Annotated in this window: 52 protein-coding genes and 1 pseudogene (1 of these 53 running past the window's edge); 19 read left to right on the top strand and 34 right to left on the bottom strand. The window is 71.5% G+C overall.

Translation table 11 applies throughout. The features are described from left to right. Positions 1–98: 98 nt before the first annotated feature. Positions 99–1,424, bottom strand: a complete 1,326-nt coding sequence (locus tag ABH937_RS19910) for a DUF4157 domain-containing protein (RefSeq protein WP_370218973.1) — start codon at positions 1,422–1,424, stop codon at positions 99–101. Positions 1,425–1,648: 224 nt separating this feature from the next. On the opposite strand from ABH937_RS19910, the gene ABH937_RS19915 reads away from it, so the two are divergent. Together ABH937_RS19915 and ABH937_RS19920 are read left to right on the top strand one after the other, a co-directional pair. Further along, complete coding sequence (locus ABH937_RS19915; protein WP_370218974.1) at positions 1,649–2,281, top strand: hypothetical protein; 633 nt, start codon at positions 1,649–1,651, stop codon at positions 2,279–2,281. Between the two features lie 54 nt (positions 2,282–2,335). Then, on the top strand, positions 2,336–3,295 hold the full coding sequence (locus ABH937_RS19920; RefSeq protein WP_370218975.1) for a MerR family transcriptional regulator: 960 nt from the start codon (positions 2,336–2,338) through the stop codon (positions 3,293–3,295). On the opposite strand, the gene ABH937_RS19925 is transcribed toward ABH937_RS19920, so the two are convergent. Next, positions 3,292–4,176 (bottom strand): type 1 glutamine amidotransferase domain-containing protein, encoded by an 885-nt coding sequence (locus ABH937_RS19925; protein WP_370218976.1) that lies wholly within the window; start codon positions 4,174–4,176, stop codon positions 3,292–3,294. The genes ABH937_RS19920 and ABH937_RS19925 overlap by 4 nt on opposite strands. 55 nt (positions 4,177–4,231) lie before the next feature. After that, positions 4,232–5,626: an alpha/beta hydrolase family protein gene (locus tag ABH937_RS19930; protein ID WP_370218977.1), complete on the bottom strand. Its 1,395-nt coding sequence runs from the start codon at positions 5,624–5,626 to the stop codon at positions 4,232–4,234. 366 nt (positions 5,627–5,992) lie between these two features. On the opposite strand from ABH937_RS19930, the gene ABH937_RS19935 reads away from it, so the two are divergent. Beyond that, positions 5,993–6,721: an LON peptidase substrate-binding domain-containing protein gene (locus tag ABH937_RS19935; RefSeq protein WP_280687027.1), complete on the top strand. Its 729-nt coding sequence runs from the start codon at positions 5,993–5,995 to the stop codon at positions 6,719–6,721. An 80-nt stretch (positions 6,722–6,801) separates the two neighbouring features. Continuing rightward, on the top strand, positions 6,802–7,302 hold the full coding sequence (ybaK, locus tag ABH937_RS19940) for a Cys-tRNA(Pro) deacylase (RefSeq protein ID WP_280687026.1): 501 nt from the start codon (positions 6,802–6,804) through the stop codon (positions 7,300–7,302). Here the strand turns inward: ybaK and ABH937_RS19945 are convergent. From ABH937_RS19945 to ABH937_RS19970, 6 genes are all read right to left on the bottom strand, one after another. After that, positions 7,255–8,148, bottom strand: coding sequence for an ABC transporter permease (locus ABH937_RS19945; RefSeq protein ID WP_370218978.1), 894 nt, complete (start codon positions 8,146–8,148; stop codon positions 7,255–7,257). The genes ybaK and ABH937_RS19945 overlap by 48 nt on opposite strands. A gap of 27 nt (positions 8,149–8,175) precedes the next feature. Next, a complete protein-coding gene (locus ABH937_RS19950; protein WP_370146009.1) occupies positions 8,176–8,979 on the bottom strand; it encodes an ABC transporter permease in 804 nt (267 codons plus the stop codon). Continuing rightward, positions 8,976–9,929 (bottom strand): ABC transporter ATP-binding protein, encoded by a 954-nt coding sequence (locus ABH937_RS19955; protein WP_370146010.1) that lies wholly within the window; start codon positions 9,927–9,929, stop codon positions 8,976–8,978. The genes ABH937_RS19950 and ABH937_RS19955 overlap by 4 nt, the downstream gene beginning before the upstream one ends. A 126-nt stretch (positions 9,930–10,055) precedes the next feature. Next, the gene (locus tag ABH937_RS19960) at positions 10,056–11,261 is read right to left on the bottom strand and encodes an NYN domain-containing protein (RefSeq protein ID WP_280687024.1); all 1,206 of its coding nucleotides are present in this window, start codon (positions 11,259–11,261) and stop codon (positions 10,056–10,058) included. A gap of 341 nt (positions 11,262–11,602) precedes the next feature. Further along, a complete protein-coding gene (locus tag ABH937_RS19965; RefSeq protein WP_370218979.1) occupies positions 11,603–12,628 on the bottom strand; it encodes an aspartate-semialdehyde dehydrogenase in 1,026 nt (341 codons plus the stop codon). Between the two features lie 70 nt (positions 12,629–12,698). Next, complete coding sequence (locus tag ABH937_RS19970; RefSeq protein WP_370218980.1) at positions 12,699–13,625, bottom strand: dihydrodipicolinate synthase family protein; 927 nt, start codon at positions 13,623–13,625, stop codon at positions 12,699–12,701. 71 nt (positions 13,626–13,696) lie between these two features. On the opposite strand from ABH937_RS19970, the gene ABH937_RS19975 reads away from it, so the two are divergent. Both ABH937_RS19975 and ABH937_RS19980 read left to right on the top strand, forming a co-directional pair. After that, positions 13,697–14,581, top strand: coding sequence for a LysR substrate-binding domain-containing protein (locus ABH937_RS19975; protein WP_370218981.1), 885 nt, complete (start codon positions 13,697–13,699; stop codon positions 14,579–14,581). 117 nt (positions 14,582–14,698) lie between these two features. After that, on the top strand, positions 14,699–15,355 hold the full coding sequence (locus ABH937_RS19980) for an RDD family protein (RefSeq protein ID WP_370218982.1): 657 nt from the start codon (positions 14,699–14,701) through the stop codon (positions 15,353–15,355). A 68-nt stretch (positions 15,356–15,423) separates the two neighbouring features. On the opposite strand, the pseudogene ABH937_RS19985 reads toward ABH937_RS19980, so the two are convergent. Beyond that, positions 15,424–15,699 (bottom strand): annotated as a pseudogene (locus ABH937_RS19985) (Uma2 family endonuclease); the annotation flags it as partial. 65 nt (positions 15,700–15,764) lie between these two features. Between ABH937_RS19985 and ABH937_RS19990 the strand changes: the two are divergent. Beyond that, positions 15,765–16,073, top strand: coding sequence for a hypothetical protein (locus ABH937_RS19990; RefSeq protein ID WP_370218983.1), 309 nt, complete (start codon positions 15,765–15,767; stop codon positions 16,071–16,073). Here the strand turns inward: ABH937_RS19990 and ABH937_RS19995 are convergent. Continuing rightward, the gene (locus ABH937_RS19995; protein WP_370218984.1) at positions 16,070–17,287 is read right to left on the bottom strand and encodes an RNA-guided endonuclease InsQ/TnpB family protein; all 1,218 of its coding nucleotides are present in this window, start codon (positions 17,285–17,287) and stop codon (positions 16,070–16,072) included. The genes ABH937_RS19990 and ABH937_RS19995 overlap by 4 nt on opposite strands. Before the next feature lie 143 nt (positions 17,288–17,430). On the opposite strand from ABH937_RS19995, the gene ABH937_RS20000 reads away from it, so the two are divergent. From ABH937_RS20000 to ABH937_RS20025, 6 genes are all read left to right on the top strand, one after another. Then, complete coding sequence (locus ABH937_RS20000) at positions 17,431–18,615, top strand: helix-turn-helix domain-containing protein (protein ID WP_370218986.1); 1,185 nt, start codon at positions 17,431–17,433, stop codon at positions 18,613–18,615. A gap of 105 nt (positions 18,616–18,720) precedes the next feature. Continuing rightward, positions 18,721–18,927: a hypothetical protein gene (locus tag ABH937_RS20005; RefSeq protein ID WP_370218987.1), complete on the top strand. Its 207-nt coding sequence runs from the start codon at positions 18,721–18,723 to the stop codon at positions 18,925–18,927. Continuing rightward, positions 18,924–19,700, top strand: a complete 777-nt coding sequence (locus ABH937_RS20010; RefSeq protein WP_370218988.1) for an ATP-binding protein — start codon at positions 18,924–18,926, stop codon at positions 19,698–19,700. Before ABH937_RS20005 ends, ABH937_RS20010 begins: the two co-directional genes overlap by 4 nt. Positions 19,701–19,789: 89 nt before the next feature. Beyond that, complete coding sequence (locus ABH937_RS20015) at positions 19,790–20,680, top strand: JmjC domain-containing protein (RefSeq protein ID WP_370218989.1); 891 nt, start codon at positions 19,790–19,792, stop codon at positions 20,678–20,680. 149 nt (positions 20,681–20,829) lie between these two features. Further along, positions 20,830–24,378: a DNA polymerase III subunit alpha gene (gene dnaE / locus ABH937_RS20020; RefSeq protein ID WP_370218990.1), complete on the top strand. Its 3,549-nt coding sequence runs from the start codon at positions 20,830–20,832 to the stop codon at positions 24,376–24,378. A gap of 128 nt (positions 24,379–24,506) precedes the next feature. Then, positions 24,507–25,295: a hypothetical protein gene (locus ABH937_RS20025; protein ID WP_280687018.1), complete on the top strand. Its 789-nt coding sequence runs from the start codon at positions 24,507–24,509 to the stop codon at positions 25,293–25,295. Between the two features lie 25 nt (positions 25,296–25,320). Here the strand turns inward: ABH937_RS20025 and ABH937_RS20030 are convergent, their stop codons facing one another. The 8 genes from ABH937_RS20030 to ABH937_RS20065 all read right to left on the bottom strand — a co-directional run bounded on the left by ABH937_RS20030 (position 25,321) and on the right by ABH937_RS20065 (position 33,021). Continuing rightward, a complete protein-coding gene (locus ABH937_RS20030; protein ID WP_370218991.1) occupies positions 25,321–25,914 on the bottom strand; it encodes a dienelactone hydrolase family protein in 594 nt (197 codons plus the stop codon). A 42-nt stretch (positions 25,915–25,956) separates the two neighbouring features. Next, positions 25,957–26,811, bottom strand: coding sequence for an ABC transporter permease (locus ABH937_RS20035; RefSeq protein WP_370218992.1), 855 nt, complete (start codon positions 26,809–26,811; stop codon positions 25,957–25,959). Next, a complete protein-coding gene (locus ABH937_RS20040) occupies positions 26,808–29,591 on the bottom strand; it encodes an alpha/beta fold hydrolase (RefSeq protein ID WP_370218993.1) in 2,784 nt (927 codons plus the stop codon). Before ABH937_RS20040 ends, ABH937_RS20035 begins: the two co-directional genes overlap by 4 nt. A 118-nt stretch (positions 29,592–29,709) precedes the next feature. After that, positions 29,710–30,213, bottom strand: a complete 504-nt coding sequence (locus ABH937_RS20045) for an LURP-one-related/scramblase family protein (protein WP_280687014.1) — start codon at positions 30,211–30,213, stop codon at positions 29,710–29,712. Between the two features lie 77 nt (positions 30,214–30,290). Continuing rightward, positions 30,291–30,743 carry a GNAT family N-acetyltransferase gene (locus tag ABH937_RS20050; RefSeq protein WP_280687013.1) on the bottom strand — a complete coding sequence of 151 codons (453 nt, stop codon included), beginning with the start codon at positions 30,741–30,743 and terminating at the stop codon, positions 30,291–30,293. Positions 30,744–30,767: 24 nt separating this feature from the next. Further along, positions 30,768–31,706: an RluA family pseudouridine synthase gene (locus ABH937_RS20055; RefSeq protein ID WP_280687012.1), complete on the bottom strand. Its 939-nt coding sequence runs from the start codon at positions 31,704–31,706 to the stop codon at positions 30,768–30,770. 31 nt (positions 31,707–31,737) lie between these two features. Continuing rightward, positions 31,738–32,331 (bottom strand): signal peptidase II, encoded by a 594-nt coding sequence (gene lspA, locus ABH937_RS20060; RefSeq protein WP_370218994.1) that lies wholly within the window; start codon positions 32,329–32,331, stop codon positions 31,738–31,740. 171 nt (positions 32,332–32,502) lie between these two features. Next, positions 32,503–33,021, bottom strand: a complete 519-nt coding sequence (locus ABH937_RS20065; RefSeq protein WP_370218995.1) for a TraR/DksA family transcriptional regulator — start codon at positions 33,019–33,021, stop codon at positions 32,503–32,505. Positions 33,022–33,634: 613 nt separating this feature from the next. Between ABH937_RS20065 and ileS the strand changes: the two genes are divergently transcribed. The 3 genes from ileS to ABH937_RS20080 all read left to right on the top strand — a co-directional run bounded on the left by ileS (position 33,635) and on the right by ABH937_RS20080 (position 37,552). Beyond that, positions 33,635–36,763 (top strand): isoleucine--tRNA ligase, encoded by a 3,129-nt coding sequence (gene ileS / locus ABH937_RS20070; protein WP_370218996.1) that lies wholly within the window; start codon positions 33,635–33,637, stop codon positions 36,761–36,763. Positions 36,764–36,854: 91 nt separating this feature from the next. Beyond that, complete coding sequence (locus tag ABH937_RS20075) at positions 36,855–37,145, top strand: hypothetical protein (RefSeq protein ID WP_370218997.1); 291 nt, start codon at positions 36,855–36,857, stop codon at positions 37,143–37,145. Then, a complete protein-coding gene (locus ABH937_RS20080; protein ID WP_370218998.1) occupies positions 37,142–37,552 on the top strand; it encodes a hypothetical protein in 411 nt (136 codons plus the stop codon). Before ABH937_RS20075 ends, ABH937_RS20080 begins: the two co-directional genes overlap by 4 nt. A 125-nt stretch (positions 37,553–37,677) precedes the next feature. On the opposite strand, the gene ABH937_RS20085 is transcribed toward ABH937_RS20080, so the two are convergent. The 15 genes from ABH937_RS20085 to rsmH all read right to left on the bottom strand — a co-directional run bounded on the left by ABH937_RS20085 (position 37,678) and on the right by rsmH (position 55,463). Then, on the bottom strand, positions 37,678–39,015 hold the full coding sequence (locus ABH937_RS20085) for a DivIVA domain-containing protein (RefSeq protein WP_370218999.1): 1,338 nt from the start codon (positions 39,013–39,015) through the stop codon (positions 37,678–37,680). 52 nt (positions 39,016–39,067) lie between these two features. Beyond that, the gene (locus tag ABH937_RS20090) at positions 39,068–39,355 is read right to left on the bottom strand and encodes a YggT family protein (RefSeq protein ID WP_266301002.1); all 288 of its coding nucleotides are present in this window, start codon (positions 39,353–39,355) and stop codon (positions 39,068–39,070) included. Between the two features lie 130 nt (positions 39,356–39,485). Next, positions 39,486–40,091: a cell division protein SepF gene (locus tag ABH937_RS20095; RefSeq protein WP_280687313.1), complete on the bottom strand. Its 606-nt coding sequence runs from the start codon at positions 40,089–40,091 to the stop codon at positions 39,486–39,488. 273 nt (positions 40,092–40,364) lie between these two features. Continuing rightward, positions 40,365–41,123 carry a YggS family pyridoxal phosphate-dependent enzyme gene (locus ABH937_RS20100; RefSeq protein WP_370219000.1) on the bottom strand — a complete coding sequence of 253 codons (759 nt, stop codon included), beginning with the start codon at positions 41,121–41,123 and terminating at the stop codon, positions 40,365–40,367. A gap of 94 nt (positions 41,124–41,217) precedes the next feature. Continuing rightward, positions 41,218–42,417 carry a cell division protein FtsZ gene (gene ftsZ, locus ABH937_RS20105; protein WP_280687004.1) on the bottom strand — a complete coding sequence of 400 codons (1,200 nt, stop codon included), beginning with the start codon at positions 42,415–42,417 and terminating at the stop codon, positions 41,218–41,220. Positions 42,418–42,822: 405 nt separating this feature from the next. Continuing rightward, positions 42,823–43,602 (bottom strand): cell division protein FtsQ/DivIB, encoded by a 780-nt coding sequence (locus ABH937_RS20110; protein WP_280687003.1) that lies wholly within the window; start codon positions 43,600–43,602, stop codon positions 42,823–42,825. Continuing rightward, entirely contained in the window at positions 43,595–44,701 is a 1,107-nt protein-coding gene (gene murG / locus ABH937_RS20115; RefSeq protein WP_280687002.1) for an undecaprenyldiphospho-muramoylpentapeptide beta-N-acetylglucosaminyltransferase, read from the bottom strand. The genes ABH937_RS20110 and murG overlap by 8 nt, the downstream gene beginning before the upstream one ends. Positions 44,702–44,707: 6 nt before the next feature. Beyond that, on the bottom strand, positions 44,708–46,072 hold the full coding sequence (gene ftsW / locus ABH937_RS20120) for a putative lipid II flippase FtsW (RefSeq protein WP_370146022.1): 1,365 nt from the start codon (positions 46,070–46,072) through the stop codon (positions 44,708–44,710). A 31-nt stretch (positions 46,073–46,103) separates the two neighbouring features. Next, positions 46,104–47,561 carry a UDP-N-acetylmuramoyl-L-alanine--D-glutamate ligase gene (gene murD / locus ABH937_RS20125; RefSeq protein WP_280687001.1) on the bottom strand — a complete coding sequence of 486 codons (1,458 nt, stop codon included), beginning with the start codon at positions 47,559–47,561 and terminating at the stop codon, positions 46,104–46,106. Further along, positions 47,558–48,619, bottom strand: coding sequence for a phospho-N-acetylmuramoyl-pentapeptide-transferase (gene mraY / locus ABH937_RS20130; protein WP_280687000.1), 1,062 nt, complete (start codon positions 48,617–48,619; stop codon positions 47,558–47,560). Before mraY ends, murD begins: the two co-directional genes overlap by 4 nt. Beyond that, positions 48,616–50,019, bottom strand: a complete 1,404-nt coding sequence (gene murF / locus ABH937_RS20135; protein WP_280686999.1) for a UDP-N-acetylmuramoyl-tripeptide--D-alanyl-D-alanine ligase — start codon at positions 50,017–50,019, stop codon at positions 48,616–48,618. The genes mraY and murF overlap by 4 nt, the downstream gene beginning before the upstream one ends. Beyond that, entirely contained in the window at positions 50,016–51,683 is a 1,668-nt protein-coding gene (locus tag ABH937_RS20140) for a UDP-N-acetylmuramoyl-L-alanyl-D-glutamate--2,6-diaminopimelate ligase (protein ID WP_370219001.1), read from the bottom strand. The genes murF and ABH937_RS20140 overlap by 4 nt, the downstream gene beginning before the upstream one ends. Before the next feature lie 15 nt (positions 51,684–51,698). Beyond that, positions 51,699–53,798: a peptidoglycan D,D-transpeptidase FtsI family protein gene (locus ABH937_RS20145; protein WP_370219002.1), complete on the bottom strand. Its 2,100-nt coding sequence runs from the start codon at positions 53,796–53,798 to the stop codon at positions 51,699–51,701. After that, positions 53,795–54,457 carry a septum formation initiator family protein gene (locus ABH937_RS20150; protein ID WP_280686996.1) on the bottom strand — a complete coding sequence of 221 codons (663 nt, stop codon included), beginning with the start codon at positions 54,455–54,457 and terminating at the stop codon, positions 53,795–53,797. Before ABH937_RS20150 ends, ABH937_RS20145 begins: the two co-directional genes overlap by 4 nt. A 31-nt stretch (positions 54,458–54,488) precedes the next feature. Beyond that, positions 54,489–55,463: a 16S rRNA (cytosine(1402)-N(4))-methyltransferase RsmH gene (gene rsmH, locus ABH937_RS20155; protein WP_280686995.1), complete on the bottom strand. Its 975-nt coding sequence runs from the start codon at positions 55,461–55,463 to the stop codon at positions 54,489–54,491. Positions 55,464–55,807: 344 nt separating this feature from the next. Here rsmH and ABH937_RS20160 point away from each other — a divergent pair, with 344 nt between their 5' ends. The 3 genes from ABH937_RS20160 to ABH937_RS20170 form a co-directional block, all read left to right on the top strand. Further along, the gene (locus ABH937_RS20160) at positions 55,808–56,350 is read left to right on the top strand and encodes a carbonic anhydrase (protein ID WP_280686994.1); all 543 of its coding nucleotides are present in this window, start codon (positions 55,808–55,810) and stop codon (positions 56,348–56,350) included. Between the two features lie 213 nt (positions 56,351–56,563). Beyond that, complete coding sequence (locus ABH937_RS20165) at positions 56,564–57,553, top strand: MoxR family ATPase (protein ID WP_280687311.1); 990 nt, start codon at positions 56,564–56,566, stop codon at positions 57,551–57,553. 1 nt (position 57,554) lies between these two features. Next, a protein-coding gene (locus ABH937_RS20170; RefSeq protein ID WP_280686993.1) for a DUF58 domain-containing protein crosses the window boundary here: on the top strand, positions 57,555–57,671 show its start. It continues 1,209 nt past the right edge of the window; only the first 117 of its 1,326 coding nucleotides appear in the window; its start codon is at positions 57,555–57,557; the stop codon falls past the right edge of the window.

Here is a 57,671-nt window from a genome sequence, read left to right on the forward strand (position 1 = left end):
CAACCCGACGGCACCCGACACTCCAACCGTCCGGCTGGTCGCACCCACCAGAGCCAGCCCGACCAGCCGGAAAACGACCTAAATCACCGGTATTGGCCCTAGGCCACGTTCGGGTTGGCGGGCCGCTCCCCGCCCGCCGCCACGCGGGGACCCCTGCCGCGCCTTCCGATGACGACCGTCTTCATGGTGACCTGGGGGTAGTGCGGGCTGTAGTAACCGCCGGTCCAGTAGTCGTGGAACGATGACGTCGAGCCGACGGTGTACGTCCCGGGCTCCGGGGCGGTCTGCCCGCTGCCGGCGAAGGCCTCCATGGTCACGGTGTCGGCGCCGTCGACCCCCACGACCGCCGCCGCGTGGTACTGCGACATGACCGTTTCGCCCGGGTTCATGGCGACCATGACGTAGGCCTGGCCGACGACCGGAGCTGCCCGGCGGTCCGGCTCCCCGTCGAAAGCATCCGCACGCTCGCGGTTCAACTCGTCCGACGTGCCGAAGGGCAAGGTTCCGCCGGTCGTGCGGATGTTGCTGTTCAGAGCGCCGTCCTTCAGTTCTCCCACGGCGTTGTGCATGATCTCCTCCGCGGTGTGGAGGCAGTCGTCGAAGATCTCCCTGGCGAGCTGATACTCCCGGTAGTTCCCGGTACCGAAGAAGTCCTGCGGCTGCGCGCGCGTCGGCCGCAGGGCCGGGGAGATGCTCGCGGCCGGCGCTCCGACGTGCACCCAGATCGAGGTGGGGGTATGGGCAGCGACCGCGAACAGCCCGCCCGCCGAAACCGTCATGGCTTGCTGGGCCTGGGAGTTCTGGTTCGCCCAGCGCTGGACCGCCTGCCCCGGGGCCTGCTCGGCCGCCCGCGCCTCGCTCTCGGCCTGCCGGGTCGTCGGCACCGGGCCGGTCAACACGCGGCGTGCGGTGCTCTCCGCCTCCCGCTCGAAGCGGTCGGCGGGGTCGGACACCCGGAGGCCGGCTCCGTTGTCGGTGCCGGCCACCGGCCCCTGGCGCTGCTGGATGACGTGGGTGAGCTCGTGGGCCAGGGTGTGCTTGTCGGCACCGCCCTCGCCGATGACCACGTGCTGGCCGGCGGTGTAGGCGCGAGCGCCGATGGCGGCCGCGGACGCCCTCGCGGCGCTGTCGTCGTGGATGCGGACATCGGAGAAGTCGGCGTCGAGACGGCTCTCCATCTCGGCGCGCGTGCTGTCGTCGAGCGGCCGTCCGTTGGTTCGCAGGACGTCCTGGACCTCTGAGCGCTGCACCGCCGCCGGCTCGCCGGGGTGCCCGGCCTTGCGAAGCATCTGCACGACGGCGGAGTTCCCGACGGTCGACTGCAGGCGCTGGAGACCCGGGAGTTGCCCGCCCTGGGCGGCTTTGCGGACCGCCGGAGCGGCCTCCTCCTTGTCGGTGCCCCTGGTGTTGGCGTGGTCCCGCACAGTGCCCCCTTCCGGCGTAGGAGTACGTCTCCTCCTGGATACTCGGGAACGGGGCGCGGACGTCAGGTCCGCAGGGGTAGATTGCACCAGCTGTGAGGGCAGACCGCAGGGACCACGAGGGCATCTTCGCCCGCGACGGCCAGGACCTCGTCCAGCCGGCGGCGAGGCCCGGCCGGGCGGCCGGCCACCGCACGTCGAGCCCCGACCTGGAGGATTGCGAAACCATGGCGACTGACAACGACCAAGCCGCCGAGTCCCGCGCGCACCTGTTCGCCCGGCTGGAGGATGTGGTGCGAGGCGGCTTCGAGAGCCGCCAGGACATCCTCGACCGCGTCGAGGAAGACGTGGAGGACGAGTTCGGTGAGCTCGATGCCGACGACCTGGCCGACCTGGTCGCCGAGTTGGAGGCACACGTCAGGCGGCTCTGGGACGACCAGCGCGCCCGCGAGGCGAGTTGGCGCGAGCCGACCACGAACGACGCCATCGACCAGGCCTTCGCCGAGCTGAACGCCCGTGGCATCGTCGCGTTGCAGAACGCGGGCTACACCATGTCCGACGGCTGGTGCGAGGTGAACGAGATCGCCACCGAGCGCCGCACCCCGCCGCGCGGGGCGGTCTTCTACCACGGCCAGGATTTCGAACGCGCCGTCGGAGGCGGCGGGTTGCTGCTGGCGTTCGGTGCCTACGAGGACGACGACGCGAAGCGTGACGCGGCGAGTGCCGCCATAGCCCGCGAGGCCTGCGAGACGCTCGCCCGCCACGGCGTGGCGACGAAGTGGAACGGCTCGGTCACCTCGCGCGTCTCGATCCTCCCCTTCGAGTGGCGCAAGCGCTGCCGCCCGCACACCGCCCGCTGAGCGCGCGGCCCGGCGCTTGCGTCTCCCCCAGGGGGAGGCGCGAGAGTTGGGCCCATGGACGGCGACACGCTCTACTCGATCGGCGATCTGGCCCAACGGACCGGGCTGACGGTCAAGGCCATCAGGTTCTACGCGAACCGTGGCATCGTGCCGCCGACCGACCGCAGCCCGGCCGGCTACCGGCGCTACGACACCGACGCCGTCGCACGCCTGGACCTCGTACGGACCCTGCGCGACCTCGGCCTCGACCTGCCCACGATCCGCAAGGTGCTGGATCGTGAGCTCTCGCTCCCCGAGGTCGCCGCCGCGCACGCCGAGGCACTCGCGGTGCAGATCCGCACGCTGCGCCTGCGGCACGCGGTGCTCACGGCGGTGGCCGAACGCGGGTCGACCCCGGAGGAGATGGATCTCATGCACAAGCTGGCCAAGCTCTCGGCGGACGAACGTCGGCGTCTGATCGGCGAGTTCCTCGACGCCGTCTTCGGCGACCTGGACGCCGCTCCCGAATTCGCCGGGATCAGCCGGACGATGACTCCCGATCTGCCCGACCACCCCGAGACCGACCAGGTCGCGGCCTGGGTGGAACTGGCCGAGCTCGCCCAGGACCCGCACTTTCGCGCCGCCGTGCGGCGCATCGCCGGGCACTACGCGGCCGACCGCGCCCGGGACGGCGCCGTGGGCCCGCGTCGCGATCCCGCCTCGGTGGTCCGCGACCTGGCCGGCCCGGCGTTGGCGGCCGGCGCCGACCCGCAGTCGGCGCAGGCCGATCCGGTGGTCGCGGCGGTCATGGCCCACTACGCGCACGTCCTCGGCCACCCCGACGATGTCGAGCTCCGGGAACGACTGTTGGCCAGGCTGGAGGCCGCGAACGACCGACGGTGGGAGCAGTACCTCCAGCTGCTCGCGGTGATCAACGGCTGGCCCGCCCCGGACAGCCTGGCGCCCGCACTCGACTGGTTCATCCCGGCCCTGCGCGCCCGGGTGCAGGAGTGCTGGTCGGGCATCCCGAACTAGGGCGTGCCCGTCGCCAGCAGCGCGGCGAACGCCGTCGCGAAGGCGTGCACGTCGCCCGGCCAGCGGGCGGAGACGTAGTGGCCGTCGCGCATCACGAAGGACGGACGGTCGTCAGCCGCGCTGTCCCGGTGGCGACCGTCGGACTTCAGCCCGGCGTGCGGGGTGCCGGGTGGCACGTCGAGGAAGTCGGCGGGGGTGGCCAGCGCCCTGGTCACCTCCTGCTGGACGGACATGTAGCCGTCGGGCTCGCCGGGCGCCTCGCGGTACGTCCGGTAGTAGTCCGGGTCCCAGAAGCGGGTGCGGCGGGCCACCGACCAGGCGCGGCGCTCCAGGCTCCAGGTCAGGGCGGTGGTGCGACGGCCGTGCAGCACCGAGCGCCCGGTGGCGGGGTCGATGCTGCGGGCGGCGAGCAGGACGCCGTGGCAGATCGCGGCGACCGGCAGTTCGCGTCGGAAGGCGTCGACCACCAGGTGCTGGAGGGTCTCGCTCTCCAGGTAGGCGCGCATGCCGCGGGCTCGGTGGCCGCCCGGCAGCAGCAGCCCGTCGATCCCGGCCGCCCCGTCCGCCGCGTCGAGGCCGGCCTGCTCCCAGCTCAGCGGCGCCCGGAAAGCCGGGTCCCGCTCCAGTGCCCGGTACGCCGTCAGCGCGTCCTGGCCGGCCCGCAGCACCCGGCCCACCAGGACCAGGCGTTCCAGCCCCGGCACCCGGCTCCAGAGATCGAGGCCGCGACCGGTGACCATCAGCTCGTCGGCGCTCGCGGGGCGGCCGTCCGGGGTGGCGAACAGCACCCGGTGGCCCGACCCGGTCAGGATCTGCCAGGGGACGGCCACCTCGGAGGGGTCGAAGTCCCGGGTCGGGAGCGGGATGAGCACGGTGGCCACGGCGGGGTACGCCTTTCGCTGGAGGTCGGGACGGGTGGGCCCCAGCTAACTCCACCTACCGCACGAACCGGACGTCAGGGTAGGCGGCCGAGGGCTGGTCGAGCAGGTGGTCGTCCTGGCCACGCAGCCAGCGGTCGAAGAACGCGCCGAGATAGGCCCGTTGAGCGGCCACGGCACGCTGGGGTGCGATCGTCCCGAGGGCGTTGCTGACGGTGGCCGGCGGCAGGTTCAGCTGCTGCGCGAGCTGCGGCAGCATCGATTCCTTGTCGGTGTAGGTCGTCTCGGTGGCACCGTTGAGCGTCAAGTCCCGGTGCCAGCCGGTGCTGTGCTGCCACAGGGCGCCCCAGGACGGGTTGGTGTGGTGGTCGTCGCCCTGACTGCCCATCAGCAGCATCGGACGGTCCAGGCCGTCGGTGGCGGCCGTGCCGGGATTGGCGGGATCGGTGTCGTCCCCGACGTAGCCGAGGACGCCGTCCAGGTCCGCGGCGGCCTTGATCCGCGGGTCGTCGTGCATCGCCTGGGCCGCGGTGAAGCCGCCGCCGGACTGGCCGAACATGCCGATCCGGTGGGGATCGAGGGCGCCCGCGAGGCCACAGGGCAGCTGCCGCCGCTCGGCGTCCGGGTTGTGCCCGGCGGCCAGCGCGTCCAGCTGGTCGAGCACGAAGCGGGTGTCGGCCACCCGGACCGCGACCAGCTTGCGCAGCAGGGCGGCGAGCTTGGCGGGGTCGTTCCCGACACCGGCGGCCTGCTGGGCCAGCACGCCGGTGACGACGCGGCCGCCGGGGAACTCCACCGCCGGCGCCTCGTAGGTGTGGTCGATGGTCACCACGAGGTAGCCGCGGGAGGCGAGGTCGTCGGCCAGCGTGCTGTTCAGCGCGGCGGGGTCGCCGGCCCCGGGCGAGTAGAGCACCACCGGGAGCGGACCGCCGCGCCGGTCCACCGGCGCGTCCTGGTGGGCGTAGCTGCGGGTGGCCGCCCAGTCGACCTGGTCGAGCGGGATGCCGTCCGCGTTCAGGTACTGCGCGGGGAAGGCGGCCGCCACGCCGGGCGGCAGCTGCGGGGCGAGCGGGTGGCGAGCGGTGTCCCGGGCGGGGTAGCGGATGGTGACCATCAGCTCGCGGAAGGGCTGGGCGGCGACCCACGGGTCGGCGCGGGAGTCGTCGACCAGATGGAGCGAGACGGTGCCGACCTGGTGCGACCCGGTGGGCGCCGGCAGCACCGCCCGGGCACCTTGCCGGGGGGCAGCCGCTGGAGCGGCAACCGAGGCGTCGGCAACCGAGGCGTCGGCGACCGGCCCGGCGGCAGCGAGCCCGGCCGACGCGACCACACCGACGGCGGCCAGCAGGGCCGAGGCGAGCAGCAACCGCGGCCGCCCCGTACGACCGGCGGGTACGGCAGCGACGGCAGACCCGGTAGCGCTCCCCCGGGCGGACTGGCTGGTGCTGTGCATGGCGTAACTCCCCTTGCTGGTAAGCGTTTGCGAGCGGTCCCCGCCGGTGGCACCAGACTCCCGCGCCCGCGCACCCGCACGACAGCGTGGCAGCACCCCGACCGCAGGTGGTGCCAGCACGAGTCGGCCTCGGCGAACCCGGCGGCACGCGTCCGCCACCGGTGCCGCCCGGCCGTACCCGGATCTCGGCCATGACAGCGAAGACCTCGGACTTCACCGTGCTGGCGAACGACGGTCCGGCAGGCGCGCCGGGACGCCCCGCCGGCCGGGGGCCGCGCACCGCTCCGCACCTGATCCGGGGCGCGGACCGGCCCCGGGATCACTCCCGGCGTCAGGCTGACAGTCCGGGCGGATACGCTGTGCGCCGTGACAGAACGGCTGCCGATCTTCCCGCTCAACGCCGTGCTCTACCCCGGGCTGGTGCTCCCGCTGCACGTGTTCGAGGACCGCTACCGCCAGCTGGTGGCCGATCTGCTGGCCGGTCCCGAGGACCAGCCGCGGCGGTTCGGAGTGCTGGCGATCAAGGACGGGCGCGAGATGACGCCCGTGACCGAGAGCGACGAACCGGCCGGACCGCTGGGCGGGCTCGGCACGGCGAGCGGCGACCCGCTGGAGGCACTGCACCAGATCGGCTGCGTGGCCGACGTGGCCTCGGTGACACCGCAGGCGGACGGACGGTACGAGCTGCTGATCACCGGGACCACCCGGTTCCGGCTGCGCGAGGTGGACACCGGCGGCCCGTACCTGGTCGGGCAGTGCGAGCTGATCGAGGAACGGCTGGGCAACGGGGCGGGCGCCCTGGCGGGCGGGGTCGAGCGGGCCTTCCGGGTGTACCAGAAGCGGCTGGCCGGGGCCCGGCAGGCGAGCCTGAGCGGTGAGCAGGAGCTGCCGGACGACCCGCAGGTGCTCTCCTACCTGGTGGCGGCCGCGTCCGTGCTGGAGGTCCCCGTCAAGCAGCGGCTGCTGGCCTGCCCGGACACCGCGACCCGGCTGAGCACCGAGCTGGAGCTGCTGCGCCGCGAGGCCGCGCTGCTGGCCTGGCTGCCCTCGGTGCCGGCGGCGGAGCTGACCCGGCAGGCGTTCAGCCCGAACTGAACCGAGGCCCGAACCGGGCCCGGCCCGGACCAGGCCCAGCCCGAACCGAACCGAACCGAACCGACGGGAGTCACCGACGGATGGCGAAGAAGAGCGGCAGCAACGGCGGCAAGGGCACCCCTGCCACGGTGGCCCTGGAGTCGGCGGGCGTCCCGTTCACCGTGCACGCCTACCAGCACGACCCGGCCGCCGCCTCCTACGGCGGCGAGGCGGCCGCAGCCCTCGGGGTGGACCCGAGCCGGGTGTTCAAGACGCTGGTCGCCGAGGTGGACGGCGCGCTCACGGTGGGCGTGGTGCCGGTGGCCGGGCAGTTGGACCTGAAGGCGCTGGCGGCGGCCATGGGCGGCAAGCGGGCCGCGATGGCCGACCCGGCGGCGGCCGAGCGCAGCAGCGGGTACGTGCGCGGCGGGATCTCGCCGCTCGGGCAGCGCAAGGCGCTGCCCACCGTGCTGGACACCGGCGCGCTGGCCCACCCGACGATCTACGTCTCGGCGGGCCGGCGCGGCCTGGAGGTGGAGCTGGCGCCCGCCGACCTACTGCGTCTGACGGGCGCTGTCAGCGCCCTGATCAGCCGAGCCTGAGCCGGCCGGGCTGGAGCCGGCCGGGCTGGACTTGGCCGGGCTTGCGGAGCCGCCCCGGGAGGACGGCGGCGGGACCACCGGGGCGCCGGCCGCGTCCGAGCCGGGCGCGGTGGCCGGGTCGGACGGAGCTGACGGCACGTCAGCAGCGGGAGCCGGCGGCGCCAGCTCGTCCACCGGACCACCTGCCGACGGCACCGTCGGCCCGGCCCAGTACGGCGGCGGGTCCTGCTCACGCTTGCCGAAGGCGGCCGTCAGCGCGAGCAGCACCACCAGGGCGGCCATCGGCCAGGCCAGCAGCGCGCCCTTGGCGCCCAGGTCGAGCGCCTCGCTGAAGGTGTGCCCGTCGCCGACCTGCTTGGCGTGGGCGACGATGTCGCTGGTCGGGCCGAGCGCGATGCCGAGCCACATGGCGATCAGCGATCCGACCAGCCCGCCGGCCGTGAGCCCGGCGGCCACCACGATGCCGCCGCCGCGCCGGCGGGTGTAGAGGAACGCGGCCAGCGCCGTGACCAGCCCGAAGCCGAGGCCGAGCAGTACGAAGGTGCCGTCCGCACCGGCCCGCTGCTCGCCCTCCGGGTCCACGTACAGCACGCTCTGACCGTGCACCACCAGCGGCACCTCCGGCGCCAGCCAGTACCACATCGCCGCCATCAGCACGCCGAGGACCAGGCAGGCGCCGAAGATCGGGGCGCCGACCCGGAGCTCGGGCGACAGCCGGGCCCAGCGGGCGGCGGGCGACGGGTGCGGGTCCGGCAGCGCTTCGCCATCCGCCGGCGGGGCCCACGGCGACGGGGAGTCCGACGACGGAGAGTCCGGGGAACTGTTCGGTACGGTCACGTCACCCATCGTTTCACGCCAACCCCGCGAATCCCGCTAGCGGGTCGTGGCGCGGCGGTAGGACCAGGTGGCGAGCACCAGTGAGAGCACCCCGACACCCGCACAGACGGTCAGGTCGGCCAGCACCAGCGGCCAGTCGGGGTGGCGGGCGAAAGTGGCGGCGAAGGCGTCCACCCCGTAGGTGGAAGGCAGCAGGTCGCGCAGTGCCCGCACCGCCGCCGGCAGGTGGGAGGCGGGCAGCACGCCGAGCAGCAGCGCGGCCGACATGCCCAACTGGCCTGCCATGGTGGCCAGTTCCTGCTTCGGTGCGAGCAGGCCGAGCGTGGCGCCCAGGCCGGAGAGCGCGGCGCCGGCCAGCGGGACCACGGCCAGCAGCACCCAGACGTGGGCCAGCGAGAGCCCGAAGAGCACCGAGCCGAAGGCCGCGGTGACGAGCGCACCGGGCAGCGTGAAGGAGGCGTAGGCGGCGGCCGCGCCGAGCACCACCGAGGCGGCCGGGACCGGCAGCGTCGCGAAGTGGTCCAGGCCACCGGTGGCGCGCAGCTTGCCGAAGTACTGGGCGAGCAGGTTGAGCGCCACGAAGGCGACCACCAGCACGCTGGATCCGGCCACCACCGCGCGCGCCGACGGGTTGTCGCCGCTGTCGACCACCCCGCGCATCATCACCAGGATGCCGACCGACTGGAAGGTGGCCACGAACATCAGCGGGATCCGGGCCACCTTGGCCCGGGCCAGCTGCGCCCGGTAGACCGCCGCCAGGGCGGGCAGCAGCCGGGCGGCGGGGGCCAGCGGGGCGGCGAGCGGGGCGGCCTTGACGGGGGTGGGGGTCAGTACGCTCACTTCGCCAGTCCTTGGTGGCGGCCGCCGAGCCGGAGGTAGACGTCCTCCAGGCTCGGAGTGGCCAGGGTGAAGTCGTCCAGCGCCGCGAAGGCCGGTCCGGTGGTGACGGCGGCGACCAGCTCCCTGGCCTCGTCCGGGGTCGTGCGCAGGGTCCAGCGCCGTCCGGTGCGCTCCGCGCGCTCGGCCAGCCGGGCGACCGCGGCCACCTCCAGCGGCGGCTCGGTGCGCCAGACCAGGTCGAGCCGGACGTCGCCGTCGACCATCGCCTTCAGCCCGCCCGGCGTGTCGCAGGCGATCACCCGGCCCTCGTCCAGCACGGCGACCCGGTCGAGCACCGTCTCGGCCTCGATCACGTTGTGGGTGACCAGCAGCACCGTGGTGCCGCGCTCGGCCCGGCGACGGTCCACCGCCGACCAGACGGCGCGGCGGGCCACCGGGTCCATGCCGGTGGTCGGCTCGTCCAGCACCAGCAGCGGGCGCTCGCCGACCAGGGTGGCCGCGAAGCAGGCCAGCCGGCGCTGGCCGCCGGAGAGCTTGGCCAGTGGACGGGCGGCCAGCGGGGTCAGCCCCAACTCGGCGAGCACCCCGGCGCTCTCGGCCCGGGCGGCGGCCCTGGTCAGACCGCGCAGCCGACCGGTGGTCTCGGCGGCCAGCGCCACGGTCAGCTCGTCCAGCGCGGTGGACTCCTGCCCCAGGTAGCCGAGCAGCCGGGCGGCCCGGTCCGGGTGACGGACCACGTCGTGGCCGAGGATCTCGACGCTGCCCGCGTCCGGGCGCAGCAGGCCGGTGAGCTGGCGGACCAGCGTCGACTTGCCGGCGCCGTTGGGTCCGAGCAGCCCGAAGATCTCGCCCTGGCGGATCTCCAGGTCGACCCCGTCGTTGGCCAGGATCTCGCCGTGGCTCTTGGTGAGGCCCCGGACGGAGCAGCAGGGCAGGGGGGCGTCACTCACGAACGCAGACTCTACGCGTCGACCATGAGGAATCCGGACCAGGGGGCGACCGCCGGCCCACCGGGACCAGGCCGCCCGATCGGCGAGGATCAGTCGATCGGGATCAGGCCGCCCGACCGGCGAGGATCAGTCGTCCACCACGATCAGCTCGCCGCCCGGCACCCGGGTCGCCAGCTCCTTCCAGAAGCCGGCCCGGATCGCGTACCGGTCGTGCTCGTCGATCTGGTCGTCCTTGTGCGCGAGCAGGCCGAACCGGGCCGCGTACCGCAGCAGCTCGCCGTCCACCCGGTGCGGGATCCGCGGGTAGTCCGACCAGAGCATGGTCAACCGCTCGCGATCGCCCAGCCGCTCGGTCCAGCGGCGGGCGAAGACCTGGCCGACCTCGTGCGGGTCGCCGCCGATCGCCGTGATGTCCTCCTCGCGGTCGGCCCAGCGCTGCTCGGCGGTGGTGAGCTGGGCCAGGGTCGGCAACGCGTCACCGGCCGTGGGGGCCTCGGCGGGGCGGTCCACCCAGCCCCGGTCGGAGGACCAGCGCAGCACCGGACCGTTGCCGGCGACGGCGGCGCCCGGCTGCTGCTGGTGCGACTGCGCGGCGGTGCGGCCGGCCAGATCCTTGGGGGTCGGCACCACCTTCAGTGCGGTGGGCGGCAGTTCGGCGGGCTCGGCCGGCGGGGCCGGGGCCTCGGCGGCGGCCGGCGGGGCGGCGGAGGGCGCGGCCGGCGGCGCGGCGAGGATCTTGGCGATCTCCGGGCGCGGCCCGGCCGGCGGGAACGCGAGGGCCGGATCGCGCAGCCGCACCGAACGGGTGATCCACTCGCGGTCCAGCACCCGGCGCTCGTCGGCCTCGCCGACCAGGTCCTCGGACTGGTTGAAGTCCCCGTCGGCGGCCTGCAGCGCCCACAGGTGGACGGCCACCCCGTGCTCCTTGGCGGACATCATGCCGGGCAACAGGTCGCCGTCGCCGGTGACCAGCACCACGTCCGCGCAGGCCCGGTTGCGGGCGAGTTCGGAGAGCTCGGCGTGCATCGCGGCGTCCACGCCCTTCTGCACCCAGCGGCCCTCGGCCCGGGTGAGCGCGCCGAGCCGCACGGTGACCCGGGGCAGCACCCGCAGCCTGCGGTGTTCGGGCATCGGGCGGCGCTCGGGGGCCGCGTCGAACCAGTAGATCCGCAGCAGCGGAAGGCCGGTCTCCTCCTCGGCCCGCTCGCGCAGCGAGGCGATCAGCGCGGTGTGGTCCACCGTCACCCGGGACCTCGCGGACTCACCGGCGAGCAGGCTGGCCGCGGCGCCCAGCAGGTATCCCGCGTCCACCAGGACGACGCAACGGTCCATGAGGTACCCCTCTTCCTGTGCTCTGCCGCTGAGCACGGGCAGTCCGTGCAGTCTGCCCGAGCGAGCCTCACCTGGGCACCCTGCCGGACCGTTGCGATCTCCTTTACCCCCCGAAGGCGTGGTGAATCACCCGGCTGCGCCGCCCGATCGCCCACGTGAGCGCCACCCCGTCACCCGGCTGCGCGTCGCCCGATCGCCGGTGTGAGCGTCACCCGATCGCCGGACGGCAGCTGCTCGCCGACCGGCCCGGCCGCCGTCCCGCCGAGCTACTGACCCGTCAGACCCGGAAACGCCGCAGGGTGCCTGACGGTCCGTCAGGCACCCTGGTCCGTTTTGACGGGTCAGCCGCGCCGTGCCGCGACCAGCTCGGCGATCTGCACCGCGTTCAGCGCCGCGCCCTTGCGCAGGTTGTCGTTGGAGAGGAAGAGGGAGATGCCGTTCTCCGCCGTCTCGTCCCGGCGGATCCGGCCCACGAAGGTCGGGTCCTGGCCGGCCGCCTGCAGCGGGGTCGGGATGTCGGTCAGCACCACGCCCGGTGCGCCGGCCAGCAGCTCGGCGACCCGCTCGGGGCTGATCGGCCGCGCGAAGCGGGCGTTGACCTGCAGCGAGTGGCCGGTGAAGACCGGCACCCGGACGCAGGTGCCGGACACCTTGAGGTCCGGGATGCCGAGGATCTTGCGGCTCTCGTGGCGCAGCTTCTGCTCCTCGTCGGTCTCGTTCAGACCGTCGTCCACGATCGAGCCGGCCAGCGGGACCACGTTGAACGCGATCGGGCGCTGGTAGACCTGCGGCTCGGGGAACTCGACGTTGGAGCCGCCGTGGGTCAGCGCGGCTGCGCCGTCCACCACCTTGGCCGCTTGCTCCTGCAACTCCGCGACGCCGGCCAGGCCGCTGCCGGAGACGGCCTGGTAGGTGGCCACGACCAGGCCGGTCAGCCCGGCCTCCTCGTGCAGCGGGCGGAGCACCGGCATCGCGGCCATCGTGGTGCAGTTCGGGTTGGCGATGATGCCCTTGGGCAGCTCGGCGATCGCCTCCGGGTTGACCTCGCTGACCACCAGCGGGACCTCGGGGTCACGGCGCCAGGCGGAGGAGTTGTCGATCACCACGGCACCGGCCGCGGCCACCTTGGGCGCCAGCTCCTTGGAGGTCGAGCCGCCAGCCGAGAAGATCACGATGTCCAGACCGGTGTAGTCGGCAGTGGCCGCGTCCTCCACCGTCACCTCACCGCCCTGCCACGGCAGGGTCTTGCCGGCCGAACGGGCCGAGGCGAACAGCCGCAGCTCGGTCACCGGGAACGACCGCTCCGCCAGGATCTCCCGGACCACGCCGCCGACCTGGCCGGTGGCACCCACGATGCCGATCTTCATCCGTACTTCCTCCTCCGGTCTACTGCTCTGCTTCATCTTGCCCGCTGCCTGGCCTTTCTCCGCACGGTATTCACCTGGTGGACAGCTGCGGCGCGAGCAGCGGGTCGAGCACCGCGAGCGCCCGGTCCACGCTCGCCGAGCTCGCGGCCAGCAGCGGCAACCGCACCGCCGGGCTCGGGATCCGACCCTGGGCGTGCAGCACGCCCTTGATCACGGTCGGGTTCGGCTCGGCGAACGCGGTCGCCGAGAGCGCGGCCAGCCGGTGCCCCAACTCCCGGGCCCGCACCAGATCTCCGGCCCGCCAGGCGTCGGCCAGCGCGACGAACCGCCCGGTGGCCAGGTGCGCGGAGGCCAGGATCCCGCCCGCCGCGCCGAGCGCGAGCAGCGGCGACAGCACGGCGTCGTCGCCGGCCAGCACCGCGAAGCCGGGCGGCGCGGCGGCCAGCAGGGCGACGGCCTGCGGATCGAGGGCCCCCGTGGCGTACTTCACACCCGCCAGGCCCGGCACCTGGGCGAGCGCGCAGAGCGTCTCGGCGTCCAGCGCCTGACCGGTGCGGTGCGGGATGTGATAGGCGATCAACGGCACCGGGCTGCGGGCTGCCAGGTGCTCGAAGTAGGCGAGCACCCCGTCCGCCCCGGGCCGCACGAAGACCGGCACCGGGGTGAGCGAGGCCGTGACCTCGGGACGCTCCCCCAGCTCGGCCAGCGCCCGCAGGCCCTCCCGGGCGCCACCGCCCGCGCCGACCACCAGCGCGGCCCCCCGCTCGCGGCAGACCCGGGCGCAGAGCTCGACCACCGCGGCCCGCTCGGCCGGGTCCAGGGCGCTGGGCTCGCCGGTGGTGCCGAGCGCGACCAGCCCGGCCGCGCCCTCGTCCAGCACGCCGTGGGCGAGCTGCTCCAGCGCGTCCAGGGCGACGGTGTCGGCGGCGGTGAACGGAGTGATCAGCGGGACGAGGATCCCGTGCAGTGACTGGCTTCCGTGCAGTGGGTGGCTCATGGCCCGATCCTCGCCGCCGACCGCTGTACAGGTCCAGTTCGCGTTTCCACCGTGAACCGTAAGCTGTGCTGATGCTCGATGTCCGCCGTCTGCGGCTCCTACGGGAGCTGGCCCACCGGGGCACCATCGCCGCCGTCGCCGAGGCGCTGGCCTTCAGCCCCTCCGCCGTCTCCCAGCAGCTCTCCGCACTCGAACGCGAGGCCGGGGTCGCACTCCTGGAGCGCACCGGACGGCGGGTGGCGCTCACCCCGGCCGCGCACAACCTGGTCCGGCACGCCGAGGCCGTGCTGGCCCACCTGGAGCAGGCCTCGGCCGAGCTCGCCGAGGCCCGGCACGGTCCGGCCGGACCGCTGCGGATCGGCACCTACCCGTCCGCCGCCCGGGTGGTGATCCCGCCCGCCCTGATGCTGCTCGCCGAGCGCTGGCCCGAGCTGGAACCGATGGTCGCCGAAGTCGACCCGGCGGGCGTGGCCGACCTGCTGCGCGCGGGCGAGCTGGACGTCGCCCTGGTGCACGACTACGACTTCGTCCCCGCGCCCGTCGAGCCCGGCATCGCCGGCGAGCCGCTGTTCGCCGAGGCGATGTACCTGGCCACCTGCACCTCTGACCCCGGCAACCTGGCCGCCCACGCCGCCGACCCGTGGATCCTGGCCACGCCCGGCACGCTCTGCCACGCGATGACCATCCGCGCCTGCCAGGCGGCCGGCTTCAGCCCGCGGATCCGCCACCGCGCCGACGACTTCGTCACCGTCCTCGCCCTGGTCGCCGCCGGCCAGGGCACCGCCCTGGTCCCCGAACTCGGCCTGCTGGACCCGCCGCCCACCGTCCACCTGCACCGCCTGCCGATGTCCCGCCGCACCGCCATCACCTTCCGCCACGGCGCCGCCGGCCACCCGGCGATCACCGCCTTCGGCGCGGCGGTGCGCGACGCGCTGCCGACGGTGCTGCGGAGTTGATGTCCGTTCAGGTCAACGTGTTGTTCGCATAACAGTTGTGATCAAAGTCTTTTCGCGACCTCCCCACACGGATAGAACTTCTCTGGGCAGGTCCCCACGAGACAAGCGAGCGGCTTCATGAGCAACGACCAACCTCCGGGCTACGGTTACCCGTCGGACCCGCAGAACCCCTACGGCCAGCAGCCGCCCCACGACCAGCAGGCCTACGGCACGCCGGGCTACGGCCAGCAGGCACCCGGCTATGGCCAGCAGCCGCCCGGTTACGGCCAGCAGCCCTACGCCGCGCCCGGCTACGGCCAGCAGGCACCCGGCTGGCTGGCACCCCCGAACCCCTACGGCCCGCCCGCCCCCGGCACCCGGCAACTCGCCTCCGCCGGCGACCGCTTCGTGGCCCGGCTGATCGACCTCGCCGTGCTGATCATCCCGATCTTCCTGATCGAGTTCGTCGCCGCCACCGCCGTGGGCAGCATCGTCGCGAGCATCCTCGGCGCGGCCCTGGTCTTCCTCTACGAGATCGCGATGCTGCTCACCCAGAACCAGCAGACCGTCGGCAAGAAGGTGATGAAGCTCCGCGTCGTCTCCCTGGCCCACGGCGCCCGCCCGACCGACAACGAACTGTGGACCCGCGCGGCGGTCTACGGGCTGCCCCAGGCGGTCTACTGCATCGGCAGCCTGTTCAGCCTGCTCAACATGCTCTGGCTGCTCTGGGACAAGCCCTACCAGCAGTGCCTGCACGACAAGGCCGCCAAGACCGTGGTGGTCAAGGAGGCCTGAGGCCCCCGGAACGACGCTCGGCCGGACCCACCAGGGTCCGGCCGAGCGTCGTTCGGCGGCGGACGCGGTCAGGCCGGGTAGCGGATCAGGGCACCGGTCTCCAGGTCGAACGCGGACGGATCGGGAACCGGTACGCGATCACCGAACACGGCGGTCCACTGCCGGTGATAGACCCCGCCGGACGGCTCGGAGTACAAGGTGATCGCGCCCAGTCGCGGATCGATCAGCAAGTAGACGGGGATCCCCATCAGCGGGTAGTCCCGGACCTTGCCCACCAGATCGTTCTCCGGATTCGACGGCGAGACGATCTCCACCGCGATCGCGGCCGCCTCGGCCGGGACCTCGGTGCCCCCAGCTCGACCACCGCGAACGGGATGTACGTCAGGTCCGGGTTGCGCAGCTTGCCGGTGTGCGGCGACGCCAGGTCGGTGTTCTCGCTGGGCATCAGCTCGGCCGGCCGACGGGCGTCGAACTGCTCGCGCACCATGAGCAGGTTGCGCTGATGGATCACCGAGGGAGCAGCCGTCACAATGACCTCGTCACCGGAGACCTCGACCTTCCAGCCCGATGGCGGCGTCAGCTTCTGCGCGTGCTTCAGCAGCTGGGCCTGCCGCTCGGGAATCCTGGACTCGACCATGCCTCAGCCTTCCGCTATCGGCCCAAGGACCACACCGACGAGATCATGGAGGGCTACTACTTGACTTCCTCGCCACCCTAAGCAGCGGAGAGTCCCGCGACGGTCGCCCGCCGGGGTTCCTGTTTCATCGCCGACTGCCCTCTCGGAATCCTCCGTTGGGGTCTTACAGCAGCTCCACAGGCCAACACCGCCAGCCCGGCGGCTTTGATATTCCGGGCCGCATTCACGTCCCGATCGAGGACAAGAGGGCAGCGCCCACACCGGAACGTGCGTTCGCCCAGAGGTACGCTCGCCTTGACGTACCTGCAGCCGGAGCAGGTCTTGGTCGACGGATACCAGCGTTCGACAGTGATCACCGTTCGCCCGTACCAACCGGCCTTGTACTCCAGCATCGACCGGAACTCCGACCACGCGGCATCACTGATGGCACGGGCGAGTGTGCGGTTTCTCAGCATGTTCTGGACCGACAGGTCCTCGATCACGACCACTTGGTTTTCGTGGACGAGTCGAGTGGTCAGCTTGTGCAGGCCGTCCCGACGGCGGTCGGCGATCCGCGCGTGGACGCGCGCGACCTTCACTCGGGCCTTGTCTCGGTTGCGGCTGCCGTTCTCCTTCTTCGCGAGGTTCCGCTGCGCCTTCGCCAGTCGCTCGCGCTCCCTCCTCTCGTATCGAGGGTTGGCGATCTTCTCCCCAGTGGAGAGAGTGAGCAGCGCGGTGATGCCGACATCGATGCCCACCACCGCGTCGACGACCGGCAGCGGCTTGACGCTCACGTCCTCGCACAGCATCGACACGAACCAGCGTCCGGCGCTGTCCTGTGACACGGTAACCGTGGAGGGCTCCGCCCCTTCGGGCAGCGGGCGCGACCACACGATGTCCAGCGGGCCCGCCATCTTCGCCAACGTCAAACACCCGTCACGGAATCTGAACCCGGATCTGGTGTACTCCGCCGCCCTGCGCGTCTTCCGCTTCGACTTGAACTGGGGGTACTTGGCCCAGCCTGCCCAGAAGTTCGCAAACGCCGCCTGCAGATGCCTCAGCGCCTGCTGCAACGGAACCGACGACACCTCGGCGAGGAACGACAGCTCAGCCGTCTTCTTCCAGTCGGTGAGCATCGCCGAGGTGGCGTTGTAGTTCACTCGCTCTTGGCGCTGGGACCAAGCAGTTGTGCGGGCGTCCAATGCCAAGTTGTAGACCCTGCGGACACAGCCGAACGTGCGGGTCAGCTCGGCTGCCTGCTCATCGGTGGGGTGAAAGCGGTACTTGAACGCCCGCTTCACCGGCTTGGCCTTCACATCTCGAAGCTAACAGCAAACCAACCCACCTGATGACTTTTCATAAAATAGCGGATTATACGAAATAGCCGCTCGGCTTCTAGCCCTCCCGCCCTTGTCAACTGCTGTACCGTTCCCGGTAGATGCACGGGAAAGGGGAGCAGATGTCCAAGCCCGACGGAGAGCACACCGGGACCCGGATCGCCAAGTTCCGCAAGTTGCGCCGCCTGACCCAGGTTGAACTGGCCGACCACGCGCTGGTCTCCTCCAGCCTGTTGGCGAAGGTTGAACAAGGGGTCGTGCCGGCCAGCCCTTCCTTCCTTTCAGCGGTGGCCCAGGTACTGCGCGTGCCCGTGGCGGACCTGGTCGGACAGCCGTACTTGGCCGAGCTGCGACAGGACGAGTTGGACAGCCTGATCCAGCCGATCCGTGATGCACTCGACCTCTACGATCTGGGCGTCATCGCCGATGTCCAGCCGGAATCCCTGACCGAACTGCACCGGAAGTCCGAGAACTTGTGCGCGCGCATGCGGCAGACCGACCTGAAGCGGGTCGCCGCAGAACTGCCCGCGCTCATCGAGATGACCACGGCACTCTGCTACCAAGAGCCCAGCGATGCCGCCTGGTTGACTCTGGCCTCCCTTTACCGCACCGCCTACGACGTGGCCACGAAGCTCGGCTACTCCGACCTGAGCGTCATTGCCCTGGACCGGCTGGAGTGGACGGCACAGCGAGCCAGCGACCCTGTGTGGTCTGGGGTGCGCCAGTACCTCCGCACCCTCGCCTACATGCGCTCCAGCCAGTCAGCGGTGAGCCAACGACTCATCGCCACCGGGCTCGACCACCTCGCCCAGGCGCCCGCCGGACGCGTCCGCGATGCGGTCACCGGCCAACTTCACCTCGGAGCCGCCGTCGTGGCAGCGCGGGCCAAGGACGAGCCGACGGCGATCCAGCACATCCACGAGGCACGCCGGATCGCAGCCCTCACCGGCCCGGCGGACGAGGTGTACTGGCTGAGCTTCAGCCCGGTGAATGTCGACGTGCATCACGTCAGCGTCCTGGCCGACCTCGACCAGCCGGGCCGAGCGGTGGAGACCGCGCGCGGCATCCGCATTCCTGATGGCTGGGCACACTCCCGCGCCGCGCACCACTATTCGGAGGTGGCCCGTGCCGAGCTCCTGACCGGAAAGACCGAAGACGCACTGGCGAGCATGCTGAAGGCACGCAAGGTGGCCCCTCAGCAGACCCGCTATCACCCGACCGCGCGGGACACCATCGCCGGCCTGCTATCGGCTCGGCGCACAGTCCCGGACTCACTCGCCAACTTGGCTCACTGGGCTGGAATCTGATATTCCGCCAACAGGCCTGAACTATCAAGAATCCTTGATAGTTCAGGCCTTTTTCGCTGCCAGACTCGTAACTGTCAGCAGCGATGCCGCTACCAGGAGGTCATCATGCGGAGAAGCTTCGGGCAGGCTGGGCGGCGCCGGAATCTCGCCGCTGCCGCCAGCGGCTTCCTCGGTGACACCGTACCGATCCGCTTGCGGCCGGTCCCCACCAGCGCGGACCCGATGCAGCGCCAACTGGAGTCGGTGACCCAGCGGCGGCGAATCCCCACCAGGGGCAGGACCGAGCATGGCCTGGAGGTCGAGCCGAAGTGAAGCGCCACCGATTCGAGATCCAACTGCCCCGCGATCCTTGCTCGGTCCGGGTCGGTCGCCTGAACGTGGCCAAGGCCCTGGAGCGCTGGGACCTCGGCGCGAGCGAGGACAAGCAGGACAACGTGATCCTCGTCGCCTCCGAGCTGCTGACCAATGCGATTCGCCACAGCAGCAGCCCAACAGTGAACGTCCGCCTGTATACCGACTACCAGCGGACAAGGCTCCTGCTGACGTTCGAGGTGCACGACGGAAGTGCTGCACAGCCGCAGCCGCGCATCGCGAAAACGACGGATGAGGACGGCCGCGGTCTGAGCATCGTGGCCGAGCTGGCGAGCCGCCACGGCAGTGAGCAGACACCTGCCGGAAAGCGAGTGTGGGCGCAGTTCGTCCTGCCCTCCACGGCCTCCCGCTATCTGGGCGGCTTGGCCCAGCGCAGTCGCGCCACGGCACCGCGCCCGCCCGGCCATCGACCAGTGCATCACCTCAACAGCTCCGCGAGCGGATACCAACTCGCGGTGGACATCGAGAAGGTGGAGGAAGCGATGAACGACAACCTGTATGACCGCCCGGTCTCCGGCCCGTTCGCGGCGTTGTGCGGCGGTGGGACGAACGACGGCTCCATGGAGGACTGCATCAGCGTCGCCGAGCTGGCCGGTGGCGGCTACGCCCTGGGCGACACCAAGCCGGAAGGCGCGGGCCGCGAGCTGCGCATGAGCCGCGACGAGATCACCAGCTTCGCCGAAGCGTGGCTCGCCCAGGAGCGCAAGGCCTGACGAGCCCACAACCAGCAGTGGTGTGGGGCGCCCAGCGATTCCTGGGCGCCCCATGCCCCTGCCCACCCATCCGGCAAGGAGAGTGCCCGATGTCGTTGAAGTCACTGATCGACAACCCCGAGGAAGTCCTGACCAGCTGGCCGCGCGAGCCCAGGCGATACCACCGCGACCCCGTCGCGTTCGAGCACCTGCTGACGCTCACCAACGTGGACCGGCTGATCAACTCCGACTGCCTGGCCACTCGCAACGTTTCGCTGCTCCAGGACAGCAAGATCCTGGAGCGCAGCAGCTACGCCGACGGCGACATGCCCCGACAGGGAGCGCTGCGCGGCCACCTGGACAGCGGCGGGACGATCTCGTTACGCGCACTGGAGACGCTCATCCCGTCGATCGCCGAGCTCTACCGCGAGCTGCAGGACGAGACCGGGTACGGCGTCCACGTCAACGCCTACCTCACACCGGCCGGCGCGCAGGGTCTCAAGTACCACTACGACCCGTACGTCACGCTCATCCTGCAGTTGTCCGGCAGCAAGGCCTGGCCGGTGCACGACCCGTTCGTGACGAACCCGGTCCTGGAGTACGGCTCGTACCACACCAACGGCTTCACCGAGGAGCAGCTGCACTTCCTGGCGAACACCCCGCCGAAGGCGACCTACACCCTGGAGCCGGGCGACGTGTTCTGGCTGCCGCGCGGCTACCTCCACTCCCCGTACACGGTCGGCGACGAGCCGTCCCTGCACCTGACGGTCGCGTTCAAGGAGCGCACCTACCACTGGGTGGCCGAGCAGCTCGCGCAGGAGGTGCTGGCTCAGGCCCTGGTGGACCCTGCGATGCGGGAGGAGGTCCAGCCGGTCGCGGTCACCGCGGATCCGGGCGAGGTGATCCACCAGATGCGCTCGTACCTGATCGGAGCGCTCCTCAAGCTGGACGAGGACGAAACCGCAGGGCGCGTCCTGAAGGCGGCACGCCCAGGCAGCTGATCGGTCCGGACCGCTGCCGAGTCCAGGATCTCGCCGCTGAGCTGGGCCGGGATACCCCTCCTCCCCCACGGGCACCTCGAGGGCGGCGTGGTTCCCCCCGTCGCCCTATTAGGGTGGATGTTCCCGGCGGTGGATGACTGGAGACCCCTGTGCCAGATGGCTTTGTGCACCTGCATGTTCACACTGAGTTCTCGATGCTCGACGGGGCGGCGAAGAACAGCAAGCTGTTCGCCGAGGTCGAGCGTCAGGGGATGCCCGCGATCGCGATGAGCGACCACGGCAACATGTTCGGGGCATACGAGTTCTTCCAGAAGTCCAAGGGCAGCTCGGTCAAGCCGATCATCGGTATCGAGGCGTACCTCGCCCCCGAGTCGCGCTTCCACAAGAAGCAGGTGTTCTGGTCCCCCGGCGGCAAGCGGCCGGCCAACACGGACGGCGAGGGCGGCAAGGACGTCTCCGGTGGCGGTCGTTTCACCCACATGACGATGTGGGCGGAGAACGCCGACGGGCTGCGGAGCCTCTTCAAGCTCTCCTCGCTCGCGTCGATGGAGGGCTATTACACCAAGCCCCGGATGGACCGCGAGCTGCTGGCCCAGCACGCCAAGGGGATCATCGCCACCACCGGCTGCCCTTCGGGCGAGGTCCAGACCCGGCTGCGGCTCGGGCAGTACGAGGAGGCGATCGAGGCCGCCTCCACCTACCGGGACATCTTCGGCAAGGAGAACTTCTTCCTGGAGCTGATGGACCACGGTCTCGGCATCGAGCGGGACATCCGCGCCGACCTGCTGCGCCTGGGCAAGCAGCTCGGCCTGCCGCTGCTCGCCACCAACGACTCGCACTACGTGACCGAGGACCAGGCGGACGCCCACGACAACCTGCTCTGCGTCGGCACCGGCAAGAACAAGGACGACCCGAACCGGCTCAAGTTCGGTGGCTCCGGCTACTACATCAAGACGCCGGCCGAGATGCGCGAGCTGTTCAGCGAGCTGCCGGAGGCCTGCGACAACACGCTGCGGATCGCCGAGCGGATCCAGCCGTACGGCGAGGTCTTCGACTACGTCGACCGCATGCCGCAGTTCGACGTACCCGAGGGCGAGACCCAGGCCTCCTTCCTCCGCCAGAAGATCCAGGCCGGCCTGCAGCGCCGCTACGGCGACAACCCCAGCCAGGAGGTGCTGGACCGGATCGAGCTGGAGATGGGCGTCATCACCCCGATGGGGTTCGACGCCTACTTCCTCGTGGTCGCCGACATCTGCCAGTACGGCCGGGACAACGGCATCCCCGTCGGCCCCGGCCGTGGCTCGGCGGCCGGCTCGATGGTCGCCTACCTCACCGGCATCACCCAGCTCGACCCGCTGGAGCACGATCTCCTCTTCGAGCGCTTCCTGAACCCCGAGCGCATCAACCCCCCGGACGTCGACATCGACTTCGACGACCGCCAGCGCGACCAGATGGTGCGCTACGTCACCGAGAAGTACGGCGAGGCGTACACCGCCCAGGTGAACACCTTCGGCACCATCAAGGCCAAGGCCGCCGTGAAGGACTCGAGCCGCATCCTCGGCTACCCCTTCGCCATGGGCGACCGGATCACCAAGGCGATGCCGCCGGACGTGATGGGCAAGGGCGTGCCCCTGGCGGACCTGTTCAACGAGAAGCACCCTCGCTACAACGAGGGCACCGAGATCCGCACGATGTACGCCAACGAGCCGGACGTCAAGAAGATCATCGACACCGGTATCGGCATCGAGGGCCTGATCCGCGGCACCGGCGTGCACGCCGCCGCCGTGATCCTCTCCTCCACCCCGCTGCTCGAACTGATCCCGCTGCACAAGCGGGACAAGGACGGCGTGATCATCACCGGCTTCGACTACCCGTCGTGCGAAGCCATGGGCCTGATCAAGATGGACTTCCTGGGTCTGCGGAACCTGGGCATCATCGACCACTGCATCAAGATCGTGAAGGCCAACCGCGGCGTCGACGTCGACATCGAGAAGATCCCGATCGACGACCCGACCACCTACGAACTGCTCGCCCGCGGTGACACCCTGGGCGTCTTCCAGCTCGATGGCGGCCCCATGCGCGCGCTGCTGAAGCTGATGAAGCCGACCGAGTTCGCCGACATCTCCGCCGTCTCGGCGCTGTACCGGCCCGGCCCGATGGGCATGAACTCGCACACCAACTACGCGCTGCGCAAGAACGCCCAGCAGGAGATCATCCCGATCCACCCGGAGCTGGAGGAGCCGCTCAAGGAGGTCCTCGGCCCCACCTACGGCCTGATCGTCTATCAGGAGCAGGTGCAGCGAGCCGCCCAGGTGCTGGCCGGCTACAGCCTCGGACAGGCGGACCTGCTCCGCCGCGCGATGGGCAAGAAGAAGAAGGAGGTCCTGGAGAAGGAGTTCGTCCCGTTCCACGCGGGCTGCCACGAGCGCGGCTACTCGGACGAGGCCATCCAGGCGGTGTGGGACGTGCTGGTCCCGTTCGCCGGCTACGCGTTCAACAAATCGCACTCCGCCGCGTACGGGCTGGTCTCCTACCAGACCGCCTACCTCAAGGCGAACTACCCCGCCGAGTACATGGCCGCGCTGCTCACCTCGGTCGCCGACGACAAGGACAAGATGGCGATCTACCTGGCGGAGTGCCGCCAGATGGGCATCAAGATCCTCTCACCGGACGTCAACGAGTCCGTGGTCGACTTCACCGCCGTCGGCAGCGACGTCCGGTTCGGCCTCAAGGCGGTGCGCAACGTCGGCGTGCCGGTGATCGAGTCGCTGATCAAGACCCGGAAGGAGAAGGGCAAGTACACCTCCTTCGCGGACTTCCTGGACAAGGTCGAGCTGGTCGCCTGCAACAAGCGCACCGTCGACTCGCTGATCAAGGCCGGTGCCTTCGACTCGCTGAACCACACCCGCCAGTCGCTGGTCGCCGTGCACGAGCAGGCGATCGATGCCGTCACCGGAGTGAAGAAGCAGCAGGCGATCGGGCAGGACGACCTGTTCGGCGCGCTGGACACGGGGGACGACACCCCGACCATCGGCCTGGACTTCGAGCTCACCGACCGCGAGTGGCCGCGCCGCCAACTGCTCAGCCTGGAGCGCGAGATGCTCGGGCTCTACGTGTCCAGCCACCCGCTGGACGGCGCCGAGCACATCCTGGCCCGCAACCGGGACGTCTCGATCGCCGAGCTGATGGGTTCGGGCCGCACCGAGGGCGAGGTCCGGCTCTCCGGTCTGATCACCGGCGTGGACCGGCGGATCAACAAGGCGGGCAACGCCTGGGCGATCATCACGCTGGCCGACCGCGACGGCTCGGTGGAGGTGCTCTTCTTCCCGGCCACCTACAACCTGATGGCCGATCAGATGATCGAGGACAACGTCATCTCGGTGCGCGGCCGGCTCAACGAGCGGGACGGCGCGCTGAGCATCTTCGGCCAGGAGATCACCAGTCTGGACATCTCGGCGGCCGAGCACGGCGGCAAGCCGCCGGTGCAGATCACCGTGCCCTACCCCAAGGTGACCCCGAACATGGTGCGCGAGCTCAAGCTCACGCTGCAGGCCCACCCGGGCGACGTGCCGGTGCGGCTGATGACGACCAGTCGGCAGCGGGACGTGCTCTACGAGCTGGGGTTCCTGGTCAACCCGGACACCGCGTTCGCCAGCGAGGTGAAGACGCTGCTCGGCCCGGCGGCCTGGAGCGCCTGAGCCTCGAAGCCGGACGTCTGACGGGCAGCCAGCGGACCGCGTTCCCCGGTTGCCCGTCGGCGCGCTAGTCTCGGCGCGCGCGAGATTCCGTGGCACGGCTGCGGCGCGCCCACCTCGAGGGGGAGACGATGAGCTATGCGCCGCCGGTCGGAGGCTTTCCGACGCCACAGCGGGCGCCGGCCGGGCCGCGCGCCGCGGCGCTGCCCGGGCTGGCGGTCCTGCTGATCCTGATCCTGCTGCTGGACCTGGCGATCCTGGGCTTCGACCTCAACCGGGACGGCGTGAACTACCTGCCGACCGCGCTGGGGATCAACTACGACCACTACATCCAGGGCGTCCCGGTCTACTACGTGGGCGGGAACACCGCGTTCGACCTCGGGCTGATCGCCATGATCATCGGGGCGTTCAGCGGCGGTGGCTGGGTCCGCCCGGCCGGCAGCGCCGTGCTGCTGGTGGCCGTCTACAGCGACGTGATGTCCGTGGTGGCGCAGCTGACCGGGAACTCCGAGTCCCGGCACGAGTTCTCCTCGCCGGGATCGAACCTGCTGCTCAACCTGGACGTGATCGGCCAGGCCGTGCTCGGGGTGCTCTTCGCGGTGATCGTGGCCGCCACGGTCAAGAGCAAGAGTGCCCCCGCCCTGCCCGGCCCCGGCGCCCCGGCCGGCTTCGCCCCGCAGTTCGCCCCGCCGCCCGGCCCCGGCCGCGCGCCGGCGGCTCCCGGCTTCGGCGGGCCGCCCGCCCAGGGCTACGGTGCCCCGATCCCGCCGCAGCCCACCCCGGGCTACCCGGCACCGGCCGCACCCGCCATGCAGCCCCCGGCGCCGGCCCAGCCCCCCGCGATGCCGCCGGCGCCGCCGGCCACTCCCCCGGCGTACGGCTACCCGCCGCGCCCGCAGGACGGCCCGCCGGCGCCCTGACGCCCGGTCAGCCGCCGGACAGGACCTAGGGCGCCAGCGAGGAGTCCAGCTCGCTCAGGAAGGCGAGCGACGCCGCCCACGCCGCGTCGCTCGCCTCCTCGTCGTAGTCGGCCAGCTCAGGGTCGGTGAACAGGTGCCCGGCGCCCCGGTAACGGTGCACCTCGACCTCGGCACCGGCCTTGCGCATCCGCAGGTACCAGGCGTTCAGCCAGTCCTCGGTCTCGAACGGGTCGGGCTCGGCCACGTGCAGCTGCACCGGGATCTCCGCCACGGCCTCGTCCCGCACGTCCGAGGTGCCGTGCAGCAGCAGCAGGCCCAGCGCGTGCTCGTCGGCCAGTGCCAGGTTCTGGGCGAGCGCGCCGCCGAGCGAGAAGCCCGCGTAGACCAGCCGGGTCCCGGGGGTCAGCAGCGGGGCTGCCGCGCCGATCGCCCGGCGCAGCAGCTCGTCGGTGCCGACCTGCTCGTGGTACGCCAGGCCGGCCTCGATGTCCTCGAAGACCTGGCCGTCGTACAGGTCGGGCACGTGGACGGTGTGCCCGGCCGCGCGCAACCGGTCGGCGGCGGCGGTCACGGCGGGGCGCAGCCCGTAGGCGGAGTGGAGGAGCAGGATCTGGGCCACGGGGACTCCATCAGCAGACGTCGGGGGACGTCCAATGATCGCTCAGGACACGATGTCCTTGCGCGCGAAGCCCCGGAAGGACAGTGCCAGCAGGATCGCCGCGTAGGAGAGCGAGAGCGAGACCCCCTGCACCATCCCGCCCCACTCCAGCTGCGGCTGCAGTGCGTCCGCCCAGGCGTACTGCCAGTGCGCCGGCAGCCACTCGCGCAGGCCGCCGAGCGCCGTGATGGCGTCCAGCACGCCGGTGATGATGGCCAGGAACACCGCACCGCCGACCGCGCCCAGCGGGGCGTCGGTGGCGGTGGAGAGGTAGAAGGCGAGCGCGCCGATCACCAGCTCGCTGAGGATCACGAAGCCGACCGCGATGGCCAGGCGCGGCAGCACCTCGGCGGCCGGCAGGCTGCCGCCGGTGGGCAGCCGCAGGTCGCCCCAGCCGTAGGCGGCGGTGCCCACCCCGAGGCCGACCAGCGGCAGCAGCACGATCGCGGCGGCCGAGAAGAGCAGCCCGATGGTGAGTTTGCTGGCGAGCAGCCGGCCCCGGGGCACGGGGGCGGCCAGCAGGTAGCGCAGCGAGGACCAGCCGGCCTCGGCGGCCACCGTGTCGCCGCAGAACAGCGCGACCGGGATCACCAGGATGAAGCCGGTGCCCATGAAGAGCAGGGTGGCCGCGAAGTTGGGTCCCGAGGCGGTGGCCAGCGTCACGAAGGTGGTCTGGTCGGGCCGGGTGGGCGTGCCGCCGATCTGGAAGGCGGCCAGCACGATGAACGGCAGCGCGAAGAGCACCGCCGCGATCACCAGGGTGCGGCGGCGGCGCAGCTGGCGCAGCGCCTCCACCCGCAGCGGCAGGGTGTGCTGCGGGCGGTAGCCGGCGGCTCGGTCAGCAAGCGTTCCGGTCACGCGGACCCTCCGATCATCGAGAGGAACGCGTCCTCCAGGCGGCGGTGCGGGCCGGCCCGCTCCACCGGGACGTCCAGCCGGACCAGTTCGGCGACCAGCTGATGGGCCGTCAGGCCATCCAGCCGCACCAGCAGCCCGTGCCCGGCGACCTCCACCGAGGCGACGCCGGGCAGCGCCGCCGCCTTGTCGGCCGCCGTGACCAGTTCCTCGGGCGGGTAGTCGGCGGGGGTGCCGACCAGCAACACTTCGCCGCCGCCGACGATCTCGCCGACCTCGCCCGCGCTGACCAGCCGGCCGCGGTCCATCACCACCAGGTGGGTGCAGCTCTGCTCGACCTCGGAGAGCAGGTGGCTGGAGACGATGACGGTCCGTCCGGTGGCCGCGTAGCGGATCATCACCTCGCGCATCTCGCGGATCTGCGGCGGGTCGAGCCCGTTGGTCGGCTCGTCCAGGATCAGCAGGTCCGGCAGGCCGAGCATGGCCTGGGCGATCGCCAGCCGCTGGCGCATGCCCTGCGAGTAGGTGCGCACCGCGCGTTCCAGCGCCTCGCCGAGGTCGGCGATCTCCAGCGCCTCGGCCAGTTGCGCGTCCTCGGCGGGGCGTCCGGTGGCCTGCCAGTAGAGCTCCAGGTTGGCCCGGCCGCTCAGGTGGGGCAGGAAGCCGGCGCCCTCGACGAAGGCGCCGACCCGGGAGAGCACCGGGGCGCCGGGCCGCACGGCGTGGCCGAAGATCCTGATCTCGCCCTCGTCGGGACGGATCAGGCCCATCAGCATCCGCAGGGTGGTGGTCTTGCCCGCGCCGTTGGGGCCGAGCAGGCCGAGCACCTGCCCGGGCTGGACGGTGAAGCCCAGCTCGCGCACGGCGTAGCGGTCGGCGGCGCCCTTGTAGCGCTTGCTCAGGCCGGTGATCTGCAGCGGCACCTCGGCGAGCGCCGGGTCCGGCGGCGGCATCGCGCGGCGGCGACGGCCGGTCAGCAGCAGCACGGCGGCCGCGGCCAGGGCGAGCAGCGGCAGGATCCAGGTGCGGGCGGGCAGCGCGGTGGCCTCGGTGGTCAGCGCGTTGTCGGTGGGGACGGTGAGCGGGCTGGCCAGGCCCACCTGGTAGGTGGCGGGCTGGTTCGGCGAGGCGTAGGCCAGGTCGGTGCTGGCGAGCACCAGGCGCAGCCGGTGTCCGGCCGGGAAGTCGTGGTCGACGGCGGGCAGCCGGACGGTGACGGTCTTGCCGTCGGGCGCGTCGGCGCCGGTGATCCGCAGCGGGGCGGCGAGTTGCTCGGGGAGCGTCTGCTTGCCGTCGGGGCCGACGTCGTAGAGCTTGCCGAAGAGCACCGCGTCGGGCTGGTCGGCGTGCACGGTGAGGCTCACCGTGGGGCTGCCGGTCAGCTGGAGTCCGGAGCTGAGCGGGGCCGAGTCGAAGGCGGCGTTCTGGCCGGGGAAGTCGATCGAGATGCCGACGCCCAGCTGGGCGGCCTGGGCGAGCGCGCCGAGCCCTGGCACGGTGGAGATCGCGGGCGGTGCGCCGCCGGGCGGGTTGGCAATGGTCTGCGGGCGGCCGGTCAGCTGGACGGAGCTGTCGGCGGTGCCGTCCAGGCCGGGGTAGCGGGAGCCGTCGGCGCCGCGCAGCACCACCTGGAAGCCGGTGGAGTCCACGCCTCCGGTGCGGGTGACCCGGAAGGTCGGCCCGGTGTCGTTGCTCTGATGCTTCAGGCCGCGATTTTTCAAATAATGGTCGAACCAGGAGATCACCCGGTCGTCCACCCGGTCGCTGGTCTCGGTGCCGCCGTCGTGGCCGCCGTCGAACCAGTCGACCGAGACCGGCGCGCCGTTGGCGGCGATCGCCTTGGCCATCGCGTCGCCCTGGTCGAGCGGGAAGAGCGAGTCCTGCTGGCCCTGGACCACCAGGGTGGGGACCTTGATCTGCGAGGCGTAGCTCGACGGGCTGGACTTCGCGAGCAGCGCGACCGCGGCGGCGTCGGGCCGCCCGGCGGTGGCCACCCGGTTGTACATCGCGCAGAGCTCGGGGGTGAAGCGGCCGCAGCCCACCGGCCCCGTGGTGTTCTCCGAGGGGGCCGGCTTGCCGGTGGTGGAGGCGGTCAGGTCGCCGGCCGAGCCGTCGGTGAAGAAGATCCCGGCCCAGAGCTTCTTGAAGACCCCGTCGACCGGGCTGCTGCCCTGGACGTTCTGCGGGAAGAGCGCCTGCGGCAGGTCCCACCAGGTGATCCGCGGCGCGATGGCCTTGATCCGGGGGTCCGCGGCGGCGGCCAGCAGCGAGATGGCGCCGCCGTAGGAGGCGCCGGTGATCCCGACCACCGGGTCGCCGGGCTTGTCCTTGAGCACCTCGGGCCGGGCGGTCAGCCAGTCGACCAGGTGCTTGACGTCCTGCACCTCACCGTCCGGCGAGTCCAGGCCGATCTGCCCGGTGGAGTGCCCGAAGCCGCGCGAGGACCAGGTGAGTACGGCGTAGCCGGAGCGGGCCAGCTTGCGGGCCTCGTCCGCCTCGTCGGTCTTGCTGCCGCCGAAGCCGTGGGCGAGCAGCACCGCCGGGCGCGGGCTGCTGCCGGTGGTGAAGAAGGAGGTGTCGATCGAGACCTGCTCGGCGCTGCCGGGCGCCTGGGGCATGGCGAGGAACTGGTCCTGCTGACGGACCGTCACCGGGGTGTTGGCGATGGCGTTCACCGCGCCGAGCCCGACCAGTACGAGCAGGGCCAGCGTGCTGGCCAGCAGCCGGCGGCGCGTCAACATGCTCCGTGTGCGCGAGCGCCGCCAGCGGCCGGGGAGGTCCATGGATAGCGATCGTATCCGTGGCTTCTGAGAATCAGCCAGGAGGGCGGCCCGGCGGCGACGAACTGCCCATTTCTTACGCTTTGCCGGCTTTCTCCGCCGGCCACTCCGGGGTCGGCCGTCAGAAGTTGGTCAGCTTCTCGCCCTTGGCGTCCTGCAGGATGTGGTCCACGCAGACCGCCAGGATGATCATGAGATAGGCATCCGGCTGGCTCATCACGTCCACCGCGTAGGCGTCCCTGATGGTGAACCAGCGCCGCGAGACGTGGGCCAGCGTGGTGCCCTCGGCGCGTATGTCGAACTCGCGGTCCCACAGGTTGCCGACGACCTTCAGCCGCCGCCCGTCCCGCAGCTTGACCTTGAAGCGGTCACCGAAGAGCTTGAAGAGCTTCTTGCTGATCTTGGCGATCACCTCGCCGTCGTGCTTGATCAGGATGGTGTGGTGGACGGTGAAGAACTTCTTGACGATCGAGCCCACCACGGTGCCGTCGGTGTCCACGAAGGTGAAGGTGCTGCGGAACCGGAGCAGCTTCTTGTTGACCCGCCAGACCTTCTCGCGGTGCTCGGTCTCGATCCAGGCCTCCTCGTGGAAGGCGAACATCCGGTCACGCACCAGGTAACGCATCAAGATCCCCCGTTCGGGTCAGTGCAGAGCCGCCCCAGAGTAATGGGGCGGCCTGACGGACCAGCAGGGGGATCGGGTCAGAAGACCTTGACCATGGTGCGGTGCGGGATCCCGGCGTCGTCGTAGACCGGGCCCTCGGCGGTGTAGCCGAGGCGCTCGTAGAAGCCCATCGCCTGGACCTGGGCGTGCAGCTCGCACTCGGTGGCGCCCAGCTCGCGCCCGGCCCGCTCGACGGCGCCGACCAGGGCCGCGCCCAGCCCGGTGCCCCGGGCGGGCTTGAGCACGGCGAGCCGCCCGAGCAGCACCCGACCCTTGACGCCGGTCAGGGCCAGCGCCTGCTCGCCGCTGATCAGCCGGGCGGCGCCGACCGGGCGGCCGCCCTGGTCGAGCGCGACCAGGTGGGTCGAGGTGGCGTCCAGCTCGTCGTACTCCAGCTCGGCCGGGATCTGCTGCTCCACCACGAAGACCTCGTGCCGCACCTGCTTGGCCAGCGCGACCTCGCCCTCGGTGCGGGCGGTCCGTATCTCCATCGCCGGGCTCTCCATCGGGGGGCCTCAGCTCTCGGCGGCGATGACGTCGAGGGCCGTGCGCAGGTCCTCGGGGTACTCGCTGTCGAACTGCACCCACTGGCCGTCCCCCGGGTGCTCGAAGCCCAGCGAGACGGCGTGCAGCCACTGCCGGGCCAGCCCCAGCCGCTTGGCGAGCGTCGGGTCGGCGCCGTAGGTGAGGTCGCCGACGCACGGGTGGCGCAGCGCCGACATGTGCACCCGGATCTGGTGGGTGCGGCCGGTCTCCAGCTTGATCGTCAGCAGCGAGGCGGCCCGGTAGGCCTCGATCAGGTCGTAGTGGGTGATCGAGGGCTTGCCCTCGCGGGTCACCGCCCACTTCCAGTCCGAGCTGGGGTGCCGGCCGATCGGGGCGTCCACCGTGCCGCTCATCGGGTCGGGGTGGCCCTGGACCAGCGTGTGGTAGGTCTTCGAGGTGATCCGGTCGTGGAACTGGCGCTTGAGGTCGGTGTAGGCGCGCTCGGACTTGGCGACCACCATCAGACCGGAGGTGCCGACGTCCAGGCGGTGCACGATGCCCTGGCGCTCGGCGGCCCCCGAGGTGGAGATCCGGTAGCCGGCGGCGGCCAGGTGACCGATCACGGTCGGGCCGGTCCAGCCGGGGCTCGGGTGCGCGGCGACCCCGACCGGCTTGTCGACCAGCACGATGTCCTGGTCGTCATGGACGATCCGCATGCCCTCGACATGCTCGGCGACGATCTGCACGGGTGCGGCGGGCGCGGGGATCTCGACCTCCAGCCAGGATCCGGCGATCACCCGGTCCGACTTGCCGGCCGTCGCACCGTCGATCCGGACCTTGCCCTCGGCGGCCAGCTCGGCCGCCTTGGTGCGCGAGAGACCGAACATGCGGGCGAGGGCGGCGTCGAGACGCTCGCCCTCCAGGCCGTCGGGGACGGGAAGCGTACGGATCTGCGCTGCGGTACTCACCCGTACGAGTATGCCGCACCGACCGACGGCGCTATTCGCCCTTCGGAGCGGGCTTGTGCGTCGACCCGTCCGGGTTGCTGCCGCGGAACGAGAGCAGCACCACCAGGATGCCGCCGCAGACGATGGCCGAGTCGGCCAGGTTGAAGACCGCGAAGTGCTGCACCGAGATGAAGTCGACCACGTGGCCGCGCAGTACCCCGGGGGCGCGGAACAACCGGTCGGTCAGGTTGCCGAGCGCCCCGCCGAGCAGCAGGCCGAGCGCGATCGCCCAGGGCAGGCTGTAGAGCCGGCGCGAGATCCGCCAGATCACCACGATCACGGCGGCCGCGATCAGGGTGAAGACCACGGTCATGGTCTGGCCCATGCCGAAGGCCGCGCCCGGGTTGCGGATCACCTGGAAGGTCACCATGTCGCCGATCACCTTGATCGGCGTACGGCCCTCCAGCCTGGCCACCACCAGCAGCTTGCTGCTCAGGTCGATCAGGTAGGCGAGCAGCGCCACCGAGAAGAGCACCCCGAGCCGGCGACGGCGCACCGCGGCCGACCCGCCGACGGCACTCGCACCGGCCGGCTCAGCCTGCTCGGTCGACTCAGTCGGCTCGACCGGCATGGTCGGCGCCGACACCGCGGCCTCGGCGGGCCCGGTGGGCTCGTCCTGGGTCTGGGGAGAACCTGGCGTAGTGATGATCCGCTCCGCTGCCGAGAGAGAAGGGCCGACGTTACGGGGTCGAGCGTACGGCACGCGGTGCCCGCGACGACTCGACCCCGAGGGGCGACCGCCCCTCGACCGCCGTGGTCAGCGACGCTCCTGCTTCGCCTTGCAGGAGACGCAGAGAGTGGCCCGCGGGAAGGCCTGCAGCCGGGCCTTGCCGACCGCCTGGCCGCAAGACTCGCAGACCCCGAAACCCACGCCCTCCAGCCGGAGCAGCGCGCGCTCGGTCTGATCGAGCATGTCGCGGGCGTTGTTGGCCAGCGCCAGCTCGCTCTCCCGGTTGATGTTCTTGGTGCCGGCGTCCACCTGGTCGTCGCCGGCCCCGTCGTTGGAGTCGCGCATCAGGCCGGTGATCGCCGCCTCGGCGGCGTCGATCTCGTCGCGCAGCCGGACCAGCTCGCCGTTGAGCTCGGCGTGCACCTCGGCGACCTCGACGGCCGTCCAGGGCTCCTCGCCCGGGCGGACCGGCAGGTCGGCCGGGTCGACGGCCTCGGCGCCGGCCGCGACCGCCGCCCGGGCGCCGGTGGCGGCGGGGGTGTGGTTACGGCTGGTCACCGCGCCGCGTCCGGTGGTGGTGCTGGTCTTCCGCCGTGTCGTGGTCACGGAACCCTCCCCTTGGTCGCCCGCCACGGCCTTTCGGGCCCGCCTGGTGGCGGTGCCCGTGCCCGTTGCCTTCTCAGCCATGGCTCGACCCCATCTACGAATGACTACGGCCGACGGTTCCCGTCGGCCTCCGGTGCCGGAACGATAATCCTGAACGAATCAGGTCACAACGGGACATACCGATACCCTCGGTGTTCCCACCCGGGCAGCCGGGGTGGCACGGCCGAGGAAGCTCCGTGCCTGGGCATTGACAAAGTTGTGCCCAGATCGTCACTTCCTAACCGCCCGGGCGCGCGGTGACGTGCGGCGGCAATGGCGCAAATGGCCTTGCGCCGCCCTATAGACTGGGCCGGCAAGGCGCAGATGGGACGAGTACCGACGTACGCAGCCACGAGCGACCCGGGGACGGTGCGAGCCCGGGGGTGTGCGCGGCGGGAAGATCACCCCGGAGCCGCCGGAAGAACGGCCGCGAGAGCGGCCTACTAGACCCGGCAGCAAGCCCAAGGAGTGGGCCGTCGGCAGGTCGCGGCGGCCAAGGAGGGTGGTACCGCGGGACGCCTGGCCGTCTCGTCCCTCCGTCGGAATGCCCGTCCACGCATCCGCCGGAGGCGCAGTGAGCACGTACAACCCCGTCCCCGCCCAGGTCGACCTGCCCGTCCTCGAGCACGGCATCCTGAGCTTCTGGCGTGACCAGAAGATCTTCGCCAGGAGCCTGGAGCAGTCCGAGGGTCGCCCCGAGTGGGTGTTCTACGAGGGTCCGCCGACCGCCAACGGCATGCCGGGCGCCCACCACATCGAGGCCCGGGTCTTCAAGGACGTCTTCCCGCGCTACCGGACCATGAAGGGCTACCACGTGGCCCGCAAGGCCGGCTGGGACTGCCACGGCCTGCCGGTCGAGCTGGCCGTGGAGAAGGAGCTGGGCTTCTCCGGCAAGCCGGAGATCGAGGCGTTCGGGATCGCCGAGTTCAACGCCAAGTGCCGCGAGTCGGTGACCCGGCACACCAGCGAGTTCACCAAGCTCACCGAGCGGATGGGCTACTGGGTCGACCTCGACGAGGCGTACCGGACCATGGACCCGTCCTACATCCAGTCGGTCTGGTGGTCGCTCAAGCAGATCTTCGACAAGGGCCTGCTGGTCCAGGACCACCGGGTGGCGCCGTGGTGCCCGCGCTGCGGCACCGGCCTGTCCGACCACGAGCTGGCCCAGGGCTACGAGACCGTGGTCGACCCCTCGGTCTTCGTCCGCTTCCCGCTGACCAGCGGCCCGCTGGCCGGCCAGGCCGCGCTGCTGGTCTGGACGACCACCCCGTGGACCCTGGTCTCCAACACCGCCGCCGCCGTGCACCCCGAGGTCACCTACGTGGTGGCCACCGACGGCAACGAGCAGCTGGTGGTCGCCGAGCCGCTGGTCGGCAAGGCGCTCGGCGAGGGCTGGGAGGTGACCGGCCGGTCGTTCACCGGCGCCGAGATGGAGCGCTGGGCCTACCGCCGCCCGTTCGACCTGGTGGAGATCCCGGACGCGCACTACGTCCTGAACGCCGAGTACGTCACCACCGAGGACGGCACCGGCATCGTGCACCAGTCGCCCGCCTTCGGCGCCGACGACCTCGCCACCTGCCGCAACTACGGCCTGCCGGTGGTCAACCCGGTCGAGGCCGACGGCACCTTCGCGGCCGATGTGCCGCTGGTCGGCGGCGTCTTCTTCAAGAAGGCCGACGAGACCCTGGTGGCCGACCTCCAGGCGCGCGGCCTGCTCTTCCGCCACCTGCCGTACGAGCACAGCTACCCGCACTGCTGGCGCTGCCACACCGCGCTGCTCTACTACGCGCAGCCGTCCTGGTACATCCGGACCACCGCCGTCAAGGACGCGATGATCCGCGAGAACGAGGCGACCAACTGGTACCCGGAGACGGTCAAGCACGGCCGCTTCGGCGACTGGCTGAACAACAACATCGACTGGGCGCTCTCCCGCAACCGCTACTGGGGCACCCCGCTGCCGATCTGGCGCTGCGAGGAGGGCCACCTGACCTGCGTCGGCTCGCTGGCCGAGCTGAGCGAGCTGACCGGCGCCGACCAGAGCGAGCTGGACCCGCACCGCCCCTACATCGACGACGTCACCTTCGCCTGCCGCACCTGCTCCGGCACCGCGGTCCGGGTGCCCGAGGTGATCGACGCCTGGTACGACTCGGGCTCGATGCCGTTCGCGCAGTACGGCTACCCGTACCAGAACAAGGAGTTGTTCGAGAGCCGCTACCCGGCCCAGTTCATCTCCGAGGCGATCGACCAGACCCGCGGCTGGTTCTACACGCTGATGGCTGTCGGCACCCTGGTCTTCGACAAGTCGTCCTACGAGAACGTCGTCTGCCTGGGCCACATCCTGGCCGAGGACGGCCGCAAGATGTCCAAGCACCTGGGCAACATCCTGCAGCCGATCCCGCTGATGGACCAGCACGGCGCGGACGCGGTGCGCTGGTTCATGGCCGCCGGCGGCTCGCCGTGGTCGGCCCGCCGGGTCGGGCACGGCACCATCCAGGAGGTGGTGCGCAAGACCCTGCTCACCTACTGGAACACCGTCGCCTTCCAGGCCCTGTACGCGCGCACGGCGGGCTGGGCGCCGAGCGCCTCGGACCCGCGCCCCGCCGACCGGCCGCAGCTGGACCGCTGGGTGCTCTCCGAGCTGAACACCCTGGTCCGCGAGACGGATGCCGCACTGGAGGCCTACGACACCCAGCGGGCCGGCAAGCTGCTCTCCGGCTTCGTCGACGACCTCTCCAACTGGTACGTGCGGCGCGGGCGTCGCCGGTTCTGGCAGGGCGACGCCGCCGCGCTCGCCACCCTGCACGAGGCGCTGGAGACGGTCACCCGGCTGATGGCGCCGCTGACCCCGTTCATCACCGAGCGGGTCTGGCAGGACCTGGTGGTGCCGGTCGACCCGCACGGCCCGGCCTCGGTGCACCTGGCCTCCTGGCCGGTGGCCGACGAGTCGCTGATCGACGGTGCGCTGTCCCGGCACATGGCGCTGGTGCGTCGCCTGGTCGAACTGGGCCGCGCCACCCGCGCCGAGTCCGGGGTGAAGACCCGTCAGCCGCTGTCCCGCGCGCTGATCGCGGCCCAGGGCTGGGAGGAGTTGCCCGCCGACCTGCGCGCGCAGATCGCCGAGGAGCTGAACGTCGCCACCCTGGAGTCGCTGGCGGCCGTCGGTGGCTCGCTGGTGGACACCACCGCCAAGGCCAACTTCCGCGCGCTGGGCAAGCGCTTCGGCAAGGGCGTGCAGGAGGTGGCGAAGGCGGTCGCCGCCGCGGACGCCGCCGTGCTGGCCGCCGAGCTGCGGGCCGCCGGCACCACCTCGGTGGTCATGGGCGAGGAGACGGTCAGCCTCTCACCGGATGAGGTGATCATCACCGAAACCCCGCGCGAGGGCTGGGCGGTGGCCAACGAGTCCGGCGCCACGGTCGCGCTCGACCTGGCGATCACCCCGGAGCTCAGGCGGCTGGGCGCCGCCCGCGACGCGATCCGCCAGATCCAGGAAGCCCGGAAGAACTCCGGCCTGGACGTCTCGGACCGGATCGTGCTGCGCTGGCAGTCCACCGACACCGAGACGGCGGCGGCGATCACCGAACACACCACCCTGGTCGCCGACGAGGTCCTGGCCACCGACTTCGCCGCCGGCGAAGCCGACTGGGCCTCGGAGAGCTTCACCGACGAAGGCGCGGGTCTGACCTTCCAGCTGCGCAAGGCGTAGCGAATCGGACAGGAGCGCGACTGCCACTCGTTGGAGTGGCAGTCGCGCTTCTCCCTTGGAGCAGAATCACACACGGTGTTACGTTTTCTGCATGGCCAAGACCCGCTTCTCGATCTCGATGGACGACCACGTTGCCGAGCAGATCAAGAGAACCGCCGCCCAGCTCGGTGAGGACGTCTCCTCCTTCATGACGTCCGCCGCGATGGAGGTCGTGCGGAGGAAGAACCGTGAGAAGGAGATCTTCGCGGAGATCGACGCGGAGATCGCTGCGATGGAGGCAGCGCAACCCGAGCCGATCCCGGTCGATCCTGAGCTGGAGTTGGAGGTCCACGAGCAGCTGAACTCGTTCTTTGCTCCGGAGAGCCACCGGGACGTCGCATGACCGAGGCCGTCGTCTACGACACGGGGATGCTCATCGGCCTCGCCAACCGCAGCTCCGCTGTCGCCAGCTTCCACAGTGGCGTGCTCCGCTCCCACACTCCCATCGTGCCCGGCCCCGTCGTGGCACAGGTCTGGCGGCGCGGCGCCGCGACCGAGTTCACGCTGGGGATGTACCTGAAGGACTGCGAGGTGGTCACCGACTACGACCTCGACCAGTACAAGCGCGTCGGCGTGATACTGGGCCAGGCCGCACTGCCACCCAAGAAGCGTCCCGATGTGGTCGACGCTCTTGTCGTCATGACCGCTGCCCGCTACGGAAGCGCCGCGATCCTGACCTCTGATCCCGAAGACCTCAAGGCCTACGCGGCCACGCTCCCGAAGAGCCGGCTCCTGATCCGGGGCATCTGACCACACGCATGAGGGTGCCCCCACCGCGGCACGGTGGGGGCACCCTCATGCGTGTGGAACACCGGGACGCGCACACCAGGCTCAGCGCAGGAGCCCGGGGCACGCGCCTCGGTGTGACGGAGACCTTAGTTGTCGCCGTCCTCGTCGATCAGGAAGCCGCGCATCGGCGCCGGGGCCTGCTGCATCGGCTGCATGGGCTGCGGCGGCTGCGGGCGGACCGCGGCCATCGGCTGGGTCATCCCGGCCGGGGCCATCTGCGGCGCGCCGTTGCCCGAGGGCTGACCACCGAAGGACGGGGCGTTGCCGCCGCCGAACGACTGGTTGCCACCGAAGGACTGGTTCCCGCCGAAGGACGGCTGACCGCCGAAGGACGGGGCGCCGGTGGAGGCCATCGACGACGCGGCCGGCGGCAGCGAGGCGGTGGCGGGGATCCGCGGCGGGGCGAGCGAGTCGTCGGCCTGCGACTCCAACTGGCGCAGCTGGGTCTCCAGGTAGGACTTCAGGCGGGTGCGGTACTCGCGCTCGAAGGCACGCAGGTCCTCGACCTTGCGCTCCAGCGTGGCGCGCGCCGACTCGAGCGAGCCCATCGCGACGCGGTGCTTCTCCTGCGCGTCCCGCTCCAGCGCGTCGGCCTTGGCACGGGCGTCGCGCTCCAGACCCTCGGCGCGGCTGCGGGCCTCGCCGACGATCTTGTTGGCCTCGGAACGGGCCTCGGAGATCGCCTGGTCAGCGGTCTGCTGAGCGAGCGCGAGCACGCGGGCCGCGCTGTCGCCGCCGGGGCCCTGCTGCTGCATCGGAGCGCCGAGCGGGCCGCCCATCTGCTGGCCGAGCGGACCACCCATCGGGGCGAGCTGCTGCTGGCCGCCCATGGTGCCCATCTGCTGCGGCATGCCCTGCTGGCCCATCTGCTGCTGGCCCATCTGCTGCTGCATCTGGCCGCCCATCGGCTGCAGCATCTGACCACCCATCGGCTGCACCAGCTGCTGCTGGCCGCCCATGGTGCCCATCTGCTGCTGCGGCATGCCCTGCTGCTGCATCTGCTGCATGGGCTGCATCTGCTGCTGGCCGGGAATCTGGCCCTGCATCGGCGCGCCCTGGCCGGGCGGCAGCTGCGGAGCGCCGGACGGCAGACCCAGCGGCTGGCCGCCCATCTGCTGCTGCGGCTGCTGCTGGCCCGGGCCCTGCTGGCCGGGGACCGGCGGGCCGGATATGGCCGCCGGCACGGGGCCACCGGGACGCGGCGCGTCCTGCGGCTGCTCCTTGCGCATGTTCGCCTGGTTCTGCGCGGCGGCCCGGGTCGCGGCGGCCAGCTTGGCCCGCAGGTCCTCGTTCTCGCGGTGCAGCCGGGTGAGTTCGGCTTCGACCTCGTCGAGGAAGGCGTCGACCTCGTCCTCGTCATAGCCTTCGCGCAGGCGGACGGTCGTGAACTGCTTGTTCCGAACGTCCTCGGGGGTCAACGGCATCTCTTCACCTCAACGTGATCGTCGGCACACTGGCATCCCGCCGCATCGCTCATCACGGCAGCTGCTGCACGAGCCAGATCAGGAAATACACAATGATCAGCAGTACGAAGAAGGACAGGTCGAGCGCCACGCCCCCGAGACGCAACGGCGGGATGAACCGCCGAAGAAGCTTCAGTGGCGGATCCGTGACAGTGTACGTGGCCTCCAGGACCACCACCATGGCCTTGCCGGGTCGCCACGAGCGGGCGAACTGGAAGACCCAGTCCATGACCAGGCGGAACAACAGAATCACCAGGAAGACGGTCAGTGCGTAGTAGAGCACTGCCCCCACGATCCCCATCGGGTATCCCTCTCCCAGCTTCTTCCGGCTCTGCCTGCTCTTGAACTGCTCTTACTGTTCTGCGACTACTGTTCTGCGACTGCTGGGTCACTCACTGTCCATCAGGTCCACACATGACGTCGTGGCCGGGTCAGCTCTGGTTGAAGAACCCACCCTCGGCGATCCGAGCCTTGTCCTCCGCCGTGACATCGACGTTAGCAGGAGACAGCAGGAACACCTTCTGCGTCACGCGCTCGATACTGCCGTGCAGACCGAAGACGAGTCCAGCCGCGAAGTCTACGAGCCGCTTCGCGTCCGTGTCGTCCATCTCGGTCAGATTCATGATCACCGGGGTCCCGCCACGGAACTGTTCCCCGATGGTACGGGCCTCGTTGTAGGTCCGCGGGTGCAGCGTGGTGATGCGGTACGGCTCCCGCTCGTTCACGACCTTGGGCATGATCACCGGCGCACTCTTCTCCAGGTTCTGACGGCGTTCGGATGTGATGGACGACACGGGGGCCATCCGCGGCGGGTCCTGCCGGATCGGCACCGCGGCCGGCACCGGCTGGGGTGCGATCGAGGCGACCTGTGCCGTCGGGGCGGCTGCGGCGGGCCGGGGAATGTCCTCGGTCCGCCCGGTCCGGATCGGCTCGGGGTCCGTGTCGTAGTCGTCGTCCGGGTCGTAACCCTGGCCGTCGTACGTCTCGTCCTCCACGAGGCCGAGGTAGACCGCCATCTTGCGCATTGCGCCGGCCATGCTCCTGTCCTCCGCTCTGTGGTGGATCGGCTTCGTCACCGGCCGGGCCCGCGAAACCCGCTCCCGTCGAGTACGGTGGGCTTCCGGACCCGCGGTCCGCTCACATCCCGTCAGATCTCGGCTACTCTGTGCCGATGGTCCGTCAGTTCATGAGCGTGGCCGCGGACATACGATCCACGATTTGGGTTGCCAAGCATTTCAGTTTGGCGACCGCAGGACGAATCGGTGCATTGTCCTGATTTGTCCTGCAGTCTGATCTACTACCCGGTGACGTTACCCGAGCCGCGACCGCGCACCGAGCACCGCCGTACCGACGCGTACATGTGTCGCTCCGGCCGCGATCGCCTGCTCCAGGTCATTGCTCATTCCCGCCGAGACCATCGTGGCAGCAGGATGGGCCGCGCGTACGCCGGTTGCGATTTCCGCCAAGCGCTCGAACGCGGCCGCCGGGTCGCCGGCCAGCGGGCCGGAGAGCGGAGCCACCGTCATCACCCCGTCCAGGCGCAGGCCCGGCGTCCCGGCGATCTTGTCGGCCAGCGCGAGCACCTGCTCCGGAGCCACCCCGGCCCGGCCCTGCGCTCCCTCGCCGCGCTGCTCGGCGTCGAGCGCCACCTGTACCAGGCAGCCGAGCGGCGGCCGTTCGGCCTTCGACACCGCGTCAGCCAGCGCTGTGACCAGCCGCTCCCGGTCGACCGAGTGAACATGGTGTGCGTAGCGCACCACCGAGCGCACCTTGTTGGTCTGCAACTGTCCGACGAAGTGCCAGGTCAGCGGCAGGTCGGCGCACTGCGCGGCCTTGGGGGCGGCGTCCTGGTCGCGGTTCTCGGCCACTTCGCGCACGCCGAGCGAGGCCAGCAGCCGGGTGTCCGAAGCCGGGTAGGTCTTGGTCACCACGATCAGCGCCACCGCCGAGCGCGGCCGGCCGGCCGCCGCACAGGCGGCCTCGATCCGGTGCTCGACGGCCGCCAGGCCGGCCCGGAGCTCGGCGAGGCGGTCGGCTGCCGGAAGCCCGGTGAACTGCTGGTTCGTCATATTCACTGCCTATCACACACGACGATGCCCACTCCGGCCTCATCGGCCGGAGTGGGCATCGAGCCCCGCAGAATATTCTGGAAATTCCTACAAATTACTTAAGGAAATCCGGGACGTCCAACTCCTCGGCCTGGCTGTCCACATACGGCAGTCGGGACGGCTGCACCTGGGGCGGCACCGGCGCAGCGTGCGCGGTGTCGGCCTTGGCCGCGGCCGACGCCGTGCTGCCGCCGTCCTCGGAACGACCCGTCACCGAGCCCATCTGACCGTAGGGCCGGGTGGTCGGACGCTCGGTGGGCGCCGCCGGGGTCGCCTTGACCACCGGGTCGCGCACGATGGCCGGCGGCTGGCCGCCGTCGAAGCCGGCCGCGATCACGGTGACCCGGACCTCGTCGCCGAGCGCGTCGTCGATCACCGCACCGAAGATGATGTTCGCCTCGGGGTGCGCGGCCTCGCTGACCAGCTGGGCCGACTCGTTGATCTCGAAGAGGCCGAGGTCGGAGCCGCCGGAGATGGAGAGCAGCACGCCGCGCGCACCGTCGATCGAGGCCTCGAGCAGCGGGGAGGAGATGGCCATCACGGCCGCCGCCTTGGCCCGGTCCTCGCCGCGGGCCGAGCCGATCCCCATCAGCGCCGAACCGGCGTCCGACATGACCGACTTCACGTCGGCGAAGTCGAGGTTGATCAGGCCCGGGGTGGTGATCAGGTCGGTGATGCCCTGGACACCGGAGAGCAGCACCTGGTCGGCCGAGCGGAACGCGTCCAGCACGCTGACCTGGCGGTCGGAGATGGAGAGCAGCCGGTCGTTCGGGATCACGATGAGGGTGTCGACCTCCTCGCGCAGCCCGGCGATGCCGTCCTCGGCCTGGTTGGCCCGGCGGCGACCCTCGAAGGTGAACGGGCGGGTGACCACGCCGATCGTCAGCGCGCCGAGCGAGCGGGCGATGTTGGCGACCACCGGCGCGCCGCCGGTGCCGGTGCCGCCGCCCTCGCCGGCCGTGACGAAGACCATGTCGGCCCCCTTGAGGACCTCCTCGATCTCCTCGCGGTGGTCCTCGGCGGCCTTGCGGCCGACCTCGGGGTTGGCGCCGGCGCCGAGGCCCCGGGTCAGCTCGCGGCCCACGTCGAGCTTGACGTCGGCGTCGCTCATCAGGAGGGCCTGGGCATCGGTGTTGATCGCGATGAACTCGACGCCCTTCAGACCGACCTCGATCATCCGGTTGATGGCGTTGACACCGCCGCCGCCGATACCGACGACCTTGATGACTGCGAGGTAGTTCTGCGGTGCTGCCACGTCGAAGGCCTCTCGCCTCGGATGTCCGGGTCGGCTTCGAACCAAGATGCCGACGGATGTCGATGGGTGGGGAGCCCGGTTTCTGACTGATTGTCCGAAATTGAGACCGCCGACCCGAACCCTAAACTTGACGTTGAGAGTTCATGCTGTGCCCGTGCCACATCGTGAAGATGCCTCAGATCACTGTGGAGCACAGCCTGGTGACACAGGACACTAAGTGCCGAGCGGGTCCGTGTTCAACGAACACGCCGAGCTTCCCTTTTTTCTTTTGAGCCTATGTGATCACCGTCCGGCGTTGGGCACCGGGGTGGAGCACCCAGGGTCGGGGAATCACCGACGAATCGTCAACAGTGGCGAATCACGCGGTAAAGCCCCCCGGGAGTACAGAACCTACCGGATCCGGACTCACCCGGAGATCGCCGGGGCATCCGGAGCGCTGACGTCGTAGTTCGCCGCCTTCTGCTTCAGCAGTGCGATCAGCACGCTCGCCTTGCGGTCGGTCCGCTCCGGACTCCCCCACCGCACGGTGGTCCCACCGGCCAGTCTCAACTCGATGTCGTCATACGAACGAACCAGCAACGAGGGGGCCAGCTTGGCGACTTCGGCCGGCAGCCCGGCGGCCACCCGGACCGCGCCCTGGACCAGCGCGCTCTGCGGAATGGCCGAAATCGCATCCTGGGCCGGCTGGCTCAGCTGGAGTTCGACCACAGGAACGCCGGGTGGCGGCGTCGGTTCGGTGGCGAAACTCACCCCAGATGCATCCATCTGAGTGAACTTTCCATCATTGCCCTTGACAGCTGCCACCGGCTGACGCTCTATCACCTTCACCCGCAGGGTGTGCGGCCAGCCGCGCCAGACCTCGGCCTTCGCCACCCGGGGAACGGCCTGGACCCGGCGCTGCACCGCGTCCAGGTCGACCCGGGACAACGGCCCGTGCTGCACCGGCCCTATCGCTGCGCGCACCTGGTCGACCGTCAGCTGGTCGTTCTGCAGCCCCTGGATGGCGACGGTGCGGACGTCCAGCACCGAGGAGAAGAAGAACAGCCAGCCCAGCAGGCCGAGCACGGCCGCGCCGAGCCCGCTGAGCACCAGGATCCCGCGGCGCGACAGGCGCAGCGGCGGCCGCTCCTCCTCGTCGTCCTCCGCCGCCTCCTCGACGAGCGCGGCGTCGAGCCGCTCAACCACGTCGGCGACCGCCCCGGGCCGCGTCGATCGCCTCGTACACCATGCCGACCAGCAGGTCGTCGGCGTCCCGGCGGCCGAACTCGCCGGCCGCCCGGCTCATGTCCCAGAGCCGCTGCGGGTCGGTGAGCACCGGCAGCACGTTGCCCAGCACCCAGTCCGGGGTCAGTTCGGCATCGTCCACCAGCAGGCCGCCGCCGGCCTTGACCATCGGCTGGGCGTTCAGCCGCTGCTCACCGTTGCCGATCGGCAGCGGGACGAAGCAGCCCGGCAGCCCGACCGCGGCCAGCTCGGCCACCGTCATCGCGCCGGCCCGGCAGAGCATCAGGTCGGCGGCCGCGTAGGCCAGGTCCATCCGGTCCAGGTAGGGCACCGCGCGGTAGGGCGGCATCCCCGGGATGTCGTCGATCTGCGGCAGCTCGTTCTTCGGGCCCACCGCGTGCAGCACCTGCACGCCGTACTGCTGCAGGCGCGGGGCGATCGCCTGGACGGTCTCGTTCAGCCGGCGCGCGCCCTGCGAGCCGCCGGAGACCAGCAGGGTGGGCAGCCGCTGGTCGAGGCCGAAGTAGTGCCGGGCCTCGGGGCGCACCGCGTTGCGGTCCAGGGTGGCGATGGTGCGGCGCAGCGGGATGCCGATGTAGCGCGAGTCCCGCAGCTTGCTGTCCGGGGTGGAGACGGCGACGAAGTCGCTGTACCGGGCGCCGATCTTGTTGGCCAGGCCCGGGCGGGCGTTGGCCTCGTGCACCACGATCGGCACCCCGGCCCGCTTGGCGGCCAGGTAGGCGGGCATCGCGACGTAGCCGCCGAAGCCGACCACGGCGTCCGCCTTGACCCGCTCGATGATCTCCTGGGCGGCCCGGACGGTGCCGCGCAGCCGGCCCGGCACGGTGATCAGCTCGGGGGTGGGCTTGCGCGGCAGCGGCACGGCCGGGATCAGCTCCAGCTGGTAGCCGCGCTCCGGCACCAGCCGGGTCTCCAGGCCGCGCTCGGTGCCGAGCGCCGTGATGCCGATGCTCGGGTCATGCCTGCGGAGCGCGTCCGCGAGCGCCATGGCCGGCTCGATGTGTCCTGCGGTACCCCCGCCGGCGAGTACGACATGCACCGAAAATCACCGCTCCCTGCGCGGCGGCCGGGCGGCCGGGCGCGCTGTGGTTCGTCGTGGCAGCACCCGGCGCAGACCTGTCCTGAACCGGGACTTCGAGCTCCGGGCGGCAAGTGCCGCCTTCGCCCCCGGGACGCTGCGAGCGAAGCAGAGCAGCATCCCGAGTGCGCACATGGCCGACAGCATGGCGGACCCGCCGTAGGAGAACAGCGGGAGGGGTACGCCCGCGATGGGCAGCAGTCCCAGCGCCGACCCCAGGTTGATCATGGCCTGGGCCATGATCCACGTGGTGGCGGCTCCCGCGGCATACCTGACGAAGGAGTCCTTCGTGCCGATGGCCACTCGGATACCCGCATACCCTAGTGCCGCGAAGAGACCGATCACTGACAGCGTCCCCACCAGACCGAGTTCCTCCCCGGTGGCGGCGAAGATGAAGTCGGTGTGTGCCTCGGGCAGCTGGCCCCATTTCTCGTAGCCGGCGCCCAGTCCGGTCCCGAACAGCCCGCCCAGACCGAAGGCGTAGAGGCCGTGCAGGGCCTGGAAGCAGTCGTGCGCCGCGTCCGGCTTGGTGGTGCCGATGCAGGCCAGCCGGTCCAGCCGGTGCGGCACGGTGATGATCAGCGCGGTGCAGGCGACCACGGCGATGCCCAGGGTGGCCACGAAGAGCCGCAGCGGGGCGCCGACCATCCAGAGCAGCGCGAAGACCATGGCGACCAGGATCATCGAGGTCCCCATGTCGCCGCCGAGCATGATCAGCAGCAGCAGCAGGAGGGCGCCCGGCACCAGCGGCACCAGCAGGTGCTTCCACTGGGTCAGGGTGCCGGCCTTCTGCTTGCGGGCCAGCAGGTCGGCCCCCCAGAGCAGCAGCGCCAGTTTGGCGAACTCCGAGGGCTGGACCTGGAAGAAGCCGAAGTTCAGCCAGTTCCGGTTGCCGTTGACGGTCATCCCGATGCCGGGGATGGCGACCAGCACCATGGCCCCGATCGAGCCGAGCAGCACCGGGTAGGCCAGCACCCGGTGCACGGCCACCGGCACCCTGGCGGCGGCCACCAGCAGCACCGAGCCGAGCAGCACCGCGACCAGCTGCTTGCGGAAGTAGAAGAGCCCCGGCAGGCCCTGGTGGATCGCGGTGATGTTGGAGGAGGAGAAGACCATGATCAGGCCGAGCACCAGCAGCAGCGAGGTCGAGCCGAGGATCAGGTAGTACGGCGTCAGCGGGCGGTTCAGGAACCAGCGCAGCCGCTCGCGCAGCGCGCGCAGCCGTCCGGTCAGGCCCTCGGTCTTGAAGACCGTGCTGGTCGCCGAGATCAGCGCCGGGGAGGGGCCGCGCTCCGGCGGCGCGGCCGTGTCCGCCTTGCCCTGACCCGCCACGCGTGCCTGCCCCTCTCCGATGTGCCCGGTTCTACTGCGTCAGCCCTCGCACCGCCTCGGCGAAGAGGTCGCCCCGCTCGCCGTAACTGGTGAACATGTCCATCGAGGCGCAGGCCGGGGCCAGCAGCACGGTATCGCCCGCCCGGGCGACTTGGGCGGCCACCCGTACCACCTCCGCCATCGCCGTCGCGCCAGTCTGGCCCTCGGCCGGCTCGATCACCTGTACATCCGGGGCGTGTCGCGCCAGCGCCTCGCGGATCAGCCCGCGGTCCTCGCCGATCAGCACCGCGGCGCGCAGCCGGCTCGCAGCGCCCTTGACCAGCTCGTCGAAGGTGGCGCCCTTGGCCAGGCCGCCGGCGATCCACACGATCGGCTGATAGGCCGCCAGCGAGGCGGCCGCGGCGTGGGTGTTGGTCGCCTTGGAGTCGTCAACGTAGCTGACCGAGTCGACCTCGGCGACCAGCGCGATCCGGTGCGCGTCGGGGCGGAAGGCCCGCAGGCCGTCGCGCACCGCCTTGGCGTCCACCCCGTAGGCCCGGGCCAGCGCGGCGGCGGCCAGGGCGTTGGCGATGTTGTGCGGGGCCGGCGGGTTCACGTCGGACACCGCGCCGAGTTCGGCCGCGTTCTTGGCCCGGTCGGGGACGAAGGCGCGGTCCACCAGCAGGCCCTCCACCACGCCGAGCTGGGAGAGCCCGGGGGTGCCGAGGCCGAAGCCGATCGCCCGGCAGCCCTCCTCGACGTCGGCCTCGCGGACCAGCTCCTCGGTGGCCGGGTCGGCCAGGTTGTAGACGCAGGCCACCTGGTTGCCCTGGAAGATCCGGCCCTTGTCGGCGGCGTAGGCCGCCATCGAGCCGTGCCAGTCCAGGTGGTCGGGCGCCAGGTTGAGCACGGCCGCCGAGTGCGGGCGCAGCGAGGGCGCCCAGTGCAGCTGGTAGCTGGAGAGCTCGACGGCGAGCACGTCGTACGGGCGCTCGCCGGTGCCGGCAGCGTCGTCGAAACCCGCGAGGACGGCGTCCAGCACCGAGACCCCGACGTTGCCGACGGCGGCGGTGTGCTTGCCGGCCGCGGTGAGGATCGAGGCCAGCATCTGGACCGTGGTGGTCTTGCCGTTGGTGCCGGTGACGGCCAGCCAGGGGGCCGGCTCGCCGGTGCCGGGCAGCGGCTCGCGCAGCTGCCAGGCGAGTTCGACGTCGCCCCAGATCGGCAGCCCGGCCGCCTCGGCGGCGGCGAACAGCGGGCTGCTGGGCGGCCAGCCGGGCGAGGTGACGACCAGCCGGGTCCCCTCGGGAAGCGTGTCACCGTCCCCGAGACGCACCTCAATGCCCGTCAGCTCGGCCGCCCGGTCCCGCAGGACCGGGCTGTCGCCGCCGTCCACCACGGTGACCTCGGCGCCCAGCCGGTGCAGCACCCGGGCGGCGCTGATCCCGGAGACGCCCAGGCCCGCGACCACGACCGGCAGGCCGGGCCAGGCGACGGCGTCGGTGCTCACTGGCTCACCCAGCCCGCGTAGAAGATGCCGAGGCCGACGGCCACGCAGAGGCCCTGGATGATCCAGAAGCGGACCACGATCAGCACTTCGCTCCAGCCCTTGAGCTCGAAGTGGTGCTGCAGCGGCGCCATCTTGAAGACCCGTTTGCCGGTCAGCCGGAACGAGCCGACCTGGATGATCACCGACAGGGTGATGATCACGAAGAGGCCGCCGAGCAGCGGCAGCAGCAGCTCGGTGCGCGAGCAGATCGCCAGACCGGCGAGCGCGCCGCCGAGCGCCAGCGAACCGGTGTCGCCCATGAAGATCTTGGCCGGCGAGGTGTTCCACCACAGGAAGCCGAAGCACGAGCCCATCAGCGCCGAGGCCACCACCGCCAGGTCCAGCGGGTCGCGGACCTCGAAGCAGTTGGCGGTCGCGGTCACGAACCGGTCGCAGGACTGGCCGTACTGCCAGACGCCGATGAAGACGTAGGCGCCGAAGACCATCACCGAGGCGCCGGTGGCCAGGCCGTCCAGACCGTCCGTCAGGTTCACGCCGTTCGACATGCCGGCGATCATGAAGTAGGCCCACATGACGAACAGCACGGGGCCGATCGACCAGCTGAAGTCCTGGATGAAGGACAGGTGGGTGGAGGCCGGGGTCAGCCCGCGCGGGTCGTGGAACTGCAGCGACAGGATCGCGAAGGCCAGGCCCACGAAGGACTGCCCGAGCAGCTTCGCCTTGGCCCGCAGGCCCAGCGAGCGCTGCTTGACCACCTTGATGTAGTCGTCCAGGAAGCCGACCAGGCCCAGGCCCGACATCAGGAAGAGCACCAACAGGCCCGAGGCGCGCGGCTGGTCGCCGGTGATCACCTTGGTCAGCGCGTAGGCGATCAGGGTGGCCAGGATGAACGCGATGCCACCCATGGTCGGCGTACCGCGCTTGCTGTGGTGCGCCTTGGGGCCGTCGTCGCGGATCATCTGGCCGTAGCCGTGCCGGGCCAGCACCCGGATCAGCGCGGGGGTGCCGAAGAGCGACAGCACCAGGCCGATCAGTCCGGAGTAGAGAATCTGCTTCACCGCGTGGCACCGTCCGCCAACAGGGCCTGTGCGACCCGCTCCAGGCCCACCGAGCGACTGGCCTTCACCAACACCACGTCCCCTGGCCGCAGCTGACCGCGCAGCAGCTCGACCGCCGCGTCCGCGTCGGACACCAGCACCGACTCCTCACCCCACGAACCTTCGTTCCTCGCGCCCAGTTCCATGCAGGCCGCTTCGCGTCCGCCCACCGCCACCAGCTTGGTGACGTCCAGTCGAACCACGAGCCGCCCGATGGCGTCGTGCTCGTCGAGGCTCTCCTCGCCGAGCTCCCGCATCTCGCCGAGCACCGCCCAGGTGCGGCGGCGCTCCGGGCCACGGCCGCCCATCGTGGCGAGCGCGCGCAGCGCGGCCCGCATGGACTCCGGGTTCGCGTTGTAGGCGTCGTTCACGACGGTGACACCGTCGGCCCGGTCGACGACCTCCATGCGCCAGCGGGACAGCGCACCCGCCTCGCCCAGGGCGGTGGCGGTGTCGTCGACGGACAGTCCGAGCTCCATCGCCACCGCTGCGGCGGCGAGGGCGTTCGAGACGTGGTGCTCACCGTACAGGCGCAGTTGGACGTGCGCGGAACCGGCCAGGGTGGTCAGCGTGAACGATGGACGGCCGGTGGAGTCGAGGCGAACGTCCTGTGCGCGGACATCGGCGCCCGCGCTCTCCCCGAAGGTCACCACCTTGGCCCGGGTGCGTCCGGCCATCGCGCGCACCAGCGGGTCGTCGGCGTTCAGGATCGCGGTGCCGTCCGCGCCCAGCGACTCGACCAGCTCGCCCTTGGCCTCGGCGATGCCCTCCTTGGAGCCGAACTCGCCCAGGTGCGCGCTGCCGACGTTGAGCACCAGGCCGATGCCGGGCCGGGCCAGCGAGCAGAGGTAGGCGATGTCGCCCTTGTGCCGGGCGCCCATCTCCAGCACCAGGTGGCGGGTGTCCGGCTCGACCCTGGTGGCGGTCATCGGGAAGCCCAGCTCGTTGTTGAGCGAGCCTTCGGTGTAGACGGTCGGGCCCAGCCGGGTCAGCAGCTGCGCGATCAGGTCCTTGGTGCTGGTCTTGCCGACCGAGCCGGTCAGCGCCACCACCGCGGCCTCGGTCCGCTCGGCCACCGCCTGGGCGAGCCGGCCCATCGCGACCTGGACATCGGCGACCAGCACCGCCGGCACGCCGACCGGGCGCTCGGCGAGCACCGCCACCGCGCCGGCCGCCACGGCCCGCTCGGCGTAGTCGTGCCCGTCCACCTGCTCGCCACGGAAGGCCGCGAAGAGGCCGCCGGAGGCCACCTTGCGCGAGTCGATCGCCAGCGGGCCGGTCACCAGCGCCTGCGGGTCGGCGCCGTCGGCCGGCTTCCCGTCGGTCACGGCGGCCACCTCGGCCAGGGTCAGTGCGATCACGGCTGCTCCACTCCTCGGTCGGGATGCCGGCGCGTGATGGCCGCGCGCAGCACTTCCCGGTCGTCGAACGGGCGGACCTCGCCCTTCACGTACTGGCCGAGCTCGTGGCCCTTGCCGGCCACCAGGACGGTGTCGCCGGCGTGTGCGCGGGCCACCGCCGCGGCGATCGCCGCGGCCCGGTCCGGCACCACCAGCACGTCGCCGCGCTCGTCCTCGGGGACCTCGACCGCGCCGCCGAGCATGCTGGCCAGGATCGCCAGGGCGTCCTCCGAGCGCGGGTTGTCGCTGGTCAGCACGGCGGTGTCGGCGAGCCGGGCGGCGCTGGCCCCCATCGGGCCGCGCTTGAACGGATCGCGGTCGCCGCCGCAGCCGACCACCACGTGCAGCCGGCCCTTGGTGACCTCGCGCAGCGACTCCAGGACGGCCCGCAGCGCGTCCGGCTTGTGCGCGTAGTCGACCACCGCGACGAAGTCCTGACCGGCGTCCACCCGCTCCAGCCGCCCGGGCACGCCCGGCACCGCGGCCACCCCCGCCACCGCCTCGGCCAGCGGCAGCCCGGCGGTGACCAGGGCGGTGATCGCGGCCAGCGCGTTGGAGACGTTGAACGGGCCGGGCAGCGGCACCGAGGCGTCCGCCTGGCGGCCGTCGGGGCCCAGCACCCGGAAGGTCGAGCCGATCGGGCCCAGCTGCACGTCCACCGCCCGCCAGTCGGCGTCGGCGGCGCCCTTGGCGGAGAAGGTGGTGACCGGGATCGCGGCCTCGGCGGCCAGCCGGCGCCCGTAGGCGTCGTCCAGGTTGACCACTGCGACCCGGCTGCGGCCCACCTCGAACAGCCGTGCCTTGGCCGCGAAGTAGTCCTCCATGTCCGGGTGGAAGTCGAGGTGCTCCGGCGTCAGGTTGTTGAAGACCGCGACGTCGTACTGGACGCCGTCGGCCCGGCCGAAGACCAGCGCGTGGCTGGAGACCTCCATCACCACCGCGTCGGCGCCGCGCTCGCGCATCACCGCGAGGATCGCGTGCAGCTCGGTGGCCTCGGGGGTGGTGCGCTCGCTCTTGATCCGCTCGGTGCCGACCCGCATCTCCACCGTGCCGATCACCCCGGGCGTACGGGCCGCGCCGCGCAGGCCGCCCTCCACCAGGTAGGAGGTGGTGGTCTTGCCGTTGGTGCCGGTGATCCCGATGGTCAGCAGTGCCCGCGACGGGTCGCCGTAGATCCGGGCCGCCAGCGCGCCCATGAAGGCGCGCGGGCTCGGGACCACCAGCAGCGGCACCGCGAGGCCGCCCGCCTGCTCGGCGCCCGCCGGGTCGGTGAGCACCGCCAGGGCCCCTGCGGCGGCGGCCTGGCCGGCGAACGCGGCGCCGTGGTGGTTGGCCCCGGCGAAGGCCACGTAGAGGTCGCCCGGACGGACCGCGCGCGAGTCGTGGGTGATCCCGGTGATCCCGGTCGCCGCGGCGCCCTCGGCCGCCGCGACACCCAGGATCTGGGCGAGCTCGGCGAGCGGGACGGGCGGCACCGCGCTCGGGCGGGGCGGGCTCACGCGGGTTTGGTCTGATTTCGGCACGGCGGGCAGGCTATCGGCCTCGGGGTGGAAGAAGCCAAGCGAGCCTTCCGCCGCCGCCTGGGGCGGGCGGGCCTCGGCACTCCCGGGTGTGACACGGTTCACAGCTGTGGCCATGGTTCAGGGCTTCCAGTCGACGGGCAGGTTGGGCGCCGCGCTGCCGCTCGGCGGCACCTGGAGGGTCTTCAGGGCGAACTCCATCACCTGCTTGAAGACCGGTCCGCACAGGGGGCCGCCGAAGTGGCCGTTGATCGGGTTCTGGATCGTGCAGGAGACCGTGAGCCGGGGCGCGTCGGCCGGCGCGAAGCCGATGAAGGAGGCGGTGTAGCCGTTGTACTTGCCGGTCCTGGGGTCCACTCGGTTGGCCGTGCCGGTCTTGCCGGCCACCCGGTAGCCGGGGATCTGGGCCGTGTTGCCGGTGCCCTGGTCGTCGGTGACCACCGACTCCAGCATCTGCTCCAGGGTCTTGGCCGTCTCCGGCTTGACCACCTGGGTCTGCGCGCCGGGCACGGCCGGGGTGTACCGGCCGTCCGGTCCGGTGATGCCCGCCACCAGGCTGGGCGCCACCCGCACCCCGCCGTTGGCGATGGTCGAGTACACCGAGGTGGCCTGCAGCGCGTTGACCGAAAGACCCTGGCCGAACGGGATGGTGTACTGCTGGGTGCCCTGCCAGGTCGCCGGGTTGGCCAGGATGCCGCGGGTCTCTCCCGGGAAGTTCAGGCCGCTGGGCTGGCCGATGCCGAACTTCTGCAGGTAGCCGCCGAGGATCCGGTTCGACTGCTGCTGGTCCTTGCCCAGGTGCTCGGCGGCCTCGATGGTGCCGATGTTGGAGGACTTGGCGAGCACCCCGTTCAAGGTCAGGTACCAGGTGTCGTGGTCGACGTCGTCGTGGAAGACCTGGCCGGCCCGGGTCAGCGTGCCGGGGACGGTCACGTGGGTGTCCCAGGTGGCGGCGCCGCTGTCCAGCACGGCGGCCATGGTCATCAGCTTGGCGGTGCTGCCCGGCTCGTAGGCGTCCTGCAGGGCCGGGTTGCCCAGCTCGTCCGGGCCGGCGGTGCTCAGGTCATTGGGGTTGAAGCCGGGCGAGGTGGCCATCGCCAGGATCTGACCGGTCTTCACGTCCTGGACGACCACGTAGCCCTTCTCCGCGCCGGCCGCGGTCACCTGGTCGGTGATGGCCCGCTGGGCGGCCCACTGGATGTCCGGATCGATCGTCAGCCGCACGTCGCTGCCGGGCACCGGGTCCTTCTCGGTGGTGCCGCCGCCGGTCGGGATCGGCTGGCTGCCGGAGACCGCGGAGGTGCGGTGGCCGTCCTGGCCCGCCAGCTGCTTCTGGTACTGCTGCTCCAGGCCGCCGGCCCCGGCGCCCTCGCCGTTCACGAAGCCGACCAGGTTGGCCGCCAGGCCGTCCGCCGGATAGACGCGGTTGGTGGTGTCCTGCGAGAAGACGCCCTCCAGCGGGTTGGCGCAGCTCTCGTCGATGGTGGTCCGGCCGCCCTGGCCGACGGGCTTGGCGGTGAGCGCCTTCTGGGCCCGGCAGGTCTTGGTGTCGACCTTCTTGGTGAGCGCGGTGCGCAGGTCCATGATCTGCTTGCGGATCTGCGGGGTCTGCCGGGGGGCCAGCGTGATGCCCCTGGTCTTGGCGCGCAGCTTGGCCGCCACCTTGTCCCGGGGCATGTTCAGGATCGGGGCCAGCAGGCCGGCGGCCTGATCGGGGCCGTCGGCGATGTGCAGCGCGTCCTGGGTGAACATGGTCGGGTCGGCGGTGATGTCGTAGGCGTCCACGGTGGTGGCCAGGGCCGTGCCGTCGGCGGACGTTATCGCGCCGCGGGTGGCGGGCAGCGCGACGTCGACGTAGCGGTAGGTGCTGGCGTCGGCGGCGAGCGTGCCCGCGTCGAACAGCTGGATCTGCATCAACCGGGCGGCGAAGAGCGAGAAGACCACCGCGAGCGAGATCAGCACCACCCGCAGCCGGCGCTTGGGGTCGGCGAGCTTGAGGCGGCGCGGCTGCGGACGGCTGCCGGGGCCCGGGCGCCTGGTGGCCGGGCGCTTGGCGGCCGGGCGGCTGCCGGGCGCGGCGGGCCGGCGGGTCGGCGGCTTGGCGGCGGCGGCCTTGCGGGGAGCCGGCTTGCGGGTGCCCTCGCCGGGCCCGCGCTGCTGCGGGGCAGCGGGGCGCGCGCGGCGCTCGCCGGGGTTCTGGGGGCGGCGTGGGGTGCTCATCGTGCGCTTCCGCTCGGGCTGCTGCTCGGGGTGGGAGTCGGGCTGGTGCGCTGGCCGGCGCTCGGCGAGGGACTGACCGGGTCGACCCGCAGCGCCCCCTCGGCAGTGGCCGGATCGGTCGATGGCTGGGCGGCGGACGGGCCGGCGGCGGGCGCGGGCGCGGCCGACGGGCTGGGCGCGGCGCCCGGCTGGGCGACGCCCGGCCACAGGTCGGCGCCCGAGCGCTTGACCGGCGGACTGTCCTTCGCGGCCGACGGGCTGCCCAGCACCTTGCCGTCGGCCAGCAGGAAGGCCGGGTCGCCTCCCGGCACCATGCCGAGCTGACGGGCCCGCTGCTCCAGCGCGTCGGGCGCGGCGGCATGGTCGATCTGCTGCTGCAGGCGCTGCTGCTGGTCCGTCAGCGTGGTGGTCTGGTTCTGCAGTTTCGTCAGCTCGAAGGAGCCCTCGTTCAGCGCGGTGTTCAGCATCAGCAGCCCGAGCAGCCCGAGCGCCAGCAGCAGCACCGTCAGCACCACGAACGGGGTGCGCCCGCGCCCGCCGCTCGATGGGCGCCCAGGGCGCACGGTGATCCGGGCCCGCCCCAGTTGCCCCGGCAGCAGCCTGCCCTCCTGGATGCCCTTCCCGGCCGCCTGCACCATGTTCTCCCGGTCCGCCCTCACGCTCTCGCCCGTTCGTCCCCCCGTACGGCAGCTAGCCCCGGGTTCCCGTACTGCGGATCCTCTCCGCCACCCGCAGCCGGACGGGAGCGGCGCGCCGGTTCTCCTCGATCTCCGCCTCGGTGGCCAGTTCGGCACCTCGGGTGATCAGCTTGAGCCAGGGCTGGTGCTCCTCGGGGATGAACGGCAGCCCGGGCGGCGCGGTGGTGGTGGCACCCGCCGCGAAGTACTGCTTCACCAGGCGGTCCTCCAGTGACTGGTAGGACATCACGGCGATCCGCCCGCCCAGCGCGAGCACCTCCAGCGCGTTCGGGATGGCCCGGTCCAGCACCTCCAGTTCGCCGTTGACCTCGATCCGCAGCGCCTGGAAGGTCCGCTTGGCCGGGTTGCCGCCGGTGCGCCGGGTGGCCGCCGGGATCGCGTTGCGTACCAACTCCACCAGACGCGCGCTGTTGCTGAACGGTTCCTTCTCGCGCTCCCGGAGGATGACCGAGGCGATCTTCCCGGCGAACCGCTCCTCGCCGTAGACCTTGAGGATCCGGGCCAGCTGGCCGTGTGTATAGGTGTTGAGCACCTCGGCCGCGCTCAGCCCGCGGGTCTGGTCCATCCGCATGTCCAGCGGGGCGTCCTGGGCGTAGGCGAAGCCGCGCTCGGCCTCGTCCAGCTGCATCGAGGAGACCCCGAGGTCGAAGAGCAGGCCCTGCACCCGGTCGATGCCGAGGTCGGCCAGCACCTCGGGGATCTCGTCGTAGACCGCGTGCACCAGGGTGGCGCGCTCGCCGAACGGCGCGAGCCGCTCGGCCGAGAGCCGCAGCGCCTGCGGGTCGCGGTCCACCGCGACCAGCCTGACCTCGGGGAACTGGGTGAGCAGCGCCTCGCTGTGGCCGCCGAGACCCAGCGTGGCGTCCACCACCACGGCGCCGGGAGTGCTGATCGCCGGGGCCAGGGCGTCCATGCAGCGTTGCAGCATGACCGGGACGTGCTTGGGTTCCGGTGTGCCAGTGGCCATGCGCGCGGGCGCCTTTCGGTAGCGGGAAGCCGCCCGCCGGCCTTCTCAGGGCGCCGGGAGCTGTGGTTTCGCCCCATTCTGGACCACGGTGCCGGCGAGCCCGGACGCCGCCCGGGGTCCCCGCCCGCTCACTGGGGGGAAGGGGTGCCGCCCGGCGCCGGGGAAGGTGCGTCAGGTGGCACGGGAGCGGGAGGAGGCCGCGGGCTGCGTACGGAGCGTCAGACTACCGGCCTGGTCCGCGCCGCCCGCGCGCGCCACGCGCGCCCTATGCGCTCCATCACACCGGTCCGGGTTATTCGTCACACGGCGACCATGACCGACAGATTCCTACTAACGTCATACCTATGACAGTGACCCCTGACCGGTCGTCCCCCGGCGATCCCACCGCCCCGGCCACTGAGACGATCATCGATCGCTTCGTCACCGCCAACCGCGTCTACGCCGAGACCTTCCGGGACGGCGGCATGGACGCGCGTCCGGTCCAGAAGGTCACCGTGGTGGCCTGCATGGACGCGCGGCTCGACCTGTTCGCCGCGCTCGGCCTGGACTTGGGCGACGCGCACGTGATCCGCAACGCCGGCGGCGTGGTCACCGACGACACCATCCGCTCGCTGACCATCAGCCAGCGCGCACTCGGCACCCGGTCGATCGCGCTGATCCACCACACCGGCTGCGGCCTGCTCGGCCTCACCGAGGACTTCCGCCACGAGCTGGAGCGGGAGGTCGGCCAGCGCCCGCAGTGGGCGGTGGAGTCCTTCCTCGACCTGGACGCCGACGTGCGCCAGTCGATGCAACGGGTGCGCACCTCGCCGTTCCTGCTGCACACGGACGACGTGCGCGGCTTCGTCTTCGACGTGCACACCGGCCTGCTCCGCGAGATCCACTGACCTCGCGGCTCGCCCCGCAACCGATCATGCGGGCCACGCGTCGCTCCTTCGGGTGACTTCTGGCCACCCCTCAGGGAAGAATGCGGCTGCGGCGGGTCCCGGACAGGTGGACCGGCACGGAGCGGGGCGAGGAGCGAACGGGTGACGACCTACAACGAGCAGACCGGCCTGGACCGGCACGGGGCCGACCCGCGGCCGGCGCGGCCGGTCGCGGTGCCACCGGTGGGTCTGCCCGAGCTGAGCGCAGTCATCGAGCGGGTCCGCGCCTCGGTGGAGAGCGTGATCGAGGGCAAGCCGGAGGCGGTACGCCTGGCGCTGACCGTGATGCTGGCCGAGGGCCACCTGCTGCTGGAGGACGTCCCCGGAGTCGGCAAGACCATGCTGGCCAAGGCGCTGGCCCGGTCGGTGGACTGCACCGTGCGCCGGATCCAGTTCACCCCCGACCTGCTGCCCTCCGACGTGACCGGCACCAACGTCTTCGACCAGCAGCGAATGGACTTCGAGTTCCGCCCCGGCGCGATCTTCGCGCAGATCGTGGTCGGCGACGAGATCAACCGCGCCTCGCCCAAGACCCAGTCGGCGCTGCTGGAGTCGATGGCGGAGCGTCAGGTGACCATCGACGGCACCACCTACGAGCTGCCCTCCCCGTTCATGGTGATCGCCACCCAGAACCCGGTGGAGATGGAGGGCACCTACCCGCTGCCCGAGGCGCAGCGCGACCGCTTCATGGCCCGCGTCTCGATCGGCTACCCGAGCCCGGACGCCGAGCTCGCGATGCTGGACTCGCACGGCGGCGCCTCCCCGCTGGACGACCTGCAGCCGGTCGCGCACGCGCACGACATCCTCAAGCTGATCGACGTGGTCCGCACCGTGCACGTGGCCGACAGCGTGCGCCGCTACGCGGTCGACCTGGTCGGCGCCACCCGCAACTCCCCCGAACTGCGCCTGGGCGCCTCGCCGCGAGCCACCCTGCACCTGGTCCGGGCCGCGCGCGCCGCCGCCGCGCTGGCCGGGCGCGAGTACGTGGTGCCCGACGACCTGCAGGCGCTGGCCGTGCCGGTCCTGGCACACCGTCTGCTGCCGACCGCGGAGGCCCAGCTGAGCCGCCGCAGCGCCGAACAGATCGTCGCCGAGCTGGTCCGCCGGGTGCCGATCCCCGGCCCGCAGGGCCCGCAGTACTCGGGCCCCGCACGGAGGGCCTGAGGTGGCGGCACCGGACGACCCATCCGGCTTCCGGGCCGGGACGCGCGGCCTGACCACCCGCGGCCGCTCCTTCCTGGCGGGCGGGGTGACCGCGCTGCTCTGCTCCTACCTGCTGGGC

The sequence above is a fragment of the Kitasatospora sp. GAS1066B genome (assembly GCF_041262605.1).
Lineage (GTDB): Bacteria > Actinomycetota > Actinomycetes > Streptomycetales > Streptomycetaceae > Kitasatospora.

Bases quoted from the DNA above. Each gene is read 5' to 3' on its own strand.
- ABH937_RS19915 (WP_370218974.1), top strand. From the start codon at position 1,649: ATGGCGACTGACAACGACCAAGCCGCCGAGTCCCGCGCGCACCTGTTC.
- ABH937_RS19920 (WP_370218975.1), top strand. From the start codon at position 2,336: ATGGACGGCGACACGCTCTACTCGATCGGCGATCTGGCCCAACGGACC.
- ABH937_RS19930 (WP_370218977.1), bottom strand. From the start codon at position 5,626: ATGCACAGCACCAGCCAGTCCGCCCGGGGGAGCGCTACCGGGTCTGCC.
- ybaK (WP_280687026.1), top strand. From the start codon at position 6,802: ATGGCGAAGAAGAGCGGCAGCAACGGCGGCAAGGGCACCCCTGCCACG.
- ABH937_RS19945 (WP_370218978.1), bottom strand. From the start codon at position 8,148: ATGGGTGACGTGACCGTACCGAACAGTTCCCCGGACTCTCCGTCGTCG.
- ABH937_RS19960 (WP_280687024.1), bottom strand. From the start codon at position 11,261: ATGGACCGTTGCGTCGTCCTGGTGGACGCGGGATACCTGCTGGGCGCC.
- ABH937_RS19965 (WP_370218979.1), bottom strand. From the start codon at position 12,628: ATGAAGATCGGCATCGTGGGTGCCACCGGCCAGGTCGGCGGCGTGGTC.
- ABH937_RS19970 (WP_370218980.1), bottom strand. From the start codon at position 13,625: ATGAGCCACCCACTGCACGGAAGCCAGTCACTGCACGGGATCCTCGTC.
- ABH937_RS19975 (WP_370218981.1), top strand. From the start codon at position 13,697: ATGCTCGATGTCCGCCGTCTGCGGCTCCTACGGGAGCTGGCCCACCGG.
- ABH937_RS19980 (WP_370218982.1), top strand. From the start codon at position 14,699: ATGAGCAACGACCAACCTCCGGGCTACGGTTACCCGTCGGACCCGCAG.
- ABH937_RS20000 (WP_370218986.1), top strand. From the start codon at position 17,431: ATGTCCAAGCCCGACGGAGAGCACACCGGGACCCGGATCGCCAAGTTC.
- ABH937_RS20005 (WP_370218987.1), top strand. From the start codon at position 18,721: ATGCGGAGAAGCTTCGGGCAGGCTGGGCGGCGCCGGAATCTCGCCGCT.
- ABH937_RS20015 (WP_370218989.1), top strand. From the start codon at position 19,790: ATGTCGTTGAAGTCACTGATCGACAACCCCGAGGAAGTCCTGACCAGC.
- ABH937_RS20025 (WP_280687018.1), top strand. From the start codon at position 24,507: ATGAGCTATGCGCCGCCGGTCGGAGGCTTTCCGACGCCACAGCGGGCG.
- ABH937_RS20040 (WP_370218993.1), bottom strand. From the start codon at position 29,591: ATGGACCTCCCCGGCCGCTGGCGGCGCTCGCGCACACGGAGCATGTTG.
- ABH937_RS20045 (WP_280687014.1), bottom strand. From the start codon at position 30,213: ATGCGTTACCTGGTGCGTGACCGGATGTTCGCCTTCCACGAGGAGGCC.
- ABH937_RS20050 (WP_280687013.1), bottom strand. From the start codon at position 30,743: ATGGAGATACGGACCGCCCGCACCGAGGGCGAGGTCGCGCTGGCCAAG.
- ABH937_RS20075 (WP_370218997.1), top strand. From the start codon at position 36,855: ATGGCCAAGACCCGCTTCTCGATCTCGATGGACGACCACGTTGCCGAG.
- ABH937_RS20080 (WP_370218998.1), top strand. From the start codon at position 37,142: ATGACCGAGGCCGTCGTCTACGACACGGGGATGCTCATCGGCCTCGCC.
- ABH937_RS20085 (WP_370218999.1), bottom strand. From the start codon at position 39,015: ATGCCGTTGACCCCCGAGGACGTTCGGAACAAGCAGTTCACGACCGTC.
- ABH937_RS20090 (WP_266301002.1), bottom strand. From the start codon at position 39,355: ATGGGGATCGTGGGGGCAGTGCTCTACTACGCACTGACCGTCTTCCTG.
- ABH937_RS20095 (WP_280687313.1), bottom strand. From the start codon at position 40,091: ATGGCCGGCGCAATGCGCAAGATGGCGGTCTACCTCGGCCTCGTGGAG.
- ABH937_RS20100 (WP_370219000.1), bottom strand. From the start codon at position 41,123: ATGACGAACCAGCAGTTCACCGGGCTTCCGGCAGCCGACCGCCTCGCC.
- ABH937_RS20145 (WP_370219002.1), bottom strand. From the start codon at position 53,798: ATGAGCACCCCACGCCGCCCCCAGAACCCCGGCGAGCGCCGCGCGCGC.
- rsmH (WP_280686995.1), bottom strand. From the start codon at position 55,463: ATGGCCACTGGCACACCGGAACCCAAGCACGTCCCGGTCATGCTGCAA.
- ABH937_RS20160 (WP_280686994.1), top strand. From the start codon at position 55,808: ATGACAGTGACCCCTGACCGGTCGTCCCCCGGCGATCCCACCGCCCCG.